This window comes from Shewanella inventionis, from assembly GCF_019931735.1.
GTDB classification, from domain to species: Bacteria; Pseudomonadota; Gammaproteobacteria; order Enterobacterales; family Shewanellaceae; genus Shewanella; species Shewanella inventionis.
Window position 1 is genome coordinate 3,748,647 of the sequence record NZ_CP082926.1, and the last position, 57,671, is coordinate 3,806,317.

47 protein-coding genes and 14 tRNA genes (2 of these 61 cut by a window edge) are annotated in these 57,671 nt (G+C 41.8%); 34 read left to right on the top strand and 27 right to left on the bottom strand.

What is annotated here, in order from left to right:
* From K8B83_RS16710 to K8B83_RS16760, 11 genes are all read left to right on the top strand, one after another.
* Positions 1 to 1,950 carry the 3' portion of a VWA domain-containing protein gene (locus K8B83_RS16710; RefSeq protein ID WP_223420102.1) on the top strand. It extends 132 nt beyond the left edge of the window, so only the last 1,950 of its 2,082 coding nucleotides appear in the window; its start codon lies off the left edge, out of view; its stop codon occupies positions 1,948 to 1,950.
* Positions 1,944 to 3,578, top strand: coding sequence for a BatD family protein (locus K8B83_RS16715; protein ID WP_223418382.1), 1,635 nt, complete (start codon positions 1,944 to 1,946; stop codon positions 3,576 to 3,578). The genes K8B83_RS16710 and K8B83_RS16715 overlap by 7 nt, the downstream gene beginning before the upstream one ends.
* A gap of 120 nt (positions 3,579 to 3,698) precedes the next feature.
* Positions 3,699 to 4,262 carry a sigma-70 family RNA polymerase sigma factor gene (locus tag K8B83_RS16720; protein WP_223418384.1) on the top strand — a complete coding sequence of 188 codons (564 nt, stop codon included), beginning with the start codon at positions 3,699 to 3,701 and terminating at the stop codon, positions 4,260 to 4,262.
* Positions 4,255 to 4,962, top strand: a complete 708-nt coding sequence (locus K8B83_RS16725) for a DUF3379 domain-containing protein (protein ID WP_223418395.1) — start codon at positions 4,255 to 4,257, stop codon at positions 4,960 to 4,962. Before K8B83_RS16720 ends, K8B83_RS16725 begins: the two co-directional genes overlap by 8 nt.
* Before the next feature lie 131 nt (positions 4,963 to 5,093).
* Positions 5,094 to 6,551, top strand: a complete 1,458-nt coding sequence (gene putP / locus K8B83_RS16730; protein ID WP_223418397.1) for a sodium/proline symporter PutP — start codon at positions 5,094 to 5,096, stop codon at positions 6,549 to 6,551.
* Between the two features lie 365 nt (positions 6,552 to 6,916).
* Complete coding sequence (locus K8B83_RS16735; protein ID WP_223418398.1) at positions 6,917 to 8,200, top strand: OmpP1/FadL family transporter; 1,284 nt, start codon at positions 6,917 to 6,919, stop codon at positions 8,198 to 8,200.
* 215 nt (positions 8,201 to 8,415) lie between these two features.
* A complete protein-coding gene (locus K8B83_RS16740; RefSeq protein WP_188736567.1) occupies positions 8,416 to 9,465 on the top strand; it encodes an efflux RND transporter periplasmic adaptor subunit in 1,050 nt (349 codons plus the stop codon).
* Between the two features lie 3 nt (positions 9,466 to 9,468).
* Positions 9,469 to 12,708: an efflux RND transporter permease subunit gene (locus K8B83_RS16745; protein ID WP_188736569.1), complete on the top strand. Its 3,240-nt coding sequence runs from the start codon at positions 9,469 to 9,471 to the stop codon at positions 12,706 to 12,708.
* A gap of 45 nt (positions 12,709 to 12,753) precedes the next feature.
* On the top strand, positions 12,754 to 12,966 hold the full coding sequence (locus tag K8B83_RS16750) for a YgaP family membrane protein (RefSeq protein ID WP_188736572.1): 213 nt from the start codon (positions 12,754 to 12,756) through the stop codon (positions 12,964 to 12,966).
* Between the two features lie 30 nt (positions 12,967 to 12,996).
* Positions 12,997 to 13,374, top strand: a complete 378-nt coding sequence (locus K8B83_RS16755; protein WP_373284860.1) for a rhodanese-like domain-containing protein — start codon at positions 12,997 to 12,999, stop codon at positions 13,372 to 13,374.
* A 747-nt stretch (positions 13,375 to 14,121) separates the two neighbouring features.
* Complete coding sequence (locus tag K8B83_RS16760; protein ID WP_223418400.1) at positions 14,122 to 16,566, top strand: S8 family serine peptidase; 2,445 nt, start codon at positions 14,122 to 14,124, stop codon at positions 16,564 to 16,566.
* A 73-nt stretch (positions 16,567 to 16,639) separates the two neighbouring features.
* Here K8B83_RS16760 and K8B83_RS16765 read toward each other — a convergent pair whose 3' ends face one another.
* The 5 genes from K8B83_RS16765 to K8B83_RS16785 form a co-directional block, all read right to left on the bottom strand.
* Positions 16,640 to 17,230, bottom strand: a complete 591-nt coding sequence (locus K8B83_RS16765) for a CBS domain-containing protein (RefSeq protein WP_223418402.1) — start codon at positions 17,228 to 17,230, stop codon at positions 16,640 to 16,642.
* A gap of 600 nt (positions 17,231 to 17,830) precedes the next feature.
* Entirely contained in the window at positions 17,831 to 18,367 is a 537-nt protein-coding gene (locus tag K8B83_RS16770; RefSeq protein WP_188736573.1) for a YaeQ family protein, read from the bottom strand.
* A 76-nt stretch (positions 18,368 to 18,443) separates the two neighbouring features.
* Positions 18,444 to 19,355, bottom strand: coding sequence for a precorrin-2 dehydrogenase/sirohydrochlorin ferrochelatase family protein (locus tag K8B83_RS16775; RefSeq protein ID WP_188736575.1), 912 nt, complete (start codon positions 19,353 to 19,355; stop codon positions 18,444 to 18,446).
* A 7-nt stretch (positions 19,356 to 19,362) separates the two neighbouring features.
* Positions 19,363 to 19,722 (bottom strand): rhodanese-like domain-containing protein, encoded by a 360-nt coding sequence (locus K8B83_RS16780; protein WP_188736577.1) that lies wholly within the window; start codon positions 19,720 to 19,722, stop codon positions 19,363 to 19,365.
* Between the two features lie 140 nt (positions 19,723 to 19,862).
* Entirely contained in the window at positions 19,863 to 20,183 is a 321-nt protein-coding gene (locus tag K8B83_RS16785) for a putative signal transducing protein (RefSeq protein ID WP_188736579.1), read from the bottom strand.
* Positions 20,184 to 20,345: 162 nt separating this feature from the next.
* Here K8B83_RS16785 and K8B83_RS16790 point away from each other — a divergent pair, with 162 nt between their 5' ends.
* From K8B83_RS16790 to K8B83_RS16800, 3 genes are all read left to right on the top strand, one after another.
* Positions 20,346 to 20,747, top strand: a complete 402-nt coding sequence (locus K8B83_RS16790; protein WP_188736582.1) for a DUF3224 domain-containing protein — start codon at positions 20,346 to 20,348, stop codon at positions 20,745 to 20,747.
* A gap of 354 nt (positions 20,748 to 21,101) precedes the next feature.
* Entirely contained in the window at positions 21,102 to 23,063 is a 1,962-nt protein-coding gene (locus K8B83_RS16795) for a putative bifunctional diguanylate cyclase/phosphodiesterase (RefSeq protein ID WP_188736583.1), read from the top strand.
* A 3-nt stretch (positions 23,064 to 23,066) separates the two neighbouring features.
* Entirely contained in the window at positions 23,067 to 23,306 is a 240-nt protein-coding gene (locus K8B83_RS16800; RefSeq protein WP_188736585.1) for a hypothetical protein, read from the top strand.
* 77 nt (positions 23,307 to 23,383) lie between these two features.
* On the opposite strand, the gene secF is transcribed toward K8B83_RS16800, so the two are convergent.
* The 6 genes from secF to K8B83_RS16830 form a co-directional block, all read right to left on the bottom strand.
* On the bottom strand, positions 23,384 to 24,331 hold the full coding sequence (gene secF / locus K8B83_RS16805; protein ID WP_188736587.1) for a protein translocase subunit SecF: 948 nt from the start codon (positions 24,329 to 24,331) through the stop codon (positions 23,384 to 23,386).
* A gap of 14 nt (positions 24,332 to 24,345) precedes the next feature.
* Positions 24,346 to 26,196, bottom strand: a complete 1,851-nt coding sequence (secD, locus tag K8B83_RS16810) for a protein translocase subunit SecD (protein WP_188736588.1) — start codon at positions 26,194 to 26,196, stop codon at positions 24,346 to 24,348.
* 17 nt (positions 26,197 to 26,213) lie between these two features.
* A complete protein-coding gene (gene yajC, locus K8B83_RS16815) occupies positions 26,214 to 26,546 on the bottom strand; it encodes a preprotein translocase subunit YajC (protein ID WP_160055628.1) in 333 nt (110 codons plus the stop codon).
* A 25-nt stretch (positions 26,547 to 26,571) separates the two neighbouring features.
* A complete protein-coding gene (gene tgt / locus K8B83_RS16820; protein WP_188736591.1) occupies positions 26,572 to 27,696 on the bottom strand; it encodes a tRNA guanosine(34) transglycosylase Tgt in 1,125 nt (374 codons plus the stop codon).
* A gap of 153 nt (positions 27,697 to 27,849) precedes the next feature.
* Positions 27,850 to 28,890 (bottom strand): tRNA preQ1(34) S-adenosylmethionine ribosyltransferase-isomerase QueA, encoded by a 1,041-nt coding sequence (gene queA, locus K8B83_RS16825; protein ID WP_188736593.1) that lies wholly within the window; start codon positions 28,888 to 28,890, stop codon positions 27,850 to 27,852.
* Positions 28,891 to 28,958: 68 nt separating this feature from the next.
* Positions 28,959 to 29,141 (bottom strand): hypothetical protein, encoded by a 183-nt coding sequence (locus K8B83_RS16830; protein WP_188736595.1) that lies wholly within the window; start codon positions 29,139 to 29,141, stop codon positions 28,959 to 28,961.
* Between the two features lie 201 nt (positions 29,142 to 29,342).
* On the opposite strand from K8B83_RS16830, the gene K8B83_RS16835 reads away from it, so the two are divergent.
* The 3 genes from K8B83_RS16835 (at position 29,343) to K8B83_RS16845 (ending at position 31,276) form a co-directional block, all read left to right on the top strand.
* Positions 29,343 to 29,951 carry an acyl carrier protein phosphodiesterase gene (locus tag K8B83_RS16835; RefSeq protein WP_188736597.1) on the top strand — a complete coding sequence of 203 codons (609 nt, stop codon included), beginning with the start codon at positions 29,343 to 29,345 and terminating at the stop codon, positions 29,949 to 29,951.
* Between the two features lie 13 nt (positions 29,952 to 29,964).
* The gene (locus K8B83_RS16840) at positions 29,965 to 30,531 is read left to right on the top strand and encodes a protein disulfide oxidoreductase (RefSeq protein WP_188736599.1); all 567 of its coding nucleotides are present in this window, start codon (positions 29,965 to 29,967) and stop codon (positions 30,529 to 30,531) included.
* 91 nt (positions 30,532 to 30,622) lie between these two features.
* The gene (locus K8B83_RS16845) at positions 30,623 to 31,276 is read left to right on the top strand and encodes an RluA family pseudouridine synthase (protein WP_188736601.1); all 654 of its coding nucleotides are present in this window, start codon (positions 30,623 to 30,625) and stop codon (positions 31,274 to 31,276) included.
* Positions 31,277 to 31,364: 88 nt separating this feature from the next.
* On the opposite strand, the gene sstT is transcribed toward K8B83_RS16845, so the two are convergent.
* The 6 genes from sstT to K8B83_RS16875 form a co-directional block, all read right to left on the bottom strand.
* Positions 31,365 to 32,597 (bottom strand): serine/threonine transporter SstT, encoded by a 1,233-nt coding sequence (gene sstT / locus K8B83_RS16850; RefSeq protein ID WP_188736602.1) that lies wholly within the window; start codon positions 32,595 to 32,597, stop codon positions 31,365 to 31,367.
* A 599-nt stretch (positions 32,598 to 33,196) separates the two neighbouring features.
* Complete coding sequence (locus K8B83_RS16855; RefSeq protein ID WP_188736604.1) at positions 33,197 to 34,093, bottom strand: chemotaxis protein CheV; 897 nt, start codon at positions 34,091 to 34,093, stop codon at positions 33,197 to 33,199.
* Between the two features lie 193 nt (positions 34,094 to 34,286).
* A complete protein-coding gene (locus K8B83_RS16860; protein ID WP_223418404.1) occupies positions 34,287 to 34,766 on the bottom strand; it encodes a dual specificity protein phosphatase family protein in 480 nt (159 codons plus the stop codon).
* 8 nt (positions 34,767 to 34,774) lie between these two features.
* Positions 34,775 to 36,064, bottom strand: a complete 1,290-nt coding sequence (locus K8B83_RS16865; RefSeq protein ID WP_188736608.1) for a DEAD/DEAH box helicase — start codon at positions 36,062 to 36,064, stop codon at positions 34,775 to 34,777.
* 80 nt (positions 36,065 to 36,144) lie between these two features.
* Complete coding sequence (locus K8B83_RS16870; protein WP_188736610.1) at positions 36,145 to 36,666, bottom strand: methylated-DNA--[protein]-cysteine S-methyltransferase; 522 nt, start codon at positions 36,664 to 36,666, stop codon at positions 36,145 to 36,147.
* 4 nt (positions 36,667 to 36,670) lie between these two features.
* Positions 36,671 to 38,200: a DNA-3-methyladenine glycosylase 2 family protein gene (locus K8B83_RS16875; protein ID WP_188736613.1), complete on the bottom strand. Its 1,530-nt coding sequence runs from the start codon at positions 38,198 to 38,200 to the stop codon at positions 36,671 to 36,673.
* 243 nt (positions 38,201 to 38,443) lie between these two features.
* Between K8B83_RS16875 and K8B83_RS16880 the strand changes: the two genes are divergently transcribed.
* Complete coding sequence (locus tag K8B83_RS16880) at positions 38,444 to 40,273, top strand: ABC transporter ATP-binding protein (RefSeq protein ID WP_188736615.1); 1,830 nt, start codon at positions 38,444 to 38,446, stop codon at positions 40,271 to 40,273.
* A gap of 196 nt (positions 40,274 to 40,469) precedes the next feature.
* Here K8B83_RS16880 and K8B83_RS16885 read toward each other — a convergent pair.
* From K8B83_RS16885 to K8B83_RS16910, 6 genes are all read right to left on the bottom strand, one after another.
* Positions 40,470 to 40,545 (bottom strand) — tRNA-Val (locus K8B83_RS16885).
* Between the two features lie 31 nt (positions 40,546 to 40,576).
* Positions 40,577 to 40,652, bottom strand: a tRNA-Val gene (locus tag K8B83_RS16890).
* A gap of 31 nt (positions 40,653 to 40,683) precedes the next feature.
* A tRNA-Val gene (locus tag K8B83_RS16895) sits at positions 40,684 to 40,759 on the bottom strand.
* Between the two features lie 40 nt (positions 40,760 to 40,799).
* Positions 40,800 to 40,875 (bottom strand) — tRNA-Val (locus K8B83_RS16900).
* A 32-nt stretch (positions 40,876 to 40,907) separates the two neighbouring features.
* Positions 40,908 to 40,983, bottom strand: a tRNA-Val gene (locus K8B83_RS16905).
* A 42-nt stretch (positions 40,984 to 41,025) separates the two neighbouring features.
* A tRNA-Val gene (locus K8B83_RS16910) sits at positions 41,026 to 41,101 on the bottom strand.
* Positions 41,102 to 41,489: 388 nt separating this feature from the next.
* Between K8B83_RS16910 and gltX the strand changes: the two genes are divergently transcribed.
* From gltX to K8B83_RS16980, 14 genes are all read left to right on the top strand, one after another.
* Positions 41,490 to 42,899 carry a glutamate--tRNA ligase gene (gltX, locus tag K8B83_RS16915; RefSeq protein ID WP_188736617.1) on the top strand — a complete coding sequence of 470 codons (1,410 nt, stop codon included), beginning with the start codon at positions 41,490 to 41,492 and terminating at the stop codon, positions 42,897 to 42,899.
* A 104-nt stretch (positions 42,900 to 43,003) separates the two neighbouring features.
* Positions 43,004 to 43,079, top strand: a tRNA-Ala gene (locus K8B83_RS16920).
* 265 nt (positions 43,080 to 43,344) lie between these two features.
* Positions 43,345 to 43,420: transfer RNA gene (locus tag K8B83_RS16925), tRNA-Glu, on the top strand.
* Between the two features lie 276 nt (positions 43,421 to 43,696).
* Positions 43,697 to 43,772 (top strand) — tRNA-Glu (locus K8B83_RS16930).
* 108 nt (positions 43,773 to 43,880) lie between these two features.
* Positions 43,881 to 43,956: transfer RNA gene (locus K8B83_RS16935), tRNA-Glu, on the top strand.
* A gap of 276 nt (positions 43,957 to 44,232) precedes the next feature.
* A tRNA-Glu gene (locus tag K8B83_RS16940) sits at positions 44,233 to 44,308 on the top strand.
* Positions 44,309 to 44,586: 278 nt separating this feature from the next.
* A tRNA-Glu gene (locus K8B83_RS16945) sits at positions 44,587 to 44,662 on the top strand.
* 276 nt (positions 44,663 to 44,938) lie between these two features.
* Positions 44,939 to 45,014: transfer RNA gene (locus K8B83_RS16950), tRNA-Glu, on the top strand.
* A 36-nt stretch (positions 45,015 to 45,050) separates the two neighbouring features.
* Positions 45,051 to 45,126: transfer RNA gene (locus K8B83_RS16955), tRNA-Ala, on the top strand.
* Between the two features lie 436 nt (positions 45,127 to 45,562).
* On the top strand, positions 45,563 to 46,582 hold the full coding sequence (locus tag K8B83_RS16960) for a TRAP transporter substrate-binding protein (RefSeq protein ID WP_188736619.1): 1,020 nt from the start codon (positions 45,563 to 45,565) through the stop codon (positions 46,580 to 46,582).
* Between the two features lie 77 nt (positions 46,583 to 46,659).
* Positions 46,660 to 47,310, top strand: coding sequence for a TRAP transporter small permease (locus K8B83_RS16965; protein WP_188736621.1), 651 nt, complete (start codon positions 46,660 to 46,662; stop codon positions 47,308 to 47,310).
* Entirely contained in the window at positions 47,310 to 48,707 is a 1,398-nt protein-coding gene (locus K8B83_RS16970; protein ID WP_188736623.1) for a TRAP transporter large permease, read from the top strand. Before K8B83_RS16965 ends, K8B83_RS16970 begins: the two co-directional genes overlap by 1 nt.
* Positions 48,708 to 48,939: 232 nt before the next feature.
* On the top strand, positions 48,940 to 50,736 hold the full coding sequence (locus tag K8B83_RS16975) for a sensor histidine kinase (RefSeq protein WP_188736625.1): 1,797 nt from the start codon (positions 48,940 to 48,942) through the stop codon (positions 50,734 to 50,736).
* A 2-nt stretch (positions 50,737 to 50,738) separates the two neighbouring features.
* Positions 50,739 to 52,112, top strand: a complete 1,374-nt coding sequence (locus K8B83_RS16980; RefSeq protein ID WP_188736627.1) for a sigma-54-dependent transcriptional regulator — start codon at positions 50,739 to 50,741, stop codon at positions 52,110 to 52,112.
* Positions 52,113 to 52,131: 19 nt separating this feature from the next.
* Here K8B83_RS16980 and K8B83_RS16985 read toward each other — a convergent pair whose 3' ends face one another.
* The 3 genes from K8B83_RS16985 to tesB form a co-directional block, all read right to left on the bottom strand.
* Positions 52,132 to 53,367, bottom strand: coding sequence for an MFS transporter (locus tag K8B83_RS16985; RefSeq protein WP_188736629.1), 1,236 nt, complete (start codon positions 53,365 to 53,367; stop codon positions 52,132 to 52,134).
* Positions 53,368 to 53,470: 103 nt separating this feature from the next.
* Positions 53,471 to 53,872: a YbaY family lipoprotein gene (locus K8B83_RS16990; protein WP_188736631.1), complete on the bottom strand. Its 402-nt coding sequence runs from the start codon at positions 53,870 to 53,872 to the stop codon at positions 53,471 to 53,473.
* A 23-nt stretch (positions 53,873 to 53,895) separates the two neighbouring features.
* Positions 53,896 to 54,759 carry an acyl-CoA thioesterase II gene (gene tesB, locus K8B83_RS16995; protein ID WP_188736633.1) on the bottom strand — a complete coding sequence of 288 codons (864 nt, stop codon included), beginning with the start codon at positions 54,757 to 54,759 and terminating at the stop codon, positions 53,896 to 53,898.
* Positions 54,760 to 54,967: 208 nt separating this feature from the next.
* Here tesB and K8B83_RS17000 point away from each other — a divergent pair, with 208 nt between their 5' ends.
* The gene (locus K8B83_RS17000; protein ID WP_188736635.1) at positions 54,968 to 55,861 is read left to right on the top strand and encodes a 1,4-dihydroxy-2-naphthoate polyprenyltransferase; all 894 of its coding nucleotides are present in this window, start codon (positions 54,968 to 54,970) and stop codon (positions 55,859 to 55,861) included.
* 56 nt (positions 55,862 to 55,917) lie between these two features.
* Here the strand turns inward: K8B83_RS17000 and K8B83_RS17005 are convergent, their stop codons facing one another.
* Complete coding sequence (locus K8B83_RS17005; protein WP_223418406.1) at positions 55,918 to 56,736, bottom strand: helix-turn-helix domain-containing protein; 819 nt, start codon at positions 56,734 to 56,736, stop codon at positions 55,918 to 55,920.
* Positions 56,737 to 56,982: 246 nt separating this feature from the next.
* Between K8B83_RS17005 and K8B83_RS17010 the strand changes: the two genes are divergently transcribed.
* Positions 56,983 to 57,671: the start of an aspartate ammonia-lyase gene (locus K8B83_RS17010; protein WP_188736637.1), read on the top strand. The gene runs 703 nt beyond the window's last position; 689 of the gene's 1,392 nt are visible here — the first part of the coding sequence; the start codon lies at positions 56,983 to 56,985; its stop codon lies off the right edge, out of view.

Genomic DNA, 57,671 nt, shown 5'->3' on the forward strand with positions numbered 1-57,671 from the left:
CTGTTAATTACCCAAAATCTGGATAATAAAAGCCAGCCCAAATGGTTACTTATTTTATGCTGGTTGATTGCGGTTATTGCTTTAGCTGGCCCTGCAATTAATAAACAAAATTTACCTGTATTTGCCACAGAGCAAGGCAGAGTGTTGATAATGGACATGTCTTTGTCCATGTACGCGACCGATTTAAGCCCAAATCGTTTGTCATATGCTCGGTTTCGCGCAACTGATTTATTAGCAGAATTAAAAGAAGGTGAAACAGGCCTTATCGCCTACGCAGGAGACGCCTACACCATAAGTCCGTTAACTCGTGACACTGCAACAATTTTAAACTTACTCCCCACCCTATCACCCGATATCATGCCAACTAAAGGCTCTAATCTTGCATCAGCTCTGAGCTTAGCCCAGGACTTACTGGCTCAAGGCGGACATGTGCACGGTGATATTATTGTCCTCACTGACGGTGTGTCAGACAGCCAATTTAATTACGCTGTTAAAGAATTAAAAAATAGCCGTTATCGATTATCCATTATGGCCTTTGGTAGCCAACAAGGTGCCCCAATTAGCTTAGGTGACGGCCAATTACTGCGCGATAACAGCAACGAAGTGGTCGTTGCCAAAACAGATTATGGCTTACTGCAAAAACTCGCTCAGCAACATCAAGGTATCTTAGTGCCAGCCCAAACCGATGGTAGTGATATTGATACCCTAACTGACTGGCTAGCGGTAGAAGGTGAGGCAACAGAAACAGATTTAGCCGGCGAATCCTGGCAAGACCTAGGCCCCTATCTCGCCTTATTGTTAGTATTGCCAATGCTAATGAGCTTTCGTCAAGGGTTACTGAATGTGATGTTAAATCCATTGTTTTTGCTCGGTGCGCTGCTCAGTATCAACATGATAAACAGCCAACCAGTGCAAGCCTCCCTTTGGCAAGACCTATGGCAAACTCAAGATCAGCAAGCACAATCTGCGTTTGAACAAGGTGAGTTTGCTAAAGCGGCTGACACCTTTGAAAGTCAACAATGGCAAGCATCGGCACATTACAAAGCGGGCAATTACCAACACGCGCTTGAAGGTTTTGAGCAAGATAACAGTGCCAATGGCCTGTACAATCAAGGCAACGCCCTAATGCAACTTAATCATTATCAAGAAGCAATTAATCGTTACCAGCAAGCCCTTAAAATGCAAACACCATTTGTAGAAGCTCAGCAAAATCTTGAGTTAGCAATGAAATTGCTTGAGCAGCAAGCAGAACAATCACCTAATCAACAACAATCTGGTGACGGTGAGCAATCAAACCAAAATAACTCAAGTTCAGATCAATCTAACGCAAGTGATTCATCTTCGTCACAACAATCACAGTCAGAACAAAACGGTGATCAACAGCAGAATAATCAAGGTGAGCAGCAATCACAAAATGATGCTGAAAACCAACATCAATCACCACAAGATGACAATAGCGAACAGTCTAGTGACCCACAACAAAGTGCATCTGACGACCAAAAAAATGAGAATCAGCAATCATCTGGCACGCAGCAGCAAGCTGGTGAGCAACAAGAGCCTAATAGCCCTGAGGCGGATGAGCAATCGGCCAGCGACAGCACTCAAAGTGATATGCAGTCACAACCATCTGGACAACAGCCAAGCGACGAGCCATTAAGCAACGAAGCCAGCATGCAAGCGGCGGCTCAAGAAGCAGAAGAGCAAGCAAATCAGCAACAGCAAATGAGCGCGAGCTCAGCAACAGAACCATCGTCACAGCAACCTCAAGGAGAGCCTGCTGAAACGATTTCTGCATCGCAAATTAACCCAGATGATTTACCCGCTGACATGCAACGAGCCTTGCGTGCCATCAACGAAGATCCACAAGTGCTGATCCGTAATAAAATGCAGCTTGAATACCAAAAACGCCGTCAAAATAGTCAACCGTCTAAGGATAATGAACAGTGGTAATCAGAACTCTATTTAGCCTATTGCTATTTATCATTGCTTCGCCCGCTTTTGCGCTAACTCAAGTACAAGCCACTGTCGATAGAAACCCCGTGGCCGAAGGTGAGTATTTTGTACTCGATATCGTAGCCGATGATGATCTTAACGCGGGCGCTCTCGATACATCAGTATTATTAGACGATTTTATTGTCGGTCGCACCAGTGTTGGTCGTAGCACTAAAATGATTAATTTTGACACCACGCGCGAAACCCGCTGGCAAGTGTTACTCTCACCTAAATCAACTGGCACAGTCATTATTCCGGCGTTTAACATTAACAATGTCAGCTCAACACCCATCGCGTTAAAAGTATTACCCTCTGGCGCATCAGCCGATGAGCTCGACAATGTTTTTATTAAAGTAGAAACAAACGCGACTGAAGCTTATGTTGGCCAATTAATTACCTATAAAGTTAAATTGTATCTCGCTGTAGAACTTCAACGCGGAGTGTTAAGCGCCCCCGCAGTAGAAGGGGCACAAATAAAACAAATTGGCGAAGATAAAGATGGCAGCGAAATACTCGATGGTCGCCGTTTTAGAGTGATTGAACGCACCTACGGGATTATTGCCGATCTGCCAGGCGAACTTGTCATCAATGGTGCAAGCTTCTCAGGTGATGTATTAGTTGAAGCACCTCGTCGCGGGGGAATGTTTGGTTTTAATGAAAGCAGACCGATGCAAACCGAAGCTGAACGCGAAGTGATTCAAATCAATTCAACTCCTGCAAGTTACCAGGGCAAATGGTTAGTTAGCGACATTGCAATGCTAAAAGAAACCTGGCCAGACGATGTCAGCGAGTTTGAAGTAGGTAGCCCAATCACCCGCACTATCAGCCTTATTGCGTCCAATACCGACGACACGAGCCTGCCCGATATTGATATTCCGTTAGCTGAAGGATTAAAAGCGTACCCAGAAAAACCTGTTAGACAAACCTTTGTACGCGACAATCAAGTGGTGTCGCAATACAGCTTAACCACGGCCATAGTACCGACAAAACCTGGCACTTATACCCTTCCAGAAATTCGCGTGCCATGGTGGAATCCACATCTAAAAAAACAACAGTATGCAACCCTACCTGAACGCACAATTGAGGTCATTGGTAGCAGTGCAGCCACAACAGATATACCAGCGGCGGACAGCTTTAGTCCTGCCAGTAACCAAGAATATTGGCCCCTCATCGCCGCGGTATTCGCCTTACTATGGCTGATAACCTTAGTGCTATGGCGCAGGGCAGTTGCCGCAAGTTATTCATACAACCCACAACATGATATACACTCAAAAGCTGATGCTCCGCGTAAAACAGCCACTACAGGGTTAAATGCGATAATGCATGCATGTGATAAAAATGATAGCAGCGCCGCAATCACAGCCGTGCAGGCCTATTTTAGTGAGCGTTTAGGGCAGCCAATGACACTGAGCCAAATTAGCGCTTTATCAACACCGCTAGCTCAGGCCATTCATAAACTGCAAGCCGATAAATACAGCCGCCAACCACAGGCGATGGATAAAAAATCATTAATGGACGCCATTCTGGCTTACAAAGAGCAACCCCAGGCTTATAAAAAACCACTCATCGCAGACCTAAACCCTTAACCGTCCATTAGGTTTACTCCAATCACCCCAGCTCAAATTTATCGCTGGGGTGATTTGTCTTGCTATTCCCCTTTAGGGTTTTTAAGCTATTGAACATGTTTAACTAAAAAAAGTTAAAAAATGTTCGGACGCTTGCGAAATAAAAAGACTGATGTCGCGGTCTTATCTGACATGGTAGCAAAACAACGACGATACGATAGCCTTGTCAGGGCACTTCATACCGACATATTCCGTTACGCCTTTTGGCTTTGTGGCGATAAACATGTTGCTGAAGATATCACTCAAGAAACGTTCTTACGAGCGTGGCGCGCTTTAGACTCTTTAAAAGATGACAAAGCGGCAAAGGCTTGGTTAATCACTATTTTACGACGCGAGAATGCCAGACGCTTTGAGCGCAAACAATTTGACTACAGTGATGTCGAGCAAGAGTTATTAGAAGATGTATTTTCAACCAGTAATGAAGATGAAACCGAACAATACTGGCTACGGCGCCAAATAGGTAAGCTTGATATCGAGTATCGTGAACCATTGTTATTGCAACTTATTGGTGGTTTTAGCGGTGATGAAATTGCCGATATGCTCGAACTAAATCGCAATACAGTCATGACACGTTTATTTAGAGCGCGTAACCAATTAAAAGAAGCATTAGAAGCACCCGAGGTAAGAGGTCAATCAAATGGATGATCTACAATTTCGTCGCCAGGCATATGGCGATCCAAATAATCAATCTGACGAGTTTTTAGCACACCTTGCTGAAAACAAAGACGATGCTGAATTTGTCAAAGACCTAAAAGCATTTGATAAAAAGTTAACCGCGGCATTACACATTGATGTGCCAAATGATTTAGCTGAAAAGTTACTGTTACGACAGCAATTAAGCGAACACCAAAACAGTAAAAAACGTGGCCGTTACATGATGGCAATGGCTGCGTCGATTGCTTTTGTGGTGGGCATTAGTGTGAGTTTATTGCGTTTAACACCCATTAACTTATCTGAAAACTCATTAGCCCACGTGCACCATGAAACCAAAGCATTAATCATGGAGCAAGATATTGGCTTTAACGACGTTAATTTTAAACTCGCAAGTGTAAAAGGCCTAAGCGAGTCTAAATTTATCAAGCAACCTGGACGCGTTTTTTATACTTCGTTTTGTGACTTTCAAGGCGTGAAGTCTTTGCACTTGGTGATGGCTGATGAATTAGGCAATAAAGTGACCTTGTTTATCGTACCGACAGAGAGCCGCATGGTATTAGAAGAAGCCTTTGCTGATAATCAATTTAAAGGTAAAAGTTTTCAAACAGCAGATACCTATATGATTTTGGTCGGTGAGCCAGCATCTGATTTAGAATTCGTTCAAAATGAAGTCGAAAATACTTTTATATAACTGTATCAATTGTTGACTAAAACCCGCTACTTCGTTGAATAGCGGGTTTTTTATTGTTTAAATTTCAAAGTGTGATATTGCGCAAACTTCTGCTAGGATTGCGGCCATAAAAATAATTCAATGGACGCATTATGGACATTCAAACACCAATTATCATTACTTTTATCGGTTACCTCGCATTAATGATGGGCATAGGTTATTGGGCTTATCGTAAAACAGACACAGTAGACGACTATATTCTTGGTGGAAGAAAGATGGGTCCAGCCGTAACAGCCCTCAGTGTAGGGGCTTCTGATATGTCAGGCTGGCTATTATTAGGTTTGCCTGGAGCGGTTTATTTAAGTGGTCTGGGTGAGGCTTGGATTGGTTTTGGATTGATTATCGGTGCATGGTTTAACTGGTTATTTGTTGCCAAGCGCTTGCGTATTTACACCCAAATGGCAGATAACTCGCTCACACTTCCAGACTTTTTCGAAAATCGCTTTAATGATAGCCATGGGTTATTAAGAGTCGTTTCGGCTGTGACCATTTTAGTTTTTTTCACCTTTTATGCCTCTTCTGGCATGGTGGGTGGTGCCATATTATTTGAAAAGGTATTTGGTCTAGACTACACCACAGCTCTGGTAATTGGTTCGTTTATTATTGTTTCTTATACTTTTATTGGTGGTTTCTTTGCAGTAAGTTGGACCGACTTCTTTCAAGGCTGTTTAATGTTAATTGCCTTACTGATTGTGCCGGTTACCATATTTAGTCAACCTGACACTCAAATAGGATTTGAGCAAATCGACCCAGCAATGTTGTCATTTATTAACGATGACACCACAGTATTAGGCCTAGTATCGCTTCTTGCGTGGGGCTTAGGATATTTTGGACAACCCCATATTTTGTCGCGTTTTATGGCTATAGGCGATCCAAAAGAGTTAGTGCTGTCTCGACGAATAGCCATGAGTTGGATGGTGTTATCGTTAATTGGTGCACTGGCAACAGGGATTGCAGGCAGCTTATATTTTGCCGCAAATCCATTAGAAAACGCTGAAACGGTCTTTATTAATCTTGCTCACGTTGCATTTAACCCGTGGATTGGTGGCTTGCTGATTGCCGCTATTCTTTCAGCCATTATGAGCACTATTGACTCTCAACTACTTGTTTGCTCGAGTGTGATCACCGAAGACTTTTACCTTAAATGGTTACGCCCAAAAGCCACTGATAAAGAACTCATGTTGGTTGGCAGAATAGGTGTTATCGCAATTGCTCTGGTGGCTGGCATTGTGGCGCTTAACCCAGAAAGCAGCGTCCTTGGCCTTGTAAGCTATGCGTGGGCAGGTTTTGGGGCAGCATTTGGACCCGTAATATTATTGTCGTTGTTTTGGCGTGGTTATAGTCGTAATGGTGCGGTATTAACCATTGTCGTAGGCGCTATAACGGTAGTGGCCTGGAAACAGCTTTCTGGTGGCATATTCGATTTATATGAAATTGTACCAGGTTTTGTATTGGCTACATTAGTCGGTATTGTGGTGAGTAAATTATCCCCACCAGCCCCTAAAACCATTGCGGACTTTGACCGTTTTAATGATTCATTAAAGTCATAACCAACACTAGATAACACTAGGTAACACAACCATATCAATGAGGTTGTGTTACCCTCCCACCATCTGTTCCGTCCAATTAAACTACCCCTTGATTTTTAACGTTTATTTTACATTTTATTTGCATGAATAAATTTTAATTAATTTATTTATTAAAAATGTGAGCAAGCCATATTTACATATACTGCTATGGTATCAACCACCTAGAACACCACAAAACCAAAAATTAACCTAATATTAACAACAACTAACATCTGGTCGGAGTTGTTGGCAACATGGCACTTACCTAAGATGCCACAAACTTAACACCATAAGTGGTCCTACAAGTTAACATTTGCAGGTCATGATAATAATAAATGGAAATAATAATGAATAAGTTCAATAAGACTCTTCTTGCTTCAGCCGTGTTAATGGCCAGCGCTCAAGCATCTGCTGCGGGGTTTCAACTTAACAGCCAATCAGCGACCGGTATTGGTCGTGCTATGGCTGGCGATGCCGTCATTGCCGACAATGCATCTGTTTTATCACGTAACCCAGCAGCCATGGCATTATTTGATAACACCTCATTTTCTTTAGGTGCCGTTTACGCCGATATCGATGTGTCAGTTTCTGATGTCACTGGTTCATACGGTGGTCAGGATGTTGACTATGGCAGCGAACACGATGCTGCAGAGTCAAAAGTTATCCCAAATTTTTATTACATCAACCCAATTGATGATAAATGGGCTTTTGGTGTTGCCGCATTTAGTAACTATGGAACAGGTACAGATTTAACCTCATTAGCAGACAGAACCCCTACCCTTGGGGGTAATGCCGTACCATTACCAACCCCTGTCGATTTACTGGGTAATACTGAAGTAGTTACCATTAACCTAAACACCAGTGTTTCATACCGTATTAATGACCAATGGAGCCTTGGCTTAGGCCTTGATGCTGTTTATGGCAGTGGCACCTTAACTCGTACCACTGAAAATACTCAAATTGGTACTATTGTTGACGTAGAGGCCGACGGTTGGGCATTAGGCGGTATTGCTGGTGTAGTGTATGAAATGAATCAAGATAATCGTTTTGGCCTAAGCTATCGTTTAAGCCCAACATTAACCGCTAAAGGTGATGTGAATTATGCTTATTCTGAATATAACGAAATTGATATCCCAATTGCCGACATTGCTCAATTTGCCGGGTTCCACCAGCTAACCAATGATTTTGCAGTGCATTACACCGCACAATGGACCAACTGGAGCAAGTTTGACAAAATCGAAGTCATTGATGGCGACAACGGTGCAGCACAAACTGATCTAAAAGAATATCATTGGAAAGATTCATGGTTTCTTAGCTTAGGCGCAACTTACAATCTAAGTGAAGATTGGACATTACGTGCAGGTATTGCCACTGACGAAGGTGTTGTTGATGAGCATTCTTCGCTGTCAATTCCTGATTCTGACCGTACTTGGTATACCGCAGGTGTAAGTTACGACCTCACCAACAAATCAAGCGTTGATTTTGGCATTGCTTTTGTTCGCGGTAAAGATGTTACAGTGTTAGAAAACAGTGCAATTTTGCCCATGGTTACGGGCTTAGACAGTGAAATATCAGCACAAACACGCTCAAATGCTGTGTATTATTCAGTGCAATACAACTACAGTTTTTAAGCCAAAGATTAATTAAGAACACCCTTTAGAGCATCGCCTAAAGTAAGCCGTTCTGTTAACTCAAGCAATTTCAACCAAGCCGCCTTTTACTTGTTAATGGGCGGTTTTTTTATATCTATTCGAGCTAATATATGAAATTTTTCTAATAAACCTATTGCGTAAAAAACCAAAGTTCATTAGAATTTTCTTATAGACTTTGTAAAGGTGGTATTATTATGTCTCGGTTAATCAGCTCTTTCTCTCTCATCGCAATAATTTGCTCAATGAGTTATTTCCCCGTAGGGTCATCTCAAGAGTTTGACACTTTGACGCTTCAATATGCAACTCACCTACAAACACGAGTTTTTGACGCAAAAGTTGAACCCATTAAAGCGGCAACGGTATCTGCGCAAACATCAGGTCGCATAATTAATATCCATTACGATGTTAATGATTTAGTGCCTCAAGGTGCGGCCCTGCTTGAAATAACCAACAAAGAACAAGGGGCGAGCTTAGCAGGCGCTGAAGCTGAATTAGCAAAAGCACAAGCCGTTTACAGTGAGGCTCAAGCGCAATACATCCGCTATAAAGAACTGTTTCCCAAAGGGGCTATTTCAAAAGGAGCTATGGATGAAGCAACCGCTGAAGCCAAAGCGGCAAAGCAAGCTGTTAGTGCCGCAAGAGCTCAACTGATTAAAGCAAAAGAAAGCCTAAACTACACCATAGTCAGTGCTCCATTTAGCGGCCGTGTGACTCAACGCTTTGTTGAACAAGGCGAAACCATCTCTTACGGCCAAGCGCTGTTTTCGGGTTACGACACCGAGCAGCTTAGAGTGGTTTTTCAGGTGTCACAGCAAGATTTAGCATTTATCAGGCAACTTGACCTTATTCGCATTCAACTCGCAGATGGCCAAGAAATTACAGCAACTGACATCAACCCATATCACTTTGCTGACGCTCAAACTCATAGCCATACTGTTAGGGTAAACTTTGCCAACCCAAATAGCACCGCCCCCCTTGTTGGCCAGTGGGCCAAAGTCATGTTTGAGCAACCAAGCAAACCGACATTATTGGTGCCGATGTCTGCTATTCATCGTGTTGGCGATCTCACCTCGGTATACCGTAAAAATGGCGACAAGCTTGTGCTTAACCAAGTACGCTTGGGGGTTGTAGATCACATCAATCTGCAAGCACAAGTACTATCAGGATTAATGCCATCTGATGAAATTGTTATCGACGCTGCCCAATATTTAATACACAGCCGCGCCGCTAAAGCGAAGGAGTAATGTATGTCTCCTGAAAAACGTTCAACTCGTTTAGGGATCTCTGGCCGTATAGCCAAAGCCTTTCAAAATAGCGCTATCACCCCGTTACTCGCCATTTTAGGCCTATTACTCGGTATTTTTGCTGTCATCATTACCCCCAAAGAAGAAGAACCGCAAATTGATGTCACCTTTGCCGATGTGTTTATTCCTTACCCTGGTGCAACACCAACTGAAGTTGAGCACCAGGTGACACTGCCTGCTGAACAAATCATTTCTGAAATTAAAGGCATCGACACCCTGTATTCTTTTTCACAACCCGACGGTGCATTGATTATTGCTATCTTTGAGGTGGGCGTTCCACGTGATGAAGCGGTAGTTAACCTTTATAACCAGCTGTATTCCAATCGCGATAAATTTAATTACGCTGCGGGAATTGGGGAGCCATTAATAAAACCCCGCGGTATTGATGATGTGCCCATTGTCGGATTAACCCTTTGGTCTGAAGATCCTAGCATGACAGCAGAGCAGCTAACCTCTGTGGCCTCTGTGATTGAAACCGAGCTTAAACGGATCCCCGGCACCCGAGAGATTTACAGTCAAGGGCAACATGAACTGGTATTAAATGTACGTTTAGATCCAATCAAAATGAACAGTTACGGTGTCACCTTTACAGACATCAGCAGTGCACTTCAAGACAATAATCAAACCTCTGCACTTGGTTCTCTGACGCAGTATAATCAAGAAGTTAAACTAAAAACAGGTGAGTTCTTACGTAATATTGATGACGTTAAAAACCTATTAATTAAAGTCAACACTGCCACCACCACAGGCGCTGCAGGTGTAGTGTATTTATCTGACATAGCCGAGATTCAATTACAAAGTGACATTCCTAAACAAAATGTTTGGCATGTGAATCAACAAGGCAGTTACCCGGCTGTCACCATTGCTATTGGCAAGCAAGCTGGCCAAAATGCAGTGGATATTGCCAATGCGGTGCTTTCAAAAATAGATGCCGTCGACAATGTGTTGATCCCCGACAATGTTAACGTCGCGATATCGCGCAATTACGGTCAAACCGCAGGTGACAAGTCTAATACACTTATTTTTAAACTCATATTTGCCACCTGTGCCGTAGTGCTGTTAGTGCTGTTTACTATGGGAGTTCGTGAGTCTGCGGTCGTAGGTATCGCCATTATCATCACGCTTGCCATTACCTTATTTGCATCCTGGGCGTGGGGGTTTACGTTAAATCGAATATCATTATTTGCCCTCATCTTCTCAATTGGGATTTTGGTTGATGATGCGATTGTGGTGGTCGAAAACATTCATCGCCATATGGCGCTTAGCAATAAACCCATGATTGAACTTATTCCACTTGCGGTTGATGAAGTGGGGGGGCCAACCATTTTAGCCACCTTTACCGTTATTGCGGCATTGCTGCCAATGGCATTTGTGTCCGGACTCATGGGACCATATATGAGCCCTATTCCTATAAACGCCAGTATGGGAATGCTTATTTCACTGCTCATTGCCTTTATTATGACACCATGGTTGAGTGGCCATTTACTCAAAGAGCATAAACATCACAGTAATAGCGAACCTTATACCGAATCAGAAACAGCATTGACGCGCTTGTTCACCAAATTAATGAGCCCCTTTCTCATTGGTGAACATGCAGGTAAAGCACGCAAAGGCCTAGCACTTGGTATTATGTTGCTCATCGCATTCGCAGTAGCCTTGCCAGTATTTCAAGCGGTAGTGTTAAAAATGCTGCCATTTGATAATAAATCTGAGTTTCAGGTGATGGTTGATATGCCTGAAGGCACACCTGTTGAACAAACCCAGCGAGTGTTACAAGATTTAAGTCAGTACCTAACAACCATTGAAGAAATCGAACACATTCAGCTTTATGCTGGCACTCATGCACCGATGAATTTTAATGGTTTAGTACGGCATTACTTTTTACGCAGCAGCCAAGAGCTGGGCGACATTCAAGTTAATTTAGTTGATAAACAATACAGAGACCGTGACAGCCACACGATAGCGTCATCGGTACGGGAGCCATTACAAAACATCGCATTAAAATATAATGCCAATGTCAAAATAGTTGAAGTTCCCCCCGGGCCACCGGTGTGGTCTCCTATTGTTGCTGAAGTCTATGCCCCCACCACTGCACAGCGAGAACAAGCAGCCAATGATTTATTGCAACGCTTTAAACAGACAGAATATGTTGTCGACATGGACATCTTCTTGCCAGCTCAGCAACAGCAATGGCAAGTGATAATCGATCGCAATAAAGCCCGTTTATTAGGCGTGTCCTATAGCAGTATTGTTCAAGCCATCAGTAGTGCAGTTAATGGTGATGACGCGAGTTACTTGCACCTTGAAAATCGTAAACACCCAACACCAATCCGCCTACAGGTGAACGAAGCCGCCAAGGTAGATTTACTGCAAGTGTTGCAGTTACATTTAGCGAGCCAAAGCGGTGAGCATATTGCACTTAATGAGCTTGTGAATATAAAACAACAAGCAATTAACGCAGCTATTGTTCACAAAAATATGGTGCCGATGATCATGGTAGTTGCAGATATGGCAGGCCCTACAGGCAGCCCACTGTATGGGATGTTTGATATGGTCAGTCAAATTAATCATGAAACAGAACAAGGTGAGCTTAAATACCCTATTGTTCAACGTTTTGTAGAACAACCAGATGGCTTAACCGACGTCGCTATTTTATGGGATGGCGAGTGGAAAATTACCTACGAAACCTTTAGGGACATGGGGATTGCCTATGCCGTGGGCATGATAGCCATTTACCTGCTCGTGGTCGGGCAATTTAAGTCTTATATTGTGCCCCTTATCATTATGGCACCCATTCCATTAACTGTGATTGGTGTTATGCCAGGACACGCACTACTAGGAGCGCAATTTACAGCGCCATCAATGATAGGGATGATAGCTCTGGCAGGAATAATCGTGCGTAACTCAATATTACTGGTCGATTTTATAAATCAGCAAACGGCGGCAGGCGTTTCATTTGAACAGGCCGTGATCCACTCAGGAGCCGTTCGAGCAAAACCCATTATGCTAACGGCACTGGCTGCAATTATTGGTGCATTGTTTATTATCGACGACCCTATTTTTAATGGGCTAGCAATAAGCTTAATTTTCGGGATTTTTATCTCAACCATTTTAACGCTTATCGTTATCCCCGTTCTTTATTTTTCAGTAATGAAATCAAAATTAACGACAAAAACAAACTAGTTACTCATGCTAATTAACCGGGTGTTACACCCAAAGGAGCTCGATATGTCATTAGAAAGAAGTATTATGGCCTTTGCAGGCTTTATGGTTTTATTGTCTTTAGTGCTTATGGCAACCGTTAGCCAACATTTTATCTGGCTTACTGTGTTTGTTGGCGCTAACCTATTACAAAGTGCCTTTACAGGTTTTTGCCCTGCTGCCATCATTATGAAAAAGATGGGTATTAAAACAGCAGCAGAAATTGCCCTAGGTAAATAACCGTATTGGGTTAACAACAAGGAACACCTGTTGAAAAAATCTATGCTCAAAACAATCAAACCTATGTTGACCGTACTGCTATTGGTGTCGGGATGCCTAACAACACCTTTGTTTGCGACAGAGCAACAAGGTTCTGTCGCATGGCAAAAAATTCACCAAAACGCCACATTAATTGACGTGCGTACAGCTGAAGAGTTTGCAGCAGGCCATATTGAAGGGGCGATTAATATTCCATTTGAAAATATCGTTACCGAGCTAGCCAAACTCAATATCGCTAAAAATACCGAAGTCGTGTTGTATTGTCGCAGTGGACGCCGAAGTGGCATTGCGCAAGATGCGTTAATCGAGCAAGGTTACACTGCAACCTATAATGCCGGTGGTTTTGATACATTAATGTCTACGCGTTAACTAAATAGCCTTATACCCCTAATCAACCTGAATATGCATGTTGCTGATCTTCTTCAGGTTGATTGGGTTTATCATAAGGCCACTTTTAAACAGTAAGTTTCCTACCTCAACAATTTCTACAAAAAATAGCCCATCTCAAATAACAGTAAATCTGGATAAACTCAAATTAAACAACACTCTACACTAATAAATTCGATATAAGCGCGATGTCACGTATAAATGCAATATAGTGAATGTAACGCTAAACCACTTATCATACCAATCAGTAAGAATGGGATCATTCTTACATCGCTTATAAAGGTCGTTAGGAATGTTGAAGGTAGAACAACGAGCTCGCTGCAATTTCTGCCTTATTTTAAGCGATTTCTCTTACGCTATCTCTGATCACTTATTTATCCAGATTTGGATTAACCAACGCTAGAAAGCATAAAAAATTTAAATAAATATTTTCGCATATTTTGCACTTTAACCACTTTTTTTAGTAAAGCGCTTTCATCAAGCTCAATGTCTTTATACATAGCTATACCGCCTACTAATCTATCGCAACACATCAGAATATTTATTCACATATAACAAATTAAAAATCAAAATCAATCAATTGCAACACGTTGGCAGCACCCCTATTTTGTTAACATTTTGTTTACATAATGTTATTTTTTGATTACATTTTGTCCCGTTAAGCAGAATAGCTTAACTGTAAACATAATTATAATGACCTATTTTTACCCTGATAACATGGAAGATAAAATGAAAAACAACCCCAAAAAAATAACGATGCTGAGCATGACAGCACTCGCTTTAGCTGTCTCGACCCATATCAATGCGCTACCGTTACAACCGTCAATTTCCATTAATAATCAACAAATTGAACAGCAATCACCATTACCTAAACGCTATATTGTGAAGTTTAGAAACGACAATGCTGCACAAGTGATGAACGACATTGCCATCAGCCAAAGTGCCAGCAATGACACAAATTTAAATAGCATGGACTATCAACCTCGTTCAAATGAGGTGTTTACTCAGCTAAGAGCACTCAACAGTGTCAAAGCTCGAGAGATGAAACGAATTGGTCGAAGCAATAGTTATTCAGCAAAACTCGACAGCGCCTCAATTAAAGCACTGCGTTTACGCCAAGATGTAGAATATGTCGAAGAAGATTTACCCCGTCGCCTATTAGCAGAAACCACACCTTGGGGACAAACTTATGTGGGTGCAACCGTGCTCAGCGACAGCCAGACAGGTAATCGCAGCATTTGTATCATTGACTCAGGTTACGACCGAAGCCACAACGATTTAAGCGGTAATAATGTTACAGGCACAAACAACTCTGGCACGGGTAACTGGTATCAACCTGGCAATAATAATGCCCACGGCACGCATGTAGCAGGTACGATTGCCGCTATTGCTAACAATGAAGGCGTAGTAGGTGTTATGCCAAATCAAAATGCCAATATTCATGTTGTTAAAGTGTTTAACGAAGCTGGCTGGGGTTATTCATCTTCATTAGTGTCAGCAATTGATACCTGCGTGAATTCAGGTGGCGCCAATGTTGTCACCATGAGCTTAGGTGGTAGCGGTTCAAGCACCACTGAGCGCAATGCATTAAACACCCATTATAACAATGGAGTGTTACTGATTGCTGCAGCAGGTAATGCTGGCGACAGCAGTTACAGTTACCCAGCCTCATACGACAGTGTCGTGTCAGTTGCAGCGGTTGATAGTAATCGCGATCATGCTGCATTTTCACAATATACCGATCAGGTTGAAATCTCGGGTCCAGGAGAGGCCATTTTATCGACTGTCACTGTCGGTGAGGGCCGTACAGCCGATATTATCATTGCAGGCCAATCATACTTTAACAATGGCGTTGTTCCGCATAATCGCCTAACGCCATCAGGTAGCAGTTATGCTGCCGCGCCAATTAATGCAAGTGCAACCGCAGTTTTAGCAGAGTGCTCGGTCAATGGTACAAGCTTTAATTGTGGCAACATGAGCAACAAAATCTGTTTGGTTGAACGTATTGGCAACCAAGGTACAAGCTACCCTGAAATTAATGCTGTTAAGGCGTGTAAAACTGCTGGGGCGAGTGGCGTTATTGTATACAGTAATACCGCACTGCCAGGTTTACAGAATCCATTTTTAGTCGATGCCAATAGTGAAATATTAATCCCATCCATGTCAGTTGACCGCACTACAGGCTTAGCCTTAAAAGCTAAAATAGGCCAAACAGTAACGGTATCTAACTTAGGTAATCAAGATTATGAATATTACAATGGCACATCAATGGCGACACCACATGTTTCAGGTGTTGCTACCTTAGTTTGGAGTTATCATCCTGAATGTAGCGCAGCTCAAATCCGTTCAGCGTTAAATGCTACAGCCGATGATTTGAATGTTGCAGGCCGTGATAACAAAACTGGCTTTGGTATGGTAAACGCAACTGCAGCAAAAGCTTACCTAGATGAATCTTGTAATGGCCCTACTGATCCTGGAACAGGTTCTGGTGATAATGTTCTGGTTAAAGGTGTAGCCAAAACCGGTTTAGCAGGCGCCAAGAATGATGAGCTCTACTATTCATTTGACGTACCAGCAGGCGTTACAAACTTAAGTTTTACCATGAGCGGTGGTACAGGCGATGCAGATTTATATGTACAGTATGGCGCATCCCCAACAACCAGTAGCTATGATTGTCGACCATGGAAAAGCGGTAATGCAGAATCATGCCCAATATCGACAGCACAAGCTGGCACTTATTATGTAATGGTACAAGGTTACAGTGCGTTTAGTGGCGTAAGCTTAGTGGCTAATTACACTGAATCGACATCAGGTGGTGGCACTGGTGGCGCGGCAACATACACCAATACAAATAACTATACTATCCCAGATAACAACACCACAGGCATTACGAGTCCGATTACAGTAACTCGTACTGGCGACTCTGGAACGGTTTCCGTGTCGGTAGGCGTTGTTCACACTTATATTGGTGACTTAACAATTCAACTTGTAAGCCCAACAGGTCAAACGGTTGTGTTGCATAACAAGACTGGAGGCGGCACAGATAATATTAACCAGACCTATTCTGCAAATATGACAGGTGTTGAATCAAGTGGTATTTGGTCACTCAAGGCTGTTGACAGTGCAAGACGAGATACCGGATATATCGATACTTGGAGCTTAAGTTTCCAATAACCATTTACTCGCTCAAAAATAGCCACTCATGTGGCTATTTTTTATAGGTTAAGTTTTAGGGGATAAAACAGTTTTACTGGGTATTCAACATTGCTGGTTGTTGAATTTTAGTGATCACATCGAAAATAGTAGCAAATGAAGTCGGCGTACTAACATCGACTGCTAATTTTAATCTTCTGGCGATGTCATTAGCAGACAATACACCTCTAATTGCATGATGTTTTCTATCCACTACCAAGCAATGCTGTTGTCCTGCAGATTGCAATGTTGCAATAACATCACCGATTTTGGCATAGCTTAAATCATCGTAATCAATTGCTTTGAGCCTGTCTTTTGGGATCATAAAATCGGTGACTTTAAGCTGCTCACGTTGATGCCCTTCTGCCACTCGCTTTAATATTTCTTGATTATGTAACGATTCAAAACTGATCAACCCCAAAAATTCATTGTTTTTATTAATCACTAATTTAAGTTTAACGTGAGATTTTTGCATCAAGCTCTCTACCTCTACAGCAGAAGAGTTTGATTCTATGACTAATGGGGTCACCTTCTTAAAATCAGTAAAAATATTAACTGCCGACGACAAGACCGAGATATCTTCATGTGCTTCTGGCGAGGTTAATTCGTCGATTTTTTCTACCGGGTATAGTGCCAACTTCTTCACAACAACATCCTTAATCTACAACCGAAACTCAATATTAATAAAACCATACAAATCAAATGCATGGGACGTTTTAAAGCGTTTAAAACACGCTTAGATTATCTGCCTGAGTTTTTATTAGTACAATACCTTAAAAGATTAAACTTTGTTAATAATGTCAATATTAAGATTAAATTCACATTTAAATGTTAATGGCTGTAATAGGCGTAAAAAAGTCAGTTTAAAAAGATAAAACACCACAACCCTTTCCGATAAAAATATTACAGTGCCAGCTGGTGATTATTTCAGTAATGACCCAGAAACGTGTTTACATGGCCGATATTTAACATTCTGCCATCACAATATTTGTGAGTCCTTCCACATCAAAAGTACCAACTGGGCATTAGGTGATTTTTATTAGGCTTTGTGGTTCAAACACGTTATCAAGAGCTGCGAAGGAGATCCAAGAAGGGCAAATATAGTCCCCTTCTTAGACGGATGTTGGTGAAGCAATACGGCTTTAATTGACTAGCTCACCGGAGAGTAGGCAACAATGAGCACTTACTTTTGAGAAATGGTTTAACTCAGCTAAAATGACGCTGCTACACCTTATGAGCATTATGCTTATTTAAGTTTTTCTGGCTCAATTAATACGCTATTGTCTTTATCAGAAAACCAAACCTGCCCTTCGCTAATGCTGATCTGCAACGCCATATTTCTGTTCACAAATACTGCAAGTTGCTTAACCGCATCTTCAGGAAAGTTAACCACTGATAAATTATCATAGCGAGTGAGTGCTTGTTGATTTTGTTGCCACCAAATAGGCACACTACGGCCACCATAAGTATATAAAATCACCTGTTTGGCACGCCCACAGGCTTTGCGTAACCATTTTTCGTCGGCCTGGCCAAACTCAACCCACAAATTAATCTCATCACTTAAGCTCTTATCCCAAAGCTCAGCCTCATCATCAACACATAAACCTTTACTAAAGGCCAAAGTGTCTGATGCATTTAATGCAAACGCTAATAAACGCACCATCATACGAGTATCTGTTTCAGAAGGGTGTTGCGCCAGGGTTAACGCATGATCTGCGTAATAGTGGCGGTCCATATCGGCAATTTGAAGTGCAACTTTAAAAACAGTAGCTTTAGTGGCCATAGGGGATCTCTAGACATAAAAAAGCCGAGTCTACTACAAAGTACACTCGGCGTGTTAAATCAAACAGACGAAATCGTTATAAAGCCCCGGGACGCAAATGTTTCGCTATCGGAAAATGAGCGATTAATTGGGCTATTTTCTCCGAATTGGCAACAATCAACATTCGCTCACCTAGTTCATATTGTTGAGAAATTTCACTCAGTTTAGGCATGCTGGTTCTGTTTGCATCCCTACGTAGTAACTCATTTGTATCATCATCAACTGGCTCATCACTATAAATAACATCAAGCTTTTGCAATAACGGCATAGCCGCTATCGGCAATAAACAGGCAGGGGTATGCTCTGTCAGTAAGAGTATTTCGCCATGGCGTGTCATGTCTTGAAAAGCATCAATATAGCGTTGCTCGGTAAGGTTATCGAATTTGTCTTGATTACTGTTAAAAAATCGCTCCCAAAATAGACGACGATCTTTACCGTCGGCTAAGGTTTGCTGAACTTCTTCGCGTTTGCTAGCCACAAAATCAAATAAAGGTGCTAACGTTGCTGGTAACATGGTTTCTAATCGAGAACGAATGGTTCTGGCAAACACTGGAGCGGCACCAGCGGTACTTATGGCCACGACTAAACGGCCGCGGTCAACGATTGAAGGTGTGATAAAACGGCAATAAGATGGATTATCAACCACGTTAACCCAAATTCCCCGTTCATTTGCCAAGTCAGCAAAATCCATATTCAACTGCTCGTTTGCGGTGGCTAAATACACAATATCAATATTAGCAATATCATCTTGGGTAACAACACGTCGAGATAACCGAATACGCCCTTGTTGATGGTACATTTCAATGTCTTTGGCAACTTCAGGGGCTACAACATGAATGATGGCATCCGTTCGCGATAATAAATCGAGTTTTCGGGTAGCAACCTCGCCTGCACCAACAAGTAAAACACGTAAACCTTGTGTATCAACAAACAGTGGAAAATATTGCATTTATATCTCAATCTTGAACGATAGGAAATTGATGTTGGATCCAAGCACGATAGCCACCAACCATTGAGGCCACATGTGTATAACCCATTAATTGAAGATTATAAGCCGCTAACGCGGCTCTTTGCCCTGCACCACAATAAAGCAAAATCGGCGTAGTCTTATCTGGAAAACGATGCTCAATATCACGCTCAATAATGCCACGGCTTAAATGTTTTGCATTTGGAAGGTGCCCCTGTAACCATTCGTTATCTTCGCGCACGTCGATAAGTTGCCATTGGTCTTGTTGTTGATATTGTTCGATAGTTATTAACTTAATATGAGGCATGACAGATTCGACGAGACTGGCAAAGGCTTGAGATGCTTGCATAATGAGTCCTTCAATAAAATGACGCTACGGTATGATGAAAAGTAACTACGCCATAACCGATAAAAAGGTTTATCAATTGGTTTAAAAATTATAAACAGACACGAGTATTAAAGACACTATTATCGGGATTTTACGACGCGTTACGCGTTATGCATCTCACTTTTTTGAGCACTGCATTGCCAACAAAGTTCAAAGCTTCCTTCGTTCATTTCATGGCACTGAACACATTGCCATTGTAGTTTCTCAACGTCTAAAGAATCAAGCAGGGTTTGTGCTGCAGCAAGTTGGCTATCTGTTACCCACAACTCAACAGTTTGCATTTCAATAGGCAGGCCTCCCACACCACCAATCAATGCTTCGCCTTTAAGATCAACCTCTATACCACTGGTTTCCAGTAGTCCTTTCCATGTGTGAGCCTGTAACAAATTACCACCGGCTAATAATACTTTTCGATGTTCCATGCGTTATCCTACTGCATTGCTCTTGCTGGCAAATTTGTTTCATCCTACTTCGTCAACTAAACTCTGTCGAGTGTTGTTTATAAATTGGACATTTATCTTAAACGGTGATTACCTTAAGGTTATCTAAACCACCAAACAAAAAATCATGGTAAAGGATTAACAATGGCAAAAATTGTTTTAAAAGGTGTATTTCAAATTACCCAATGGGATGAAACGCCCTATGCTGAACATGATGATGGCAGCAAACAGACAATTGCACACATAACACAAACATATTCAGGAGATATCACTGGCACAGCAAACATTTGCTATGTGATGTCACATCAAAAAGACACTACTGCTGTGTTTTCTGGATTAGAGCGTTTAAGTGTAACAACGCCTGAAATAACCGGAGAGATAATGCTGCAACATAACGGCACGTTTATCGCTGGTGTTGCTCAAAGTCAATTCAGTATTATCGCGGGTTCAGGTACTCAACATCTTACTGACTACATTGGCCAAGGAGAGTTTATCTCAACTGAAAACGGCCAAGCTGAATATATGGTCACACTCAATATAGCTTAACGGAATACATTTCAGCCTTGTTAAAACACAAACAAGCATTTTAATGATACAAAAGCACTAGCCATTAATTATTTTGTCAGTAATTAGTACTGCAATTTATGGTCCGCAATTACATTTGGCAATATTGCCTTGACTCGAAAATGATAGCGATAAATATAAGTCAATTTGCAACGGTAACTAATATTAATAAGTGTTTTTAATCAAACAATTAAGAAATCAAACGCACAGCTTGACTGAATTGTTAAAATGTTACATTTACAGTACACTGTAAACTAACGGGCCAACGGTATTATTATGACTTTATATAACACCGTTTTTTTGAGCATATACAACCGACTATTAAGAGCAAATAGAATGCGGATATCCAAAATAATTTTACTTTCTTTAAGTTTATTAGTCGGTTTATCACTTTTAGTTATATTTACGCTCAACCAAAGTTTACAAGTCTTTAATCGAGATAATAACAACGTCAATTTACAACAATTTGATCAGCGAGATGTCGCCCACATAACAGATCATTGGGCTAGCATGTTATTGAATTATAAAATTGTGTCCGACAACCAAAAAAATTACGTTGTATTGTCAAAGATTGATAATCAAATAAAAGTCATTAGCCTTAATGACGCGTTTAACAACATCATGTTATTTAGTAATTTGCCTTTGCTGCTTTTAGGCAGTTTTGCTATCGGGATCCCGTTTTATATTACCCGCAGGCAAAAGAGAAAGCTGGATAACTCATTAGAAGTCGTCAATAACGAGACCAACAAACTACTCGCCGCTTTTAATATCACCCCGCCTAACGTTGAGCAGCAAAATACTATCTCAAAGCTGAGTTTAGCCCTTATAGAACTCAACAAACAAATACATGAGCAACAACACAGAAACATCATAAGCCAACATCAAGATAAATTGACCGGGTTGATAGACCGCCACGCCTATTTACAGCACTTACAAACCCAACTTGAACAGGCCCAAGCCCAAAAGAAAAAACAGGCTCTATTGTTTATAGACCTAGATGGTTTTAAACAAGTAAATGACTCATTTGGTCACAGCTTTGGTGATGAAGTGTTAATTCAGGTATCTCAACGACTTGCAACCGTAGTACGCAATCGTAAACTCAGCCATTTTACATCTGAATTAGGCTTAGAGTTGAGTTTGTCGCGATTAGGTGGAGACGAGTTCTCGATTTTTATTGAAGATCTACATAACGACAATCTCGCAATAGAAGTGGCACAAAACGTATTACAAGAAATAGAAGGTGATTTTGTACTCGGTAACAAATTAATTAAAATTGGCGCCAGTATTGGGATTGCGGTATATCCCGACAGCGCTGCCAACCCAAATACATTATTGCAAATGGCCGACGTGGCTATGTACCGAGCCAAAACCGATGGCAGAGGTATTTACCGCGTTTATTCACCCGAAATGGGCAATAAAATGCGCCGCTATCACTACTTGCTTGAAGAAATGCGCCTTGCTATGGCCAGTCAAAACTTCAGTTTATCTTTTCAGCCTATTGTGGATGTGCACGATTTCAGCATTGATTATTTTGAATGTCTGGTACGTTGGCATCACCCAACAGAGGGGTCGATTTCTCCTGCCGAATTTATTCCTATCGCAGAAGACTCCAATTTAATCTTAGAACTGGGTAACTGGATCCTCATTGAAGCCTGCCGCCAAATGGCCGCCTGGTACAATGCAGGCATGAATAAAGTTCGTATGTCTGTCAATATTTCTGGGGTTCAATTAGCACATGTTCCATTACATGACTGGATTATAGAAACCTTAAATAAGGTCGGATTACCACCCAAAGCGCTACTACTTGAAATTACAGAGTCATGCTTTATTGATGCATCAGAACAAGTAATATCTGACCTCGATAAATTGCGTAAATTAGGGGTACTGATTGCAATAGACGACTTTGGCACAGGCTTTAGCTCATTATCAACTTTGGCAAACCTTCCTGTTGATGTAATTAAAATTGATAAGTTGTTTATCGATCAAGCAAATATTAACCCCAAATATGAAAAGATATTAAATTCTATAAGCGACCTAGGCAAAACGCTTGATTTAAAGATTGTTGCAGAGGGGGTAGAAACGGCGCCGCAATTTGAACTTGTGAAAAAACTAGGCATAGATTGCATTCAAGGTTATTTAATTAGTCGTCCTGAAACATCAAAAGATGTCGGCAGTAAACTGATTGGCCAGAATGTTAATCACATTGCAATGACAGGCACAGGAGTTTATGCCCCACAAGCTGATAAAAGCGCTACTGTCGTACAAATAAAAGCGGGGGAACTAGGACTGCATTTGTAACAGATGAACAATAAATCGCTGGCAATGAGCATTAACATCAGCCGTATTGATACTAAAGTGGGTACCTTTAGGGTTAACGCTAAGATGACCAAGATACTGTCAATCACCTCTATTGAGATACTTGGCACTGATGGCTGGGAAGCTTTGATTATTGATATCAATGCACCATGGTACCAGACTGTACTTAAAGCGTGTGAGCGACACATTCAGCAACAACATCAGCAACATCAGCAACAACAATAGTTTCAATAAACGCCTATCACCCAAAAATAAACCCCAGCAATGCTGGGGTTTATTGTTAAGGCTTTTTACAATGCGTTTTAAGGCATCATTGAAGGTTGATCAGCACCTTCTTTTTCAATCTCTACAGGCAGCATGTGCTCGCGGTTAATACCCAATTTAATGGCTAAATAACTGGCCACATAAATCGATGAGTATGTACCTACAAAAATACCCAGTAGCAATGCTGTCGCAAAGCCGTGGATCATGGTGCCACCTTTAAGGAATAACGCTATCACAGTAATCAGGGTCGTACCGGTAGTAATCACCGTACGGCTCATGGTTTGAGTAATAGACGTATTGACGATTTCTTCAGGCGTGCCTTTACGCATTTTTAAGAAGTTTTCACGGATACGGTCATACACAACGATAGTATCGTTAAGTGAGTATCCCACAACCGTTAATAATCCCGCTAAAACAGTTAAGTCAAACTCTAACTGTAACACCGAGAATATCCCTAAAGTCACAATCACGTCATGAGCAAGTGCCGCTACAGAACCTGCAGCCAAGCGCCATTCAAAACGAAATGACACATAGATAAGAATACAAATTAAGGCAACAATAACCGCTAGGCCGCCCTGCTCTGCTAATTCTTTACCCACTTGTGGGCCAACAAACTCAACACGCTTTTGCACAACGCCTGCATCAATTGACTGCGCCGCGGCTAATACAGCCTCAACTTGAGCATCACTTTTAAGATCTTCTAGTACAGGTAAACGCACTAGCACATCGCGGCTCGAACCAAAGTTCTGCACCACTGCGCCTTTTGCTTCATCTGCCGTCATGGTTGCACGTAGTGCATTTAAGTCGGCAGGAGCAGAGAACTCCATTTCAACAACCGTACCACCGGTAAAGTCTAGCCCCCAGTTAATGCCCTGTACGCCAAGCGATACAAAAGAAGCAATCACTAGCACCATCGACATAATACTGATTGGCATTGCATGACGAAGGAAGTCGACTGTTTTATTTACTGAAAATAACTGAAACATATTCAACTTCTCCCTTAGATAGACAATGACTTGACGCGCTTACCACCCCAAATCGCATTCACGATTGAGCGTGTGCCAACAATGGCTGTAAACATCGACGTCGCGATACCTATCATTAAGGTAACAGCAAAACCTTTCACCGCACCGGTACCGACGGCGAATAAAATCAACGCAGTCATAAAGGTAGTGATGTTAGCATCGGCAATGGTTGAAAACGCATTACCATAACCTTCATGGATAGCTTGTTGAACACTACGGCCACCGAGTATTTCTTCACGAATACGCTCAAAAATAAGCACGTTTCCGTCAACCGCCATACCTACGGTAAGCACCATACCTGCAATACCTGGTAGCGTTAATACCGCACCTGGGATCATCGACATCACGCCCACAACCATGATCAAGTTTGCCATCAATGCAAGGTTGGCAATAAAACCAAATGCACGGTAGTAAATCATCATGAAGACAAGTACAACAACCATACCCCATACCATTGCTTGAACACCGTTTTCGATGTTTTCAGCACCGAGGCTTGGGCCAATAGTGCGTTCTTCTACAATCGTTACTGGCGCAATCAATGCACCTGCACGTAGAAGTAACGCTAGGCTTTGTGCTTCGCTGTGTTCAAGGCCTGTGATCACAAAATTGCGGCCTAAACGGGCTTGAATGGTCGCAACCGAAATAACCTCTTCAATCTTGGTCATTTTAACGGTGCCATCAGGATTACGTAGGCCGCTGTCTTTATATTCGATAAACAATGTTGCCATTGGTTTACCAATATTGTCTTTGGTTACGTTCGAGAAAATCGTGCCGCCTTTTGCGTCAAGATTAATCGCTACCTGTGGTCGACTGTATTCATCAAAAGTAGGTTGTGCACCCGTGATATGATCGCCGGTTAACATCACTTCTTTCTTTAATACAACAATGCCGCCTTCACGACGCTGATATACTTCAGCACCAGCTGGCACGCGGCCACTTGCAGCAGCACTAACGTCTGCATTGTCGTCAACCATACGAAACTCAATAGATGCAGTCGCACCTAGAATCTCTTTTGCGCGCGCAGTATCTTGCACGCCAGGTAGCTCAACAATAATACGCTCAGCGCCTTGACGTTGAACAACAGGCTCTGCAACACCAAGCTCATTCACACGGTTACGAATAGTAGTAATGTTTTGCTGTAAAGCTTCTTCCTTAATTTGCTTAAGGTAAACATCACTCATGGTTGCCAGTAAGATAAACTCTTTATCAGTACTCGCGTCGGTATAGACCATGTCATTACTGCGGGTTTTTAAGTAGTTTTCAGCTTTGCTAACTGTGTCAGCATCACGAAACTTAATCGCAATCCCTTTTGGGGTTTTACGAATACCTGCATAACGGATTTTTTCTTCACGTAGTTGGCTACGAAAATCAGCCACTTTGGCTTCTTCCATTTTGCGAATAGCTTCGCCCATGTCCACTTCCATTAAAAAGTGAACACCACCACGTAAATCAAGTCCTAACTTCATCGGCGAACCGCCAACAGCTTCAAGCCATTCGGGGGTTGCCGGCGCTAAGTTCAGTGCTACTGTAAATTTTTGCCCAAGTTGCTCTGCAATGGCTTCTTTAGCCAGTAATTGTTGCTCTGCATTTTGTACGCGAACTAACAATTGCCCGTTTTCAAGCTCTGCACGCTTAATCGCAATGCCTTTGCCTTCTAACATTTGCACAACATTGGCTTGAGTTGTAGCATTAACCTCAGCACCACGAGTTGCCACAACCTGCACTGCATGGTCTTCACCAAACAGATTCGGTATGGCATAAAAACCACCAATGGCGATGATAAGCACCACCATGATGTTTTTCCACATTGGGTATTTATTTAACACACCATAGCCCTCTTGGCTTATAACGACTGGATAGAACCTTTTGGCAATACCGCTGCGATGTAATCCTTTTTAATGGTAATTTGGTTGTTATCATTGATGGCCAGTAACACATAATCACTTTCTTCACTGATTTTGGTCACTTTACCTAAAATACCACCACTGGTTAATACTTCGTCACCTTTTGAAATCGATGCCATCAAATTTTTGTGTTCTTTAACACGTTTTGACTGAGGGCGGAAAATCATGAAGTAAAAAATTAACCCGAACATGACAAGCATAAAAATTAATTGCATGGTTTCGCCACCGGCAGCGCCACCCATTGGGCTTGCATAAGCATTTGAAATTAACATAGTTCTCTCTTCTTATTGGTTAAAATTAATCGACTAACTCAGGTACTTCACGACCAAGACTGGTATAGAACTCCTTCACAAAGGCGTCTAATGTACCTGTCTCAATTGCGCCGCGCAAACCTTCCATCAACATTTGATAGTAACGTAAGTTGTGAATGGTGTTTAAACGCGCACCTAGAATCTCATTACAACGATCTAAATGGTATAAATAAGCGCGTGAATAGTTTTTACAGGTATAACAATCACACTTAGCGTCTAATGGTGAAGTATCATCACGGTGACGCGCGTTACGGATTTTAATTACCCCTTCACTGGTAAATAAGTGACCATTACGAGCATTACGTGTTGGCATAACACAGTCGAACATATCTACGCCACGACGCACACCTTCAACTAAATCTTCTGGTTTACCCACACCCATTAAATAACGTGGTTTATCAGCAGGAATTTGCGGACAAACATGTTCTAAAATGCGGTGCATATCTTCTTTAGGCTCACCCACAGCTAAGCCACCCACAGCATAACCATCGAAGCCAATATCAAGTAAGCCTTTTACGCTTTCATCGCGCAAGTCTTCATAAACACCGCCCTGAATAATACCAAACAGTGAATTTGGGTTTTCCAAACGGTCAAACTCATCGCGTGAACGCTTGGCCCAACGTAATGACATTTGCATCGATTTACGCGCTTCGTCATGCGTTGCAGGGTAAGGCGTACATTCGTCAAAAATCATGACAACGTCTGAGCCTAATGAATCCTGAATTTGCATTGACTTTTCTGGGTCTAAAAAGATTTTTTCGCCGTTGATTGGCGAGCGAAAATGCACGCCTTCCTCAGTGATTTTACGAATGTCGCCTAAGCTAAACACCTGAAACCCACCCGAATCAGTCAATATTGGACGTTGCCAGTTCATAAAGTCATGTAAGTCACCATGCTTACGCATGATCTCTTCACCTGGACGTAACCATAAATGGAAGGTATTGCCCAATAAGATGTCAGCTCCTGTGGCGCGGACTTCTTCAGGGGTCATCCCTTTAACGGTACCGTATGTGCCTACTGGCATAAATGCCGGAGTTTCTACCGTACCACGGTCAAATATCAAACGGCCGCGACGCGCACGTCCATCTGTTGTGTCTAATTCAAATTTCATAAATCACCTTGCCAGATAAACAGTCTGACTTGTTTAGTTTCTATAGTAATGAGGGCAAATTTTAATGCTTCAAGGTTAAGAACACATTAAAACATCAAAACGCCCACTATTAGCGGGCGTTTGTTGGGGCATATTGTAAATCAATTTCGAGGTTTAGGGGGCTTTTTTCGTCACAAACATGGCATCGCCATAGCTAAAAAAGCGATATTTTTGTGCAATGGCGTGTTGATATGCGCTCATCACCTCATCGTATCCAGCAAATGCGCTTAGTAACATAATTAATGTTGATTCCGGTAAATGAAAATTAGTCACCATTGCATCAACAATTTTAAATGTGAAACCCGGGTAAATAAAGATATCAGTATCACCGCTAAATGCCTCCAGTGGTGCATCACCACAAGCGCGAGCTGCACTCTCTAGTGAGCGGACAGAGGTTGTACCAACTGCAACAACTCGATGGCCACGGGCTTTAGTTTGTGCAATTAAATCAATAACATCTTGCGGAACATTAGCCCATTCAGAATGCATTTTGTGCTCGAGTACATTATCGACACGCACCGGCTGAAATGTCCCAGCGCCGACATGCAAGGTCACAAAAGCAATATTGACCCCCTTAGCTTTCAATGCGGCTAACATTGCATCATCGAAATGCAAACCCGCAGTGGGGGCAGCGACTGCGCCAGGAGTTTGGTTATACACGGTTTGATAACGCTCTTTGTCCGCATCTTCATCTGGGCGGTCAATGTAAGGAGGTAAAGGCATATGACCGACTTGCTCAAGCACCTCTAAAATGGTGTTATCACCGAGTAACTCAAGTTCGAATAAGGCATCATGACGCGCCAACATCTTCATTTGGTAGCCAGCGTCTAAATTAATTAACGCATCGACTTTAGGCGATTTAGAACTGCGAACATGAGCAAGAATACGTGTGTCGTCGAGCATGCGTTCAACTAAAATCTCAAGCTTACCGCCAGTGGCTTTTTGGCCAAATAAACGCGCTGGGATCACGCGGGTGTTGTTAAACACCATTAAATCACCGGGGTTAATCAGCTCAAGTAAATCAGTAAATTGCTTATCCGCTAGCTGTCCATTTACACCATTAAGGGTTAATAGACGCGACGCATTGCGTTGTGCAGTCGGATAACGAGCAATAAGTTCATCTGGAAGGTCAAAAGAAAAGTCAGCAACGCGCATAATCATATCTCAACAGTAAAAACGGCCGCTAGTCTATGGCGAGCGCACGTTAAGATCAAGTTTACTGATTATTTTGTCGGCTTTTGAGGAGAAGTTGCATCAACCTTGCTAAAGCTCTGGGATACTTTATTTTGAGCGTCGGTCTCATTTGATTTAAATGTATGCACTTCGTAGCGCATATCAATCTGTACTTTATTGGTTTTCGTTGCTGGCTGCCTACCGAATATTTTTTTTAACCAGTCTTTCATCATCCTTGATCCCTAAAATTAACCTTCGATTATATTCAACAAATTTATAATGTTTGTTTTATCCAAATCAACACGGAACATAATACTCCATGACATTTAAGCGTAAAGCGTTATGATTGGAACTTAATTGCAGTCAACAATGTAATGTTTTGTTACAAACGGCTAGTATCATACTGTAAAATAATAAAATTAGAAGCACAAAATATGAACTTTTTAGCACACTTACATTTAGCTGACATCAGCAACACCCATTTAATCGCCAATTTATGCGGTGATTTTGCCAAAGGCAAAATAGAAAATCATCCAAAACATCTTCAGCAAGGCATTTGGTTGCATCGCCAAATAGACCAAATCACCGATAACCATGAAATTATTATCGATTTATTGAAACAATTCCCTAAAACCTCGCGAAGAGTGGCGCCAGTGCTAATCGATTTAGCATTTGACCATTATCTCGCCTTTTATTGGGAAGAATATCATCATCAAAAATTGGATGTGTTTTGTCAAAAAGCCTACCAAGAACTTAATAGCACCGAAGAATTACCAGCCACTTTGCAAGCAATCTCGACTAACATTATTCAACAAGATTGGCTGACCAGTTACCAAACAAAGCAAGGATTAAATCAAGCGATCAAAGGGGTGAGTAAAAGACTGTCAAAACCCGAGTTATTTGACCACGCGATCCGAGATGTGGATAAACTTTACGTTGACATTGAAATTGCTTTTAGAACTTTTTATCCACAATTAATGGCTTACAGCAAAATATACAGCCGTAAAACACCCAGTCAATATTTACCTCAAACGTTAGATTAAATGCGAGACACTGATGACAAACTGGTTAACAGGGCCACTAAGTAGAGCGAAAAAACGGGCTGTCTCCCCCCGGTTTTGGTTGAAATCACTGCGGGACTTACTCATATTCGCCACTGTCTTGTATGCAATTAGTAGCTATTTACAGCGAGACATGCTCACCGGCACCGCATTTCCTATCAATAGCCCTTTAATCGATGGTCGTGAGGTGTCTTTTTTTTATCCCAGGCAACAAAGCAGCACTGACAAAGCAACCTTAGTCTATTTTTGGGGGACTTGGTGCCCGGTATGCAAAGTCACCTCGCCTATGGTCAACAGCGTGGCCAACACTCAAAATTATCGCGTTATATCAGTCGCAGTAGCTTCTGGCTCAAATGCTGACATTGGTACATTTATGCAGCAACATAATTACCAATTTGATGTGATCAATCAATTAGCTGAAGACAACTTAAGCCAACAATGGGGCGCAACTGCACTGCCCTCGATTTTTATCATTGATAACAAAAATCAAATCCGCTTTATGACATCTGGAGCCACCAGCAGATGGGGCATGTCATTGCGTTTATGGCTAGCCAGCACATAATCTTCTTATTTTCGTTACTGAAAAAATTTTGGTAAGATGCGCGCGAAAGCAATCAGGCACAACCTGCGTTTATTGAAGAGACAATCTCACCATGCACATCTTTACTTATCAACCGCCGTCTATTCCTTGGTTGGACATTCGTTATAAAGACCGTGATATTATTGTGATTAATAAACCGTCAGGATTATTGTCAAATCCAGGTCGTTCGCCAGACACTCATGACACCGCCATCACTCGCTTACAGCAAGTTTATCCAGAGGCAATTTTAATTCACCGCTTAGATTGTGACACGTCTGGTATCATGATTTTTGCTCGTAACAAAAAAGCTGAATCAAACCTAAAAACGCAATTTCAACATCGCCAAGCTAAAAAAGTGTATGTCGCAGAAGTCAGCGGGCATATGCAAACATTAGAAGGTAAAGTGAACTTTGCGTTAGGGCCAAACCCTGATTCCCCTCCATTTCAAATGACCACAGAAACAGGTAAGGCAGCACTCACTTATTTTCGTGTACTTGAACAACGAGCGCAAACAACACTGATGGAGCTCAAACCCCATACTGGGCGTACTCATCAACTCAGGGTGCACATGCTTGCACTTGGCCACCCTATTTTAGGCGATGAGTTTTATGCTGATGAAGCTACAATTAATGCTAGTAAGCGGCTTAATTTGCACGCACAATCATTAACGATAACGCACCCATACACCCAAATAGAAATGACTTTTTTTAGTCAGCATCCTTTCTAATCTTGTTCGCGACAAACAAATACAAAAATGCCGGCACCATAAATATTCTATAGGCCGGCATTTTTTGTGCACAAACAAATATAGTACTTTAACTTATTTGAGCCGCCTCTTTCGCTTCAGCAGCTTCACATGCTGCAGCGGTAAAGATAACGTCAGTTGAGCTGTTTAATGCAGTTTCAGCTGAGTCTTGGATCACTCCAATAATAAAGCCTACGGCGACAACTTGCATTGCAACATCGTTAGAAATACCAAACAAACTACAGGCTAACGGAATTAGTAATAAAGACCCACCAGCAACTCCTGATGCACCACAGGCTGATATTGAAGCCACAACACTGAGTAATAACGCAGTCATAAAGTCGACTGGAATATTTAGGGTATGTGCAGCTGCTAGGGTTAATACGGTAATCGTAATTGCTGCACCGCCCATATTAATGGTCGCGCCCAATGGAATAGATACAGAGTAAGTGTCTTTGTGCAAATTGAGCTGTTCGCACAATGCCATATTAACTGGAATATTGGCCGCACTAGAACGTGTGAAAAAGGCAGTCACCCCACTTTCACGTAGACATTTAAATACTAATGGATATGGATTTCGTTTAATTTTTGCGTAAACGATCATTGGATTAATAATCAATGCAATAAATAACATCGCACCGACTAACACCACCAATAATTGGGCATAACCCGCTAATGCATCAAAGCCCGTTTCTGCAAATGTTGCCGCAACTAAACCAAAAATACCAATTGGTGCTAAGCGAATAACAAAACGTACAATGTTAGACACAGCATCACTTAAGTCTGCCAGCATTTGTTTAGTGCTGTCGCTAGCATGATGCATGGTAATACCTAAACCCGCACCCCAGACTAAAATACCAATGTAATTACCTGTTAATAAGGCATTTACTGGATTATCAACAATTTTGAACAATAAGGTATTAAGGACTTCGGTTATGCCTTGAGGTGGATTAGAGCCTTCAATACCTGTCGCCAACATTAACGTCGTTGGAAAAGCAAAACTGAATATCACTGCCGTCAATGCTGCGGCAAAAGTCCCCAAAAGATACAAAGCAATAATTGGACGCATATTGGTGTGGCTGTCTTTCTTTTGGTTAGCAATTGATGATGCGACCAATACAAATACCAGCACGGGTGCGATGGCTTTCAGTGCGCCGACAAATAGTGACCCTAAAAAAGCCACACTCTGTGCACCGGTTGTTGAAACACTGGCTAAAATCACACCCAAGATGATCCCGCCAATAATTTTTAGCACTAAGCTACCACTAGCAATTCGTGCTAGCAGTGATGTTTTTTGATTCATTGTTTAACCTATGATTATTATATTAATGGCTTTTATTCGTTAGTAATGGCGCTGAGTCATGTCGTGGTTAAAACGGTGGTACGAATAAAACAACTGTCGTCATTATATCAATGAGGTACAACCTAACCGATATTCCTGAAAACACTCATGTTGTTGGCATCCTTGTTAACAATGTAACTCAACATAAGGTTAATAATTGATTTCAGAAATAACGTTATTACATTACTCCGGGACAAATACTCAGTGCCATGCACCAAAAAGCCTTGTAGCTATATATCAGGATGGAACGTAAGAAGTCTAGTGCATAACTCAAATGAATAAAAAAATTCAGCTTTTTCTGCTTAAGAGCACACAAAATGAGACATTCTTATAAAAGATGAAAATAAATTGTTAACCATCTTGGGGGCAAAAAACATCAAAAATATTATTTTTACTCGGGCGAGTAGAACGTTGCAGGGTGAACGATATTCGAGATAAAAACGAATTAAGGGCGGACAATGAATTACCACCTAGTAATCAAAATAATCCTTGTCTAAATGAGCAACAAGTCGCTGCAAAAAAATTAAAAGTCAGCACATCCCAGCAATTAAACAACGCCGTTAATGCTTAGCTTGAGCCCCTCGCAGCATGGCTTCAATCAATTCTTTGGCATCAAACTTTGTTAATGCTTCGTTTGCGCCAACCTGTTTAGCTTGGCTTACACTGATTTCACTTGAAAGTGAGGTATGCAAAATAATATAAGCACTTGCAATAAGCGGGTTATTTTTTACTTCAAAAGCCAACTCATACCCATCTAGACCAGGCATTTCAATGTCACTAACCAATAAATCAATAGGCGCGCGCTGTTCGGCGGCTTGTATCATCATTTGCAAAGCATCCCGCCCATCAGCAGTCACTTGATAAGCAATATTTATCGAATCTAATGCGTCAGACAATTGCTTGCGGGCCACTTTTGAGTCATCAACCAATAATATTCGCAGCGGTTTGAGTTTTTCGCGTTGAACATCGGTCAATATGGCTCGGCTTGCGATCGGATCATCAGGAAATATTTTTGATAACAGAAGCTCCACATCCAGCAATTGTACTAAACGATCATCAAACCGAGTCACACCGGTTAAAAAGGCATTTTTGCCTAAATTATCAGAAGGGGCTTCAATATTGCGCCAGTTACATTCGATGATTTTATCGATCGCTCGTACTAAAAAACCAATCACCATCCTTTGGCAATCTGTAATGATAATAAAGCAGTCTTTACGTTCTTGTTCTGTTACCGGTTTAAAACCAATACCAGCAGCCATATCAATAACAGGTATAGTCATACCGCGAATTGTAGCAGCACCCATAATGGCAGGATGTGAATGAGGGATTTTAGTCAGTGGGGTAAAGGGAACGAGCTCACGAATTTTCAAGGTGCCCAACGCAAATTGTTGAGTGTGGTTCAATCTAAAAAGCAATAAACCTTGCGATTGATTCGCTTTGCTCGTTTTTTGGCTCATCGTTTCCCCTTCTAAATGAAAGCTTGCAGTTCCACTATAGCATTTATCGTCAACGTTCAGGGTGTCTTTAGCAAGCACTGATCACAATACAAACTTTTTGGGGATAAAAATGACAAAAATAAAGGAAACAGACGATATATCAGCAAGATTTATTGTCTGTTTCCTTATCGTAAAATGACCCTAGCTCACCATGTTAATTTGAAGCAGACTGTAGCTCGTAAAGTACATCATAAACAAATTGGTCCCAACCATCTGCATCAAATGCTAAACCACTGGCATTTCGTACCTGGCTTACTGCATGTACAGGGGCGGCACCATTTTCCATCATGTAATAGGCCATCACCATTTCAGTACGGTTGATGCCTGAGCGACAATGCAATAACACTGGTAATTGCTCTGCTTCACATTGACGTATAAATGCCAAAACTTGTGGCAAAATCTCAGCACAAACGGCTAAGTCTTGTGGTTTAGGTGGAATGTTATCAGGTAAATTAAAGACTTTATGTTTAAAACCTAATTCTGCCATGGCAACAGTGTCACAACCTTCACCATTATTTAATGATGCTATGGCGCCAAATCCGGCTTGTTTTAACTCTGCTAAGTCCCATGCATCTTTATTTGGACCACTGCGACCTGCGATTTGACCATCAACTAACCAAAAAATATGTTTCATATTACCTACTACTTATCTGGTTTTTTTGCCCAAATATCAACATTAATTGGGGGTAATTTTTTGCGTTTCTTTTTACCTGCGCCTTCAGGTTTGGCAACGGGTTTAGGTTGCTCTAACACTGTGTCTGGCATATTTTCGTCAGCTTCAAATCCGCTAACTTGCTCTCGTTCAAGACGAATTTTATTCTTTTTCTCAATAACTGAGAAGTGATGATACTCATCATGCGATAGCAAGGTCAACGCTAAACCTACCTCACCTGCACGGCCACTTCGGCCAATGCGATGCATATAATCTGCTGGACTGCGTGGTAAGTCAAAATTAATTACAACAGGCAGTTTTTCAATGTCTAAACCACGGGCGGCGATGTCGGTTGCAATCAACACCTGTATCTCACCGGCTTTAAAACTTTCAAGCACTCGGCTACGTGCACCTTGTGCTTTATCGCCATGAAAAACGTCAGCATTAATACCGCGTTTAGCTAATTTTTGTGCCAAATGATTACAGCCATTTTTGGCACTCACAAAAATCAACACCTGACGCCATTGATGCTGTTGAAGTAAGTGAGCTAATAACGCCGTTTTTTTCTCTCTATTAACCGTCATGACTCGTTGCACTAACGTGCTAGCTTCAGCACTTTGCAATTGTACTTCTAGCGGAGCATTCAACAATGCTTGGGTCAATTGACGCACTTCTTCAGGGAAAGTTGCTGAAAATAAAAGTGTTTGCTTTTTCTTCGGCAGCAAGGCGATGATCTGCGACAGCTCTTCGGTAAAGCCTAAACTGAGCATTCTGTCTGCTTCGTCGAGCACCAATGTTGCAACAGATGATAATTTAACAGCATTAGATGAAATTAAATCAAGTAAACGCCCTGGCGTTGCAACCACTACATCTGCACCACCACGTAAGGCAAGCATTTGTGTGTTAACAGACACGCCGCCAAACGCTGCTACGATTTTGATATCACCATTTAAATGTACTGCATAAGATTTAAAACTATCGGCAACTTGTTTAGCCAACTCACGCGTAGGCACCAAGACTAAAGCACTGACAAGGTTGCCTTTAGTGGATGCACCACGATGACGTTCCATTAACCGCTGCAATATTGGTAAAGCAAACGCCGCGGTTTTACCCGAGCCCGTATTGGCACCCGCCAGCAAATCTTGGCCAGATAAAATACTTGGGATGGTATGGGCTTGTACTGGAGTAGGCTGTAAATATTGAAGCTCGGTCAATCTAGCCAGCAACGGAGTGTGCAGACCAAATTCAGCAAATGTGGTAGCTAATGAAGCTTGTGTCATGGATCAGATGCGCTCAACAAGGGATAACAATCGGGCATTTTACCGCACTTTAGCGCATCAGTCAGATAAATTACCTAACTTTATTGTGTCTTCTCTATGTTAAGTAACCATTGTTTCATGTCTAATCCATAAGCATAACCGGTGAGCTTACCGCCTTTACCAATCACCCGATGACATGGAACGATAATCGCAATAGGATTGGCGCCATTGGCCGCCCCAACCGCGCGAACAGCTTTAGGCCTACCAATCGTATTGGCAATGTCGCTATAGCTGCAATGCTGACCAAACGGTAGTTCACGCAAAGCCTGCCACACTTGATGTTGAAATTCGGTTCCTTTTGGTGCCAGGCTAACACTAAAGCTTTGCCTAATACCGGCAAAATATTCTGTTAATTGTGCCACTGTGTCATTAATGTGGTGTTGTGCCTGTAAATACGCTTCATTTGTCGCTGGCAAGAGATTGACTGAAGATTCAACCACAACAACAGGGTTTAGTTGAGCCAAATCCTCAACTTGTAAATGAGTTAAACCTTGCTCAGAAGCTTTTAGTGACAATAACCCAACAGGGCTAGACACAAACGATTGTACTTGAGGTATAGACATAGTGTTATTCTTCTATTGAATTGAGGGGGTTTTCATCCCACAACTGAAACGTTAAATAGCTGCCCCACGGGCTAACTTGCTGGCTAATGTGTTTAGCAATGTGGCTATAGGATTTGGTTGATTCAATAGGGCGTTGTGCCAATTGATGCAATGCGTGTAGCCTATTTTTTATCACTAAATCTGTAGTTAAAAACACGTCTGGCTCGCTCAGCCCTCGCATTTGTGCATAAGCCACGGTCCATGGCCCAATCCCTTTAACCGACAGCCAATCTTGCGGAGTTGAATCAGGGTATTGTGCAACATATTTACCAAGCGCGTTTAAGGCTAATTTACGTGCGCTAGGCATTTTTAATTCATTCAGTGATGCTTGGGCAATCGCCGTGGGTGTCGGAAAAAGTCGCCAGTTTTTACCATTCAGACTAAGTGGTTCACCATAATGTTGTACAAGCGTATTCAGTAGTTTAGTGGCTTGTTGCACGCTCACTTGTTGGCCTAATACAGCCCGGCATGCCGCTTCAAACACGTTGCCTGTCCCTGGGATCCTAAGGCCGACATCAATATTCGCCCCAAGTGACGTTATTGAGGTGAGAGCCTGTTCAATGACCTGCATATCCGCGTCAAGGTCGAACATTGCACGGATTTTCTTTACAACGTTATGCAAGTGCTTAATGTCTTGAGCATTCACAAAATAAATGCTCACATCTAATTGAGGCTTTTTGTGATTGTGCTTAGCAGCAAAAACACCATTAATACCATCAAATGCAAAGCTACGCATATAGCCGTCATCACTAATCACCTCCATATGCTCCACCTGACGAAACGCATAAAACTGCAGCATTTTTTCCCAGTTGAAAGGAGGACGGTACGCTAGGCTCAAGGTGATAGGATTCACTGCCATGGATTGATTATCTCTGTTAACTTGCGCTGATTGAGCAGTATGACTCTGCTTACGAAGAGCCGATGGCGTGAGTTGTAAGTGTTGTTGAAACACCTCATTAAAGCGCCTAATACTATTAAAACCCGCTGCCATGGCGATGTCGGTTATAGAAAGTGAGCTTTGATGCAGTAACTGTTTGGCAAACATCAATTGCTGATACTGAGCAAATCGTTTTGGCGACGTTCCTAATTGCTGATTAAACAACTGACTCAAATAACGGCTCGTTATACCTAATTTTTCAGCAATATCGGTCACTGATGCCGCGTTATCACCATTAAGGTACCCTTGCTCAATTAACCTTAATGCTCGGTTAAGAGTGGTCTGCGTGCCTCGCCAAGCATTGGAGCTTGGTGCGCTATCGGGTCGACAGCGTAAACATGGCCTTAACCCGGCATTAGCGGCTTTAATCGCGGAGTCAAAATAACGGACGTTTTTTTCATGCGGCGCTGGCGCGGGGCAAATTGAACGGCAATAAATACCGGTAGTCAGTACGCCAGTAAAAAATTGGCCATCAAAACGAGCATCGCGGCTCAAACGAGCTTGCTGACACACTTGGGGTGCTATGTGGCAGTCTACTGACATTTGCTCACTCGTCATTCGTTCTCCTCAGGCCAGTATCATTACAGGTTAACATTTAGCATAAAATCAATATGCGCTAAAAAGTGCGTTTTTACGTACCAACAAACTCTACCTAAATGACTGCGTTGCGACTAGCGGAAAACGGAACTGAATCGTGATGAGCCCACCAGCAGATTAATAGTAACAATTTAACGCATTACATTTGACGTATATACGTTATCCTAGTAAGCAGAAATCTCACTATTGATGTTAGAGTATTAGATGTTTAAATTTTTTGAATCCTTAACCCAACCCTTACCGCCAGAAGAGCCGACGCAACCACCTAAAACCTTGTACGCATTTTGTCGTCATTATACTCGCGGCTTTGGCAAACCTTTAATTGTAATGTCGATATTAACGGCTACGTTGGCGATATTAGAGGTGTCACTATTTGGCTTTATGGGTAAGTTAGTCGATTGGTTAGTCACTAAAAATCCACAAACTTTATGGCAAGACGAACACGTTACCCTTATTGGCATGTCGGTGATTGTGTTAGTTGTGATCCCGTTTATTGTTTGGTTGCATGCTTCGATCGTGCATCAAACATTATTGGGAAATTATCCCATGGCCATTCGCTGGCAAGCGCATCGCTATCTGCTTAAGCAAAGTATTAGTTTTTATCAAGATGACTTTGCAGGACGAGTTGCCACAAAAGTGATGCAAACCTCATTAGCCGTGCGTGAAACGGTCATGAAGCTATTAGATGTATTGATGTACATCTTAATTTACTTCACCTCAATGCTAGTAATGATTGCCAGCGCAGACGTAAGGCTAATGTTACCCATGCTAGTTTGGCTTATCGCCTACGTTGCTATCCAGTGGAAGTTAGTGCCTAAATTAAAAGCCATTTCAGCTAAACAAGCGGACGCCCGCTCGAGCATGACAGGCCGAATTGTCGACAGTTATACCAATATTTCTACCGTGAAATTATTCTCTCACACTAAGCAAGAAGCAGATTATGCACGCGACAGTATGAGTTTATTTTTAGACACAGTTTACGGCCAGATGCGTTTAGTGACCGTGATTAACGTTGCCGTGCAAATCATTAATTATCTATTGGCATTCACTATTGCTGCTGTATCAATTTGGCTTTGGGCAGATAACGCGATTACCGTTGGCGCTATTGCCATTGCCGTGAGTTTAGCACTGCGTTTAAACGGTATGTCTCAATGGATAATGTGGGAAATTAGCTCATTATTTGAAAACATTGGTACCGTTACCGACGGGATGAATACCTTATCAAAACCTATTGCAATTGAAGATAAACCAGACGCCAAAGATATTGTGATTGATCAAGGTAAAATTGACTTTAACCAAGTGAGTTTTCATTACGGTGAGAAAAAAGGCGTTATTGATTCATTAGATCTGCACATTAAGCCTGGAGAAAAAGTGGGTTTAGTCGGCCGCTCAGGCGCAGGCAAATCAACATTAGTTAATTTACTAATGCGTTTTCATGATGTTGAACAAGGGCAAATTATTATTGATGATCAACCCCTAACCGATGTCACCCAAGACTCTCTGCGCGCCAATATCGGCATGGTCACTCAAGACACTTCGCTATTGCACCGCTCTATTCGCGAAAATATTCTCTATGGCGACCCACACGCTAGTAAAGAACGCTTAATGGCAGCTATCACTCAAGCGCAGGCATTTGATTTTATCGATACGCTTACCGATCCCTTTGGTAATAAGGGCTTAGATGCACAGGTCGGCGAGCGTGGTGTTAAGCTGTCTGGTGGTCAGCGTCAACGTATCGCAATTGCCAGAGTGTTACTTAAAAACGCGCCGATATTACTGCTCGATGAAGCCACATCAGCACTCGACTCTGAAGTAGAGGCGGCAATTCAAGAGTCTTTATACCAACTAATGGAAGGTAAAACGGTTATTGCCATTGCGCATCGACTCTCAACGATTGCAGCAATGGATCGCTTAATTGTATTAGACCAAGGCAAAATTGTAGAACAAGGCACTCATCAGGAGTTGATTAAAGCCAATGGCATTTACTCACAGCTTTGGGCTCATCAAACCGGTGGTTTTTTAGGGCTGGATTGATGCCGTAATTTACAGATTTTAATAGAAGCCATTCAATTTGAGTGGCTTTTTTATGGCCGAACATCAAGAAAGTTAAAAAGTGAGATTGCAAGAAGAAACATTAGAGCATTCTAAATAAAATTGAGTAATCAAATAAGATTGCAGTTGCCTAAGAAAGATTGCAGTTGGATTAAATTAGATAATATAACGAGGAATATGGTGGTCGCTACTGGGCTCGAACCAGTGACCCCCTCCTTGTAAGGGAGGTGCTCTCCCAGCTGAGCTAAGCGACCTGGGATATAACGCAGATAGATTAAGTTGATATGGTGGTCGCTACTGGGCTCGAACCAGTGACCCCCTCCTTGTAAGGGAGGTGCTCTCCCAGCTGAGCTAAGCGACCTGGGAATATCAATCTATAAAGCAGTAAAATATGGTGGTCGCTACTGGGCTCGAACCAGTGACCCCCTCCTTGTAAGGGAGGTGCTCTCCCAGCTGAGCTAAGCGACCTGGGATATTTTACTATTGAGTCCAATACATTTATGAGAAATGGTGGTCGCTACTGGGCTCGAACCAGTGACCCCCTCCTTGTAAGGGAGGTGCTCTCCCAGCTGAGCTAAGCGACCTGGGACTCTACACATCATTTTATCAGATTACATGGTGGTCGCTACTGGGCTCGAACCAGTGACCCCCTCCTTGTAAGGGAGGTGCTCTCCCAGCTGAGCTAAGCGACCTGGGATGTAATCAACATAAGAATATCTTCATCAGTGAAGATATGGTGGTCGCTACTGGGCTCGAACCAGTGACCCCCTCCTTGTAAGGGAGGTGCTCTCCCAGCTGAGCTAAGCGACCTCATGCTGTGTGGGGCCGTATTATAGGGGGCAAGTAAAACCTGTCAACGCTTTTTAATTAAAAAAATGCTAGTCGGCCTAAAATTGTTCGCTTTGACGCTTTGTTAATCAACAGATTGACCTAATCATAATCAAAATAAAAACCAGTTCAGTTTCATCGTTTACACAATATTTGCTGACATTATTACGCCTCACTGTACATCACAATGTTTTAATCGCAGTGAAACTTACAACAAGTCATTTTTGACGTTTATCCGCACAGAAAAAATAAAATCTGTCTCAGGTTTGAGTGCGCACCATTTCAACTACCGAGTTTGGCTGTTAGAATAGCGCCACATTTTTTTGTTTGTCTTTAATTTAGACGTTTATAAATAGGTTAGTGTCCGATTATGACTACTAAGACGCGTTTTGCTCCAAGTCCAACTGGTTTTCTTCATGTAGGTGGTGCCCGTACTGCACTTTATTCATGGTTACACGCTCGTGCTAACAATGGTGAGTTTGTGCTTCGCATTGAAGACACCGACATTGAACGCTCAACTCAAGAAGCGTGCGATGCCATTCTTGATGGTATGAACTGGTTAGGACTAACCTGGGACGAAGGCCCGTATTACCAAACAAAACGCTTTGATCGTTACAATGAAATCATTGAGCAAATGCTGAATAATGGTACTGCATATAAATGTTATTGCTCACGTGAGCGCATAGAAAGCATGCGTGAAGAACAAGCGGCGCAGGGTTTACAACAAAAGTATGATGGCTGCTGTCGTAACTTGGCGCCACGCGATACTGACGAACCTTTTGTTGTTCGTTTCAAAAATCCTATCGAAGGCAGTGTAGTATTTGACGATCACGTCCGCGGCCGTATCGAAATTTCAAATGATATGCTTGACGATTTAATCATTAAGCGTACCGATGGTGTGCCAACCTATAATTTCTGTGTGGTTGTTGATGACTGGGATATGGGGATTACTTGTGTTGTACGTGGCGAAGATCATATCAACAACACGCCACGCCAAATCAATATTCTTAAAGCATTAGGCGCGCCAATTCCTGAATACGCTCATGTATCGATGATTTTAGGTGATGATGGTGCCAAATTATCTAAACGCCATGGTGCTGTTGGGGTAATGCAATACCGTGATGACGGTTATTTACCAGAAGCACTACTAAACTATCTTGTGCGTTTAGGTTGGTCACATGGCGATCAAGAAGTGTTTTCAATGGAAGAGTTAAAAACACTGTTCAAATTAGATGATATTAACAAAGCCGCTTCTGCATTTAATACTGATAAGCTAGTTTGGTTGAACCAACACTATATTAAATCACTTGATCCAGTTTATGTTGCATCACACTTACAGTGGCATATGGATGATCAAAAAATTGATACCAGCAATGGCCCTGCTCTTGCTGATATCGTCACTGCATTATCTGAACGCGCTAAAACTTTAAAAGAGTTAGCCGCTTCTAGTCGTTACTTCTATGAAGACTTTGATCAGTTTGATGAAGATCAAGCGAAAAAACACCTTCGTGGTGTCGCATTAGAGCCATTAACACTGTTCAATCAGAAATTAGCTGAGCTGAATGACTGGAGTGTTGAAGGCATTCACCAAGTGATCGAGGCTACGGCAACTGAACTTGATGTAGGTATGGGTAAAGTCGGTATGCCTTTACGCGTCGCGGTTACTGGTGCAGGTCAGTCTCCTGCATTAGATTTAACCTTATTCCTAATCGGAAAAGAAAGATCTGCACAAAGAATATCCAAAGCGATTGATTTTGTAGCAGATAGAATAAATTCCTAAAAAACGAGTTGACACTTTTGGGTATGCTGCATAGAATGCGCCTCGCAGTTGAGACATGGCATCAGTTAATTCTGGTTGCATATCCAAAAGCATTAAGTAAGAAAGGGGTTATAGCTCAGCTGGGAGAGCGCTTCGCTGGCAGTGAAGAGGTCCACGGTTCGATCCCGTGTAGCTCCACCACTTACTTAACTATCTTTAATTAGATATTTAGCACCAATGTTTAGCCTACAGACATTGATGAGTATTCACTCGATACAGAGTATAACGTATCAACTGTGTCCCATTCGTCTAGAAATAGAGCTTAGGACATCGCCCACTTTGGTTTATAAAGAGTCGGCGTTAACAGGGGGTCGAATCCTTGTTATTTTGTAGCAATTAGCACCAATGTTTAGCCTACAGACATTAGTGAGTATTCACTCGATACAGAGTATAACGTATCAACCGTGTCCCATTCGTCTAGAGGCCTAGGACACCGCCCTTTCACGGCGGTAACAGGGGTTCGAATCCCCTATGGGATACCACTTTTTCTTGAGTGGTTGACTGTAAAGTTAACGATTCGATAGCACCAATGTTTAGCCTACAGACATTAGTGAGTATTCACTCGATACAGAGTATAACGTATCAACTGTGTCCCATTCGTCTAGAAATAGACCTTAGGACACCGCCCACTTTGGTTTATAAAGAGTCGGCGTTAACAGGGGTTCGAATCCTTGTTATTTTGTAGCAATTAGCACCAATGTTTAGCCTACAGACATTAGTGAGTATTCACTCGATACAGAGTATAACGTATCAACTGTGTCCCATTCGTCTAGAGGCCTAGGACACCGCCCTTTCACGGCGGTAACAGGGGTTCGAATCCCCTATGGGATACCACTTTTTCTTGAGTGGTTGACTGTAAAGTTAACGATTCGATAGCACCAATGTTTAGCCTACAGACATTAGTGAGTATTCACTCGATACAGAGTATAACGTATCAACTGTGTCCCATTCGTCTAGAGGCCTAGGACACCGCCCTTTCACGGCGGTAACAGGGGTTCGAATCCCCTATGGGATACCACTTTTTCTTGAGTGGTTGACTGTAAAGTTAACGATTTGATAGCACCAATGTTTAGCCTACAGGCATTGATGAGTATTCACTCGATACAGAGTATAACGTATCAACTGTGTCCCATTCGTCTAGAAATAGAGCTTAGGACATCGCCCACTTTTATTTATAAAGAGTCGGCGGTAACAGGGGTTCGAATCCTTGTTATTTTGTAGCAATTAGCACCAATGTTTAGCCTACAGACATTAGTGAGTATTCACTCGATACAGAGTATAACGTATCAACTGTGTCCCATTCGTCTAGAGGCCTAGGACACCGCCCTTTCACGGCGGTAACAGGGGTTCGAATCCCCTATGGGATACCACTTTTTCTTGAGTGGTTGACTGTAAAGTTAACGATTCGATAGCATTAATGTTTAGCCTACAGGCATTGATGAGTATTCACTCGATACAGAGTATAACGTATCAACTGTGTCCCATTCGTCTAGAAATAGAGCTTAGGACATCGCCCACTTTGGTTTATAAAGAGTCGGCGGTAACAGGGGTTCGAATCCTTGTTGTTTTGTAGCAATTAGCACCAATGTTTAGCCTACAGGCATTGATGAGTATTCACTCCCTTACGGAGTCTAAACGTAAGACCGGCGTCCCATTCGTCTAGAGGCCTAGGACACCGCCCTTTCACGGCGGTAACAGGGGTTCGAATCCCCTATGGGATACCACTTTTTCTTGAGTGGTTGACTGTAAAGTTAACGATTCGATAGCACCAATGTTTAGCCTACAGACATTAGTGAGTATTCACTCGATACAGAGTATAACGTATCAACTGTGTCCCATTCGTCTAGAAATAGAGCTTAGGACATCGCCCACTTTGGTTTATAAAGAGTCGGCGGTAACAGGGGTTCGAATCCTTGTTATTTTGTAGCAATTAGCACCAATGTTTAGCCTACAGACATTAGTGAGTATTCACTCGATACAGAGTATAACGTATCAACTGTGTCCCATTCGTCTAGAGGCCTAGGACACCGCCCTTTCACGGCGGTAACAGGGGTTCGAATCCCCTATGGGATACCATATTATTCAAGTTTTAGTTTTTATTAGCTAGAATTTGGGGCTATAGCTCAGCTGGGAGAGCGCTTCGCTGGCAGTGAAGAGGTCCACGGTTCGATCCCGTGTAGCTCCACCATTAAATTGGTATTCGTACATATTGATATGTATTCGAAACAAAAAAACCACCTCACGGTGGTTTTTTTGTGCCTATTAGAAAATGATATTACGCGATATCATCTCAATTTCGACTCAACACCAGCAACATTTCGCACGGCTCACGTATCAAACACCATATATACAGAAAACGAGAGCGCCATAACGCCAACAATAAATGTGTGACATTCCACCCATAGGTAGATTTATTTTGTGTGACATCCCACACAAACCACAGTATCTACATATCAGTACTTAAATTAAAGTTAATAACTATCATAATGTTACAAAAAATTAACACTATGGCCTAATGCTTGCTATGTTTTATCTATCCTCATAATGCGTTTATGGTTGGCTTGTTCTGGAACGGGTCACCACCGTGAGGAATATATAACACTAAAAAAAGGAAGCTAAACCTCATGAAAAAATCGACAAGTACCTTTACCCAACCATTAAAGTCAATCGCTAAACTGGCCACCATCGCTTCAATTTTGGCAGCAAGCTTTAATGTATTTGCTGAACCTGTGGAAATTAAATTTTCACATGTTGTGGCCGAAAATACTCCTAAAGGCCAAATGGCGCTCAAGTTTAAAGAATTAATTGAGCAGCGTTTACCTGGCGAGTACGTCGTTAACGTATTTCCTAACTCGCAATTATTTGGTGACAACAATGAATTAGCGGCATTGCTATTAAACGACGTGCAATTTGTGGCGCCTTCCCTATCTAAATTTGAACGCTATACAAAAAAACTACAAATTTTTGACTTACCTTTTTTATTCGAAGATATGGCTGCGGTCGATCGTTTTCAACAATCAGATTCAGGCCAAAAACTTCTTAACTCAATGAACCGAAAAGGTGTGGTGGGCTTAGGGTATCTTCATAACGGCATGAAACAATTTTCAGCTAACAACCCACTGATGTTACCAAAAGATGCAAATGGCAAAAAATTCCGCATTATGGCATCAGACGTTATCGCGGCACAATTTGATGCTGTAGGCGCTATCCCTGTTAAAAAGCCATTCTCAGAAGTTTTTACGTTATTACAAACCCGCGCCATTGATGGTCAAGAGAACACCTGGTCGAACACTTATTCTATGAAGTTCTACGAGGTGCAAAGCCACATCACTGAAAGTAACCATGGCGTATTAGATTACATGGTTGTGACATCAAATACTTTCTGGAAAGGCTTGCCAGCCGACAAACGCGCGGTATTTAAATCATCTCTTGATGAAGCCATCGCCCTTGGCAATAAAATTGCTGCCGAAAAAGACAATGAAGATAAACAAGCTATTTTAGACTCAAAACGCTCTGAGTTAGTGACCTTGTCACCAGAAGACCGTCAACAATGGGTTAATGCAATGAAACCGGTTTGGGCGAAATTTGAAGATCAAATTGGCAAAGACATGATCGATGCCGCACAAGCTGCAAACACAAAATAATCTTAACACTTAATGTGGTGCTGAAACTTATTACCATCAGCACCACACCATCCTTATTTTATTCAAGGAGTATAACTGTGATATCAAGATTATTTGGTTATTTCGAAGAAGGTTTTCTTAACCTTCTCATCACATTGATGACCCTACTTGTATTTGGTGAAGTCATTGCCCGTTTCTTTTTTAATACTGGCTTTTTATGGATACAAGAACTGACATTAACCTTGTGCGGCTGGTTTGTTCTTTTTGGTATGTCTTATGGTGTCAAAGTCGGTGCACATATTGGCGTCGACGCATTTGTATCTAAACTTTCTGGTAAACCACAAAAGATGGTAGCGATATTTGCTTGCTTATGTTGCGTTATATATTGTGCAATGTTTTTGAAAGGTTCGTGGGATTACTTAACACAAATGTACCAAATTGGTATTCCAATGGAAGATATTGATTTTCCAGCATGGTTTATCCATCAGTTAGACCCAGACTATGCATGGGAAACATTACGCATCGATGTTGAAGATGGCGCGGTACCAATCTGGTTGTCTCAAAGTATCTTATTGATTGGTTTCTCAATGTTAACCTGGCGTTTCATTGAGTTATTTATTGCCATTTTACGAAATCAAGCTGTCGGTTTTCAGCTAGCCGATGAAGCAAAAGACAGTATGCACCTGATAGATGAAGCCGCCAAATCAGCTCCAGAACAACAAGAACAAACTGATAAGGACGCAAAATAATGACTATCGCTACATTATTTATCACCCTGCTTATTTGTATGATGGTAGGTATGCCTATTGCAATTGCATTAGGCTTTTCAAGCATGCTCACTATCTTGCTTTACTCAAATGACTCGCTTGCTTCAATCGCTTTAAAACTTTACGAATCAACCTCAGAACATTACACCTTACTTGCGATACCATTTTTTATTTTATCTTCAGCGTTTTTATCAACCGGTGGCGTCGCAAGGCGGATCATCGACTTTGCAATGGACAGTGTCGGGCATATTCGTGGCGGTCTAGCAATGGCGTCAGTCATGGCCTGTATGTTATTTGCTGCGGTATCAGGCTCTTCACCCGCAACTGTTGCCGCCATTGGCTCAATTGTCATCGTAGGTATGGTTCGCGCTGGATACCCAGAGAAATTTGCAGCGGGAGTTATCACAACCTCGGGCACACTTGGTATTTTAATTCCGCCATCCATTGTGATGCTGGTGTATGCGGCGGCAACCGAAGTGTCGGCGGCCAGAATGTTTATGGCAGGCTTAATTCCAGGATTAATGATGGGCTGTATTTTAATGATCGCCATCTATATTGTCGCTCGAATTAAAAAACTCCCCTCACGTCCATTTCCAGGTGTAAAAGCACTCACAATATCAAGTGCTAAGGCAATGGGTGGATTAGCACTCATTCTTATTGTGCTCGGCTCTATCTACGGTGGTGTTGCCAGCCCAACAGAAGCCGCTGCGGTAGCTTGTGTGTATGCCTATTTTATTGCTGTGTTTGGATATCGTGATATTGGACCACTAAAAAATGTTGCCTGGCGAAATAACCAAGAATCGCTCGTTGTAGCAGCTCTGCGCAATATCGGATTCATGTTACTCGCTGTGATTAAAACACCTACAGACAAAGAAATACGTCATGTGGTACGTGATGGGGCAAAAGTCAGTATTATGCTGTTGTTTATTATTGCTAATGCCATGCTATTTGCTCATGTACTAACAACAGAGCGAATTCCTCACATCATCGCTGAAGCAATTGTGGGGCTGGGTTTACCAGCTTGGGGCTTTTTAATTATTGTCAATTTATTGCTGTTAGCGGCGGGTAACTTTATGGAACCGTCAGCAATCTTATTGATTATGGCTCCAATTTTGTTCCCCATTGCAACTCAGTTAGGTATTGATCCAATTCATTTAGGGATCATCATGGTTGTTAACATGGAAATTGGCATGCTGACACCGCCTGTGGGGCTCAATTTGTTTGTCACCGCGGGCATAACAGGAAAAAGCATGGGGTGGGTAATACAGTCTTGCTTACCTTGGTTAGTACTATTACTTGGCTTTTTAATATTAATCACTTACATCCCGCAAATATCACTATTTTTGCCTGAGTATATCGACAAATTAAACGGCTATTAGCTTTTATCATTTATTAAGCGAGCCTTATTAAATTAAGGCTCGCGCTATACCTTAACCAAAAACACACCAACGGCTCAAGTTCCTATGACGTCATACTATTGCGTTTCATCTGAGTCATGTAAAATGGTTTACAGCAATAAACACGACATTGGTTATACTTCCACTATTCAGTAAACCTTCTTTCGCGATTAACCGACCAAAATATTAACCTTCATTACTCACGGTATTTTGCATGCTTTCATTTACAACGATTAAAAAACGTAAAGTACTAATAGGCATATTACTGCTTATCGGGTTATTGCTAACACTCAAGGCGACACACTGGTATTTACTTGATCAAGGTACAAAAAGAATTGCTCAACAATCAGAAAAACAAATTAATGAATTAGTTCTCTTTATTGATAACGCCCTCGCCCATTACGAAAATATACCCGCAGTGTTGGCCAAAAACCCAATCTTAGAACAGGGCTTGCTTGATCAGCAAAACCCTAACACTATCCAAAAGCTGAATGCATACTTGTCAGAGCTACAACAAGTTACAGAATCCTCTGATATATATCTCACAGATGCATTAGGCGTTGCCATTGCAGCAAGCAATTGGGACAAACCCAACTCTTTTGTCAATCATGACTATTCTTTTCGCCCTTATTTTATTGAAGCCATATCCGGAAAATCAGGACGTTACTATGCAGTAGGCACATCATCAAACAAGCGCGGTTTTTACTTTGCCAATCCGGTTTATCATAAAGGCTTAGTCCTAGGAGTCATCGTCGTCAAAGTTGATATTGGTCTTGTAGAGCAGCAAGGGAGTGGCATAGCCTTAGCCAGCCAGTACGAATTTATGATCAGCGACCCTGATAACATTGTCTTCTTGTCTAGTGTTAGTGGATGGCGCTTTAATTCATTAACGCCATTATCACAAGCTAAACGTTTCGCATTAAATTCTTCAAAGCGATATGCCAATCGGCCAATTGGCGAATTACATTTTGCGCCTAAATTCGCATTGGGGGCATCCAACACAACACAGGTTTATCAAATCGCCTCTTTTGAAGAAAATGAAAAATACCTAGAGCGTCATCAATTGATGCCCAACGCCAATTGGCATGTTCATGTTCTGGCACCAATGAAACCTCTTTACGAATCATTACCCCCAATAATGCTGCTAAGTGCAACCTTATACATGCTATTTGCTTTATTTATTGTGTACAGCATTGAACGAAGAAAAAACTTACTCAGAATGCGGCACGCACAAAACCAACTCGAACTGCGTGTAAAAGAGCGCACGATAGAATTAGAACAAGCCAACAATCAATTAAAAGATACCCAAGATGAGCTCATCCAAGCGGCAAAACTGACTGTAATCGGCAGCCTATCGGCCAGTATTAACCATGAGTTAAATCAGCCATTGGCAGCATTAAGGAGTTACGCTCAAAACACTCAAACGTTTATTGGCCGTAACATGATTGATGAAGCCAGCAGTAATATCAAAACCATGATAGAACTGACAGACAGATTAGCCGATATTATTGGCCAATTTAAAAGCTTTACTCGCAAGTCGCAAGGTAAGGACAATGCCACAGAGATCAACCAATCAATTGAGCAAGCTATTACTATTGTGCAACCAGAGCTAGATAAGCAAGGGGTTAAATTGTCTCTTGCATTATTAAAAGGAAAATGCCAAATATGGGGCGACAGCGTTAGATTACAACAAGTACTAGTTAACTTAATCAGTAATGCAATTGTTGCCATGCAACTGTCAAAAAACAAACAATTACACATTGCTGTGTATTGCGATAACAAAGTCAACATCAGCATTCAAGATAGCGGCCCAGGAGTAAGGGAGAGCCAAATGAGTAAAATATTTGAACCCTACTACACCACCAGCGAACGCCAAGGATTAGGGCTAGGATTATCAATATCTCAACGCATAATTGAATCGATGCAAGGCTCAATTACAATCGAAAATGCACAACAAGGCGGCGCTATTTTTCATATTATTTTGCCGCTCTACCTACGCGAGGAAATGTAAACGTGACCCAAATACAAAACATCAATGATTACCAAGTGGTCATTGTTGATGATGAACCCCACATCGGTACCGTATTACAACAGTTGTTTAAACTTGAAAATATCAGTGCACTTGCCATAACAGATCCACAAACCATTGCCCGCCACATTACACCCAATTGGGGTGGCATCATTATTTCAGATGTCAATATGCCGCAGCTTGACGGCCTTAGTCTACTGCAACAATTAAAACAACAAGATAATGATTTACCAGTGGTACTCCTTACTGGCTTTGGTGATATTGCCATGGCCGTTGATGCGCTAAAAAAAGGGGCGTATGACTTCATTGAAAAACCCTTTAACAACGAACACATTCTCGACGTGACCAAACGCGCACTAGAAAAGCGATCACTCACATTAGAAAACCGTAAACTAAAACGTGAGCTAGAATCACACATAGCTCCTGGCCCTCGTATTTTAGGTAGCAGCCCTGGTGTAATGAAAATGCGCCACCTCATTGATCAAGTACTCGACACGCCAGCCGACATCATGATCGAAGGAGAAACAGGGGCAGGCAAAGAGCTAGTCGCTCGTTACCTACATGATCATAGCTACCGTAACAAAGCCAATTTTGTCGCGATTAACTGTGGTGCTATTCCCGAGAATTTAATCGAAAGTGAATTGTTTGGTGCAGAATCGGGCGCATTTACCGGTATTGATAAACGACGCATAGGCAAATTTGAATATGCAAATGGTGGCACGCTTTTTCTAGATGAAATAGAAAGCACACCAATGTCTTTACAAGTTAAATTATTACGAGTACTAGAAGACCGAAAAGTGGAACGCCTAGGCTCTAATACACCTATCAATTTAGATATTAGAGTCATCGCCGCCACAAAATTAAACTTGCAACAACTGTGTGAAGAAGGAAAATTTAGGCAGGACTTACTCTATCGTTTAAATTTAGTCACTATTGCAATTCCACCACTGCGTGAACGTCTAGAAGACATCCCACTGCTTTTTTTGCACTTTGCTCGAATTGCCTCTGCACGATATCACAAAGCATTAATTGCCTTAACACCTCAACAAACCATGGTACTAACCTCTCATGATTGGCCTGGTAACGTTCGCGAATTACGTAACTTAGCCGAGCGCTATGTTTTACTAGGCGCAGATGCCGCCTTTGCTGGAAATTTAGATAACCACACCACCATGCATACAAGTATGTCATTACAACAAAGAGTGGAGTTTTTTGAGCGAATGCTCATTGAAGAAGCGCTAAGTCATAACAAAGGCAGCATAAAATTAACTATGGAGCAGTTAGAATTACCCCGAAAAACCTTATATGACAAAATGCGTAAGTTTGACCTAGACCGCAAACAATTTATCGAAAGCTAACCCTCCCAGACTTATTCAATCAGCCTTTCACTGGGAGCACCTTAGTGCTCCCGTAGTGAACACCCAAACGCCAAACTGCAACCATTAACAATGCCAATAAACTCATAGAGCCTATCACCACCCCATTCCATTGTGCGTCATGCCAAAACCACATCAAATAAGGCCCCCCTAAAGACGCCCCAAGGTAGTAACAACACAAATACAATGATGTCGCTTTAGCTCTATGCTGGGTAGCTCGCATAGCCACAAATGAGTTACAGCAACTATGAGTTAAGAAAAAGCCACAAGCACTAATCAAAAAGCCTGCAACAATGGCAAACAAGGTGTCAACTAACGTCACTAAGGTTCCACACACCATTAAGCACAAAGCCACTCTAAATAAAGGCATAGAACCAAAGCGCATAATCCACTTAGCCGACAAATAAGAAGCAAACGTGCCACTTGAGTAACATAAAAAAATCAAGGTTGCCTGAAAGCGGCTTAACTCATAAGGCTCAGCCATAAGATGCAGCTGAATAAAACTAAATTGATTCACCATCATCATAAAAGCTAAGCCGCCAATTAAATATGCCAAGCACATTTGCTTATCAGCCAAATGAAACATAAAACCATCAATATCTTGTTTTATCTTTCGCAGCAATGATACTTTTTGTTTTATCACGTTGGGTTTAATTTCTCTACGTGGCAGCAAATAAGTCACTAAAGCCACCCCCATTAACGACACTAAAAACACCAACCCCATCGACGATTGCCACGATAGATGCTGAGCCATGAGGCCCCCAAAAATTCGTCCAGCTATTCCACCCATACTGTTGGCCATAATGTAAACCGCAGCAGCTTTGAGCATAAATTGTGGCGCTAATTGCTCCTTAAAATACGCCATAGAAATGGCAGGTACTGCAGCTAACAGCACACCTTGAAGCAAACGAACCCAAACCAACTGATCAAATGTTTGAGCAAACATTAATAAAATATTAGATGCAGCCAAAAGCCATAAACTAACAACAATAGGCGCCAATCGGCCAACCCTGTCAGATAGCACTGCATAAAATAATAACGAAAATGCTAGCGTAAAACTGGTTACCGACAACACTAAGGTCGCTTTAGCACCAGACACATCAAAATGCTCAGCAATTGAAGGCAGCATTCCTTGCACAGTGTACAAATTAATGTAAATCACTACAGAAGCAATACATAAAGCCCAAATCAATCGTGATTGAGCTTCACTGCGATGAACCGGTGTTAACTCTGTCATAGGTAACCTAAACAGCACATTAGGAAAGAAAACAGATTATTACCCGCCAAACATAAAGATCAATGACGGGTAGATAAGTTTGTGAACTAGATTGATTGAAACGTTATTTAACGCGCTTCATCAATACTTCGGCAGAGTATTTACCGTTATTGATCACATGATAGCGATCATAGGTTTGAAAAATCGCTTTCCCCTGGTAAGTAATCATAGCAACTACACCATAATCAACAGCGTTACTGATCACTTCAGCAGGTAAAATAAACTTAAATGGAACAGGCGTTTTGGCCACATCAAAATTTTTCTGTGAAATAATCACCCCAGGACGGTTAAAATCAATTATCGAAATATTAATTTTACACCCTTTAGTAAGCGCTATTTTTTCTAAATATCCAGCATAGCCGTTAACGACAACAGGCTTTGGAGGTTCAACAGTCACACAGGCACTTAGAACAACACTTATCAAAATAAATACACATAACTTAAACCATTGCGTCAATTTACACATTTAAGCATCCTTACTTGTCATTATTATTTGTGAGTCATTCTTAACAGGCCTTCCTGGGTTGCCGAAGCAACAAGCTGCCCTTGCCTATTAAAAAACTGCCCTTTGACAAAACCTCGGCCACCACCCGCATTAGGGCTTTCAATGCTATAAAGCAGCCATTCTTCCATGTTAAATGGGCGATGGAACCACATAGCGTGATCAATGGTCGCCATTCGCATACCTGGAGTTAAATATGACACGCCATGAGGCTGAGCCGCAGTCACTAAAAAGTTAAAATCAGAAGCATACGCCAGCAAATATTCTTGAATATTATGATTATTTGGCACTTGCCCATTGGCTCGCAGCCATACATACCGCTTAGGTTCATTAGTCCCTGGAGCAAGTGGATTAAGCGGGTTAACCAGGCGCATTTCAATCGGCGAATCGGCCATAAACTTTTCCAGCATTTGCTTAGGCACTTTATCTCGCATGGTCATTGCTAACTCTTGCTGATTTAATAATCCCTCAGGCCCCGGTACGTCAGGCATTGAAGCCTGGTGCTCAAAACCGTTTTCGTGTTTTTGAAACGAACAGGTCATATAAAATATGGGGCGCCCCTTTTGTATCGCCTTAACACGACGAGCACTAAAACTGCCACCGTCACGCATGTTCTCAACGTCATACACAATAGGGTGTTTTTCATCGCCAGCACGCAGAAAATAAGAATGTAAAGAGTGCACATGCCTGTCTTCGCTAACAGTTTGTTTTGCTGCACTTAACGCTTGCCCCATCACCTGACCGCCAAAAACATGGCCAAATCCTAAGTCCTGGCTTTGACCGCGAAATAAGCCATCCTCAAGTTTTTCCAATGACAACAATGACAACAAATCGTTTAATACCTGACTCATACTACCTTCTATACAGCAAAAATTAACACCTAAGGTTACCTTAGTTGCATTGATATTTTCTAGCATAATCGCAGTTAAATCGTTGAATAAACATCATCACAAACAATTAGTAAAAGAGTGATACAACGCAAAAATTCATATCAGCACCCAAATTGAAACTTTGATATGATATTAGCCATGGCTAATCGACCCTGTTTTTGACAAAAATATGCAAGCTAGTTCTATACAATCATGGCTTATGGCTATTCGCCCACGCACCTTACCTGCCGCCATAGGCCCGTTACTCGTCGGTAACATGCTCGCAATAGGCTTAAGTCAATTTAGCCTATTGATCGCTTTTACCTCTATGTTATGCGCAATTTTATTACAAATATCGGTCAATCTTGCTAACGATTACTTTGATTTTAAAAATGGCATTGATACTGAAGATCGGATTGGCCCCGTGCGAGTCACACAAAGCGGTTTGATAGCACCACGCCATGTTAGAAATGCCATGATAGGCTGCCTTATCACAGCATTAGTGGTGGGTTCGCTGTTAATCGTCCATGGCGGCTGGCCCATAGCAATTTTGGCAGCAGCTTCGATTTTAGGCGCGCTTTGCTACAGTGGCGGGCCTTATCCACTTGCATCGCACGGATTAGGCGAAATAGCCGCATTTGTTTTTTTTGGCTTAGTGGCCGTGGTCGGAAGTTATTATTTGCAAGCAGGCACCACCACAATTACAGCCTGGTTACTCGGCAGTGCTATCGGTTTTTTTAACGCGGCAATCATGTTAGTTAACAACACTCGTGATATTTCAACCGATACCAAAGCAGGTAAAAATACCCTTGCGGTTCGAATAGGTGAATCACAAGCAAAGGTGTTATATCAAAGTTTGGTGTACTTACCCTTTGGGATCATCATAGCGGGATTTTTATTGGGTTCACTTGATGGCTTACCCGTGTTACTTGCCGGAGTGTCATTAGTCATTGCCCGTAATTTAAGCCGAGAGTTTCATAACAACTCTGGTGAGGCGTTAAATCCAATCCTTGGACAAACTGCAAAGCTTTGTATGATTTTCAGCATCTTGTTTAGCGTCGGACTATTTATCACCCTTAGTTAATACGACAACCTTGTAGGTGGGGTTACTTACCTGCAAGGTTGTACCATAACGAGTTATTAATACCTTGCTCTAAAATGCACTTCGTGTGGTTCCATCTCATTTTTTACCGCAGCCTTAATCGAGTCATCAATAACAGTTGCACTTAAATCATATAAACCACAAAGGGCAAATGCTTTAGTGATATTAATTGATGCACCTAGATACTCATAAACCACTCGAGTACAAATTGGCATTCGCTCACCACTGCCACTTACTCCTATTTTCAAACCTTTGAGCTGAGTAATCCGATTCTTAAATGTTGGAAACAAAATAGTTTGTGAAATCTCATGCTTGGTTAATGACTCATAATCAACCATAAAAATACGGTCTACCAAAAAGTTCGCCATTCCTAGATAGACACCATGATAGGGCTTTCGATGAGACTGTTCGACTATTCGCTCCGTGCGTTGGTAATAAATTTTTTGATTTACCTTGGTAAAACAAACTAATGTTCGCAGTAATTTACCTGGGTGCGCCATCGACAAATAGTATTCGAAATAATAACCAAGATATTTGTCTAAATCATGAGTACTGCTGCGCGCTAATGTTTCAAAGTGGGTGGTTTCAGGTAAGCGCACATTCTCTGTAGTGTGTAATTGAGGCCTAACTTGAATTAATAACTTAAATTGGTTTTGAGGCATCATAATCTCGAACTCTTCAACCCCAAAGAACTCGCAAATTTTTAACATGGTATTGGCACTCGGTTTATGTGTGCCGTTTAAATACCGATTAAATTGAGCGCGGTTAAACCCCAATCTGCGACATACTTCAGCGATTGATTTGTAATAACTACAGAGTAATTGCAAGTTTTTAGAGAAATCGGACGACAAAGCCATTAAATACACCTTGGATTAAGAGCAAGCTAAAAAGCATCGAGGCATCATAAGTTTATTGCCCTTGATACACAACCACAGTCCATTCGCAAAAAGATGCCATAACAGCATCAACTAGCACCATTTATAGTTAACTTGTCAAATCGCTTCTTAATCAAAACATTGGTTAAATATCGTTGAATTTAGCGTAACAGCTTGGCAAACCAATGCCACGAACAACCATTAATCTCAATCAATATAGGCCAGTATATGCTTGCTAGAACAGAACATGATCTTATCGGTGATATGGAACTACCAAATACGGTTTGGTACGGTATTCAGACTCAGCGAGCGCTTGATAACTTTTCAATTTCTGGTATTCCTATCGGGCATTTCCCAGAATTAATTACTAGCTTAGCAATGGTAAAACAAGCGGCTGCGTCAGCTAACCAACAGCTGGGGTTATTACCTCAACATAAAGCTGAAGCGATTATTGCTGCCTGCAAAGACATTCAGTCAGGGCAATATAATCAAGATTTTGTGGTTGATGCAATTCAAGGAGGAGCTGGTACCTCCACCAATATGAATGCAAACGAGGTTATCGCTAATATCGCGTTAACTAAAATGGGACGTATTAAAGGTGATTATCAATTTTTACATCCTAATGACGATGTAAATCGTTGCCAGTCGACGAACGACGTTTACCCAACGGCTGCCAGTCTAGCGATTCAATTTGCCGGTGACGCCTTAATTCTAGCAGTTGCTTCATTAACTCAATCTCTGGATAACAAAGCACAAGAATTCAATCATGTCATTAAAATGGGCCGAACTCAGTTACAAGATGCGGTGCCAATGAGTTTAGGCCAAGAGTTTAAAGCATTCGCCACTGTACTAGGAAAAGAGAGAGCGCGGCTCCAAGAAGCAGGTAAATTACTCTGTGAAATCAATCTTGGCGGCAC

Excerpts from the sequence above, each read along its gene's own strand:
- K8B83_RS16880 (WP_188736615.1), top strand. The coding sequence starts at position 38,444 with ATGTTTAAATTTTTTGAATCCTTAACCCAACCCTTACCGCCAGAAGAG.
- K8B83_RS16990 (WP_188736631.1), bottom strand. The coding sequence starts at position 53,872 with ATGTGTAAATTGACGCAATGGTTTAAGTTATGTGTATTTATTTTGATA.
- K8B83_RS16735 (WP_223418398.1), top strand. The coding sequence starts at position 6,917 with ATGAATAAGTTCAATAAGACTCTTCTTGCTTCAGCCGTGTTAATGGCC.
- K8B83_RS16720 (WP_223418384.1), top strand. The coding sequence starts at position 3,699 with ATGTTCGGACGCTTGCGAAATAAAAAGACTGATGTCGCGGTCTTATCT.
- K8B83_RS16770 (WP_188736573.1), bottom strand. The coding sequence starts at position 18,367 with ATGGCCACTAAAGCTACTGTTTTTAAAGTTGCACTTCAAATTGCCGAT.
- K8B83_RS16790 (WP_188736582.1), top strand. The coding sequence starts at position 20,346 with ATGGCAAAAATTGTTTTAAAAGGTGTATTTCAAATTACCCAATGGGAT.
- K8B83_RS16775 (WP_188736575.1), bottom strand. The coding sequence starts at position 19,355 with ATGCAATATTTTCCACTGTTTGTTGATACACAAGGTTTACGTGTTTTA.
- K8B83_RS16830 (WP_188736595.1), bottom strand. The coding sequence starts at position 29,141 with ATGATGAAAGACTGGTTAAAAAAAATATTCGGTAGGCAGCCAGCAACG.
- K8B83_RS16835 (WP_188736597.1), top strand. The coding sequence starts at position 29,343 with ATGAACTTTTTAGCACACTTACATTTAGCTGACATCAGCAACACCCAT.
- K8B83_RS16855 (WP_188736604.1), bottom strand. The coding sequence starts at position 34,093 with ATGAGCCAAAAAACGAGCAAAGCGAATCAATCGCAAGGTTTATTGCTT.
- tesB (WP_188736633.1), bottom strand. The coding sequence starts at position 54,759 with ATGAGTCAGGTATTAAACGATTTGTTGTCATTGTTGTCATTGGAAAAA.
- K8B83_RS16960 (WP_188736619.1), top strand. The coding sequence starts at position 45,563 with ATGAAAAAATCGACAAGTACCTTTACCCAACCATTAAAGTCAATCGCT.
- K8B83_RS17005 (WP_223418406.1), bottom strand. The coding sequence starts at position 56,736 with ATGGCTTTGTCGTCCGATTTCTCTAAAAACTTGCAATTACTCTGTAGT.
- K8B83_RS16795 (WP_188736583.1), top strand. The coding sequence starts at position 21,102 with ATGCGGATATCCAAAATAATTTTACTTTCTTTAAGTTTATTAGTCGGT.
- K8B83_RS16750 (WP_188736572.1), top strand. The coding sequence starts at position 12,754 with ATGTCATTAGAAAGAAGTATTATGGCCTTTGCAGGCTTTATGGTTTTA.
- K8B83_RS17000 (WP_188736635.1), top strand. The coding sequence starts at position 54,968 with ATGCAAGCTAGTTCTATACAATCATGGCTTATGGCTATTCGCCCACGC.
- K8B83_RS16785 (WP_188736579.1), bottom strand. The coding sequence starts at position 20,183 with ATGGAACATCGAAAAGTATTATTAGCCGGTGGTAATTTGTTACAGGCT.
- K8B83_RS16780 (WP_188736577.1), bottom strand. The coding sequence starts at position 19,722 with ATGCAAGCATCTCAAGCCTTTGCCAGTCTCGTCGAATCTGTCATGCCT.
- K8B83_RS16870 (WP_188736610.1), bottom strand. The coding sequence starts at position 36,666 with ATGTCTATACCTCAAGTACAATCGTTTGTGTCTAGCCCTGTTGGGTTA.
- K8B83_RS16840 (WP_188736599.1), top strand. The coding sequence starts at position 29,965 with ATGACAAACTGGTTAACAGGGCCACTAAGTAGAGCGAAAAAACGGGCT.
- K8B83_RS16985 (WP_188736629.1), bottom strand. The coding sequence starts at position 53,367 with ATGACAGAGTTAACACCGGTTCATCGCAGTGAAGCTCAATCACGATTG.
- K8B83_RS16740 (WP_188736567.1), top strand. The coding sequence starts at position 8,416 with ATGTCTCGGTTAATCAGCTCTTTCTCTCTCATCGCAATAATTTGCTCA.
- putP (WP_223418397.1), top strand. The coding sequence starts at position 5,094 with ATGGACATTCAAACACCAATTATCATTACTTTTATCGGTTACCTCGCA.
- K8B83_RS16725 (WP_223418395.1), top strand. The coding sequence starts at position 4,255 with ATGGATGATCTACAATTTCGTCGCCAGGCATATGGCGATCCAAATAAT.
- K8B83_RS16845 (WP_188736601.1), top strand. The coding sequence starts at position 30,623 with ATGCACATCTTTACTTATCAACCGCCGTCTATTCCTTGGTTGGACATT.
- K8B83_RS16800 (WP_188736585.1), top strand. The coding sequence starts at position 23,067 with ATGAACAATAAATCGCTGGCAATGAGCATTAACATCAGCCGTATTGAT.
- tgt (WP_188736591.1), bottom strand. The coding sequence starts at position 27,696 with ATGAAATTTGAATTAGACACAACAGATGGACGTGCGCGTCGCGGCCGT.
- secF (WP_188736587.1), bottom strand. The coding sequence starts at position 24,331 with ATGTTTCAGTTATTTTCAGTAAATAAAACAGTCGACTTCCTTCGTCAT.
- K8B83_RS16875 (WP_188736613.1), bottom strand. The coding sequence starts at position 38,200 with ATGACGAGTGAGCAAATGTCAGTAGACTGCCACATAGCACCCCAAGTG.
- K8B83_RS16865 (WP_188736608.1), bottom strand. The coding sequence starts at position 36,064 with ATGACACAAGCTTCATTAGCTACCACATTTGCTGAATTTGGTCTGCAC.
- K8B83_RS16745 (WP_188736569.1), top strand. The coding sequence starts at position 9,469 with ATGTCTCCTGAAAAACGTTCAACTCGTTTAGGGATCTCTGGCCGTATA.
- K8B83_RS16975 (WP_188736625.1), top strand. The coding sequence starts at position 48,940 with ATGCTTTCATTTACAACGATTAAAAAACGTAAAGTACTAATAGGCATA.
- queA (WP_188736593.1), bottom strand. The coding sequence starts at position 28,890 with ATGCGCGTTGCTGACTTTTCTTTTGACCTTCCAGATGAACTTATTGCT.
- K8B83_RS16860 (WP_223418404.1), bottom strand. The coding sequence starts at position 34,766 with ATGAAACATATTTTTTGGTTAGTTGATGGTCAAATCGCAGGTCGCAGT.
- gltX (WP_188736617.1), top strand. The coding sequence starts at position 41,490 with ATGACTACTAAGACGCGTTTTGCTCCAAGTCCAACTGGTTTTCTTCAT.
- yajC (WP_160055628.1), bottom strand. The coding sequence starts at position 26,546 with ATGTTAATTTCAAATGCTTATGCAAGCCCAATGGGTGGCGCTGCCGGT.
- K8B83_RS16760 (WP_223418400.1), top strand. The coding sequence starts at position 14,122 with ATGAAAAACAACCCCAAAAAAATAACGATGCTGAGCATGACAGCACTC.
- sstT (WP_188736602.1), bottom strand. The coding sequence starts at position 32,597 with ATGAATCAAAAAACATCACTGCTAGCACGAATTGCTAGTGGTAGCTTA.
- K8B83_RS16970 (WP_188736623.1), top strand. The coding sequence starts at position 47,310 with ATGACTATCGCTACATTATTTATCACCCTGCTTATTTGTATGATGGTA.